A 53457-nucleotide genomic window follows, 5' to 3' on the forward strand; every position below is an offset into this window, starting at 1 on the left:
TGACTGATCGCAAGGGAGCGCTTGCGGCCTTCAAGCGCTGCAAGCGCTCGCTGGGGCGGGTGCAAAGTGTGCTGACGGACAGCGGTTACACAGGCGAGCCCTTCGCGCAAGGCGTCAAGGACATCCTGGGTGAGCATGTGACGGTGCAGATCGCCAAGAGAAGCGAGTTGCACACCTTCAAGGTCATGCCCAAGCGCTGGGTGGTTGAGCGCAGCTTTGCTTGGCTGGACAAGAATCGGCGGCTATGGAAGAACTGTGAGCGATGGCTCAACACCAGCTTACAGTTCGTCCACTTGGCGTTTCTGGCTCTGCTACTCAGAAGATCGTAAACACGTTCTAAGTCCCTCGGGATGTCGGTATTGGGTAGGGAGAGGAATGGAAAAAATGCCGCGAGGGCGGGCCGCGCGGGCCCGCCGCTCACATGAGCGTCGGGTGCGGGTTGGCGATGCACCGGTAGAACGCGCCGGCCTTGCGCACCACCAGGATCTCGACGCCTTCCTCGAAAACGTCGCTGTCGATGTCCGGCTCCACCATCAGGTAGTGAGTCCGGCCATGGGTGTCGCGCACGCGCGCCTGTGCGGCCCAGCCGCGCCGCGCGGTGCCCGCGGAGATCACGCCGGTGCGGCCCACCAGCGAAAGCTCGCTGACCGCGCTGGTCTCGTCGCGCGGCAGGATGTGGGCCACGAGGGAGCCCAGGCCCCGGACGGTGACCAGGCCCGAGGGCAGGGCGAGCAGCCCGGCGCCCCAGGCCGGCAGGAAGCCGCCCAGCATGGCGTGGGCCACCATCTGCAGCGCGTAGCCGAAGATGGCATAGCCCGCCAGGAACAGCACCAGCAGCACCAGCGAGGGCACCTGGCCCAGGTGCAGCCAGCCCAGGACGCGGTCCAGCCCGGCGTCGGAGGCGACCTCCGGCAGCAGTCCGTCGATTACGTTGCTGGGGCTGAACGCCACCAGCATGCCGAACCCTTCGATGAGCGCGATCGCGACGATCAGCGCGAAGGCCACGCCGAAAGGGGTGGTTTCCGCAGCGGTAAGGAGGCTCACGATCAGCGGGTGCGCAGTTGCGCCATGCGTTCTTCGATCTGGCTCTGCCGCACCAGCTCTTCGAGGTCCTTGAGGCGCGTGGCCTGCTCCAGCGTGGCACCCGCCGCGCTGGGCGAGAGGCCCGTGTGGCGCTGGTACAGGCGGTCGAAGGCGCCGGTGGCCGATTCCATGCGGTCCTGTGCGCGGGTGCCCGCGCCGGGGGCGGCATCCGGGTGCGTGGCCGGTGCGCGGCTGCGCACGAACTCCTCCAGCGCCTCCGCCATCTGGCGCTTCTTGGCCAGCAGGGCCGTCACGTAGCCCTTGAGCTCGTCTTCCTTGCGCACGTGTTCCGCGAGGGCGGTTTCCAGCACCGGGATCTGGGCCTCGATGTCCAGCTGGCGTGCCACGGCGGCCCGCGCCAGGTCGTCCCGGCCGGCGTCGAGGGCCTGCCGCGTCTGCCCGGCGAGGGTTTCGTGCTGGGCGTTCAGGTGCGAATGCTGCTGCTGCGCCAGATGGCGGTTGGCGCTCACGAGGCCCAGTTCATGCCGGACGTCCGATATGACGGCATCGACCTCGCGGATGGATTGCTCCATCACGGCCTCGGGCGCCTGGTTTTCGAGCCGGTCCACCAGGGCATGCACGCTCCCGGCAATGACGCGGCCCACGCGGGTCTTCAGGGAATCTGCCATCGCTCACTCTCCTTTTCTGTGATGAATGCTGTTCGCCAGCTCGACCGTGGCGGCCATGTGCCGGCGCACCACGCCGGGGTCGTAGGCCGATGCCTCCGACGTAGCGGCCTGCCGCAGCAGCCCCGCGCTCAGCGCGAAGGCCCGCCGCACGAGCATGTCCTCCAGTTGCGCCGCCTCGGCCGCGGTCTGGGGCACATGGCTCATGACCATCGCCAGGCTGCTGGTGACGTGCTCCAGCAGCAGTCCGAGCACCTCCGAATGGCGCGACGACTCGGCCTCGGCGCGCACCAGGGCATCGCGCGCGGCGGCGGTGAGATCGCGCGTCCACGCGTGTGCGGCGGGGTAGTCCATGGCACCGTCGTACTGCCGCTTGAGCTGGCCCAGCAGCACGCGCAGCTTGTCGCTGTTGGTGGTGGCGCCCTCCACCGGCAGGCGGGCGAGCCAGAGGTAGAGATCGCTCGGAATCCGTGCGGACAGGGGTTCCATGGACTGGGTGGGCGGCGGCATCGGATGTCTCGCGTTCAAGTCGGGTTGAAAACGATTGTATTCATATGAATACAATAGTCAACACCGTCGCGCACAGCGCTTCGGCCAGGCCGCCTGGGGGTTTGCCACGCCGCGTCCACGCGGCGGCTGGATGGCGTGACAATGGGGGAATGACCTCACAGCCTTCCCTCTACGCCCGGCGCCGCGCCCACCTCGCTTCCCTGCTGGGCGAGGGCGGCATCGCCATCGTGCCCACGGCGCCTGAGCGCGCCCGCAACCGCGACAGCGAGTTCCTCTACCGGCACGACAGCTATTTCCATTACCTCACCGGCTTCACCGAGCCGCAGGCCTGCCTGGTGCTGACGGCCGACGGGCGCTCCACGCTCTTTTGCCAGCCCAAGGACCTGGAGCGCGAGATCTGGGACGGCTACCGCCTCGGCCCCGAGGCGGCCGTGGCCGCGCTGGGCGTGGAGGCGGCGCATTCCTCGGCGCAGCTCGAATCGCAGCTGCCGCGCCTGCTGGAGAACCGCGAGCGCGTCTGGTACCCGTTCGCCACGCACGAGGGGCTGGCCGCGCGCGTGGACGGCTGGCTGCAGAAGGTGCGCGCCCGCGTGCGCTACGGCGCGCTGTGCCCCGCGCAGCAGGGCGACCTGTGCACGTTGCTCGACGAGATGCGCCTCATCAAGGATGCGCACGAGCAGGACGTGATGCGCCGCGCCGCGCGCATCAGCGCGCAGGCCCACGTCCGTGCCATGCAGTACAGCGCCCGCATGCTGCGCGCCGGCGAGGACGTGCGCGAGTACCACCTCGACGCCGAGCTGCTGCACGAATTCCGCCGCCAGGGCTCGCAGGCCGTGGCGTACAACTCCATCGTCGCGGCCGGCGCCAATGCCTGCGTGCTGCACTACCGCGCCGACGCCGCGCCGGTGCGCGCGGGGGAGCTGGTGCTGATCGACGCCGGCTGCGAGCTCGACGGCTATGCCAGCGACATCACCCGCACCTTCCCGGCCGACGGCCGCTTCACCGGCCCGCAGCGCGACGTGTACGACCTGGTGCTGGCGAGCCAGCACGCGGCCGTGGCCGCCACGAAGGCCGGCGTGCGCTTCAACGACCCGCACGACGCCACCGTGGCGGTGCTGGCGCAGGGTCTGCTGGACCTGGGCCTGCTGCGCAAGGACAAGTTCGGCTCCGCGCAGGACGTGATCGAGCAGCGTGCCTATTTCCAGTTCTACATGCACCGCACGGGCCACTGGCTCGGCATGGACGTGCACGACTGCGGCAGCTACGTGGAGCCCTCCGAGGTGGGCGAGACCAGCGAGCGGCGCGACCCGCTCTCGGGCGAGACCATCACCAACCGGCCCAGCCGCATCCTGCGCCCGGGCATGGTGCTGACCATCGAGCCGGGGCTCTACATCCGCCCCGCGCCCGGCGTGCCCGAGGCGTTCCACCACATCGGCATCCGCATCGAGGACGACGCCATCGTGACCGAGGCCGGCTGCGAGCTGATCACGCGCGACGTGCCGGTGGAGGCGGGCGAGATCGAGGCGCTGATGCGCGGCTGAGCCGTGCCATCCGGGCAGAGCCCGGCACCGGATCGAGCGCCGTCGCTTGGTGCCGCGCCGGTCCGGCGCACGACTGCATGGAACATCCGAAGCGGGCCCCGAACGGCCATGGGGCCTCGTCCCCACATCAGCCAGGCGCGCCTACCTGCTGCACCAGTCCCATGGCAAAGCGACCGTATCCCACCGACCAGTCGGAATAGTCGTTCTCGTGCATGAAGATGAACACGTCGGCCGGGGCTACGCGCGCCATCACCCCGAGATTCCGGGCAATGCCGGTGTACAGGTCGCGCTTCATCGCGTCGCTGCGGCCGCGGCGCAAGGTGATCTCCACGACCACCACTTCGTCCGAGCGTGCCACTCCGTTGAAGCTGCGGCTGAAAGCGAATTGCCCGGGCGCGTAGGCGGTCACCATGTTGAACAACTCGTCTTCCGGCATGGCGATGCCATCGACCAAAGCCTGGTGGATGGCCTGAACGATGCCCTCACGTTCGCCAGGCGGCGTTGCTTGTGGAAGGTAGGTGTGGATGAAAGGCATTTCAGTATGTTCCTGTTTGGAAAATAGGCGGCAAGGACCGCTCTGATCGCGGCCTCCTGATTTTTCTCAGTTTCTTCCTCAGGAAAAAGCGATTTATCCTCGCGCTCTATGTGCAGCTGAATCACATAGAAATCGCCATGCCACGTCGCCTCCCGCCCCTGGGCGCCCTGCGTGCCTTCGAAGCCGCTGCTCGTCTGGGCCGCATGACGATGGCCGCCGAAGAGCTGTCGGTATCGCCAGGCGCCATCAGCCGTCAGGTGCGTCAACTCGAAGACCATCTGGGCCTGCCGCTGTTCGACGGCACCAAGGCGCGGCCGACGCTCACCGCCGCGGCACGCACGCTGCAGCCCGTGCTGGCCACCGCTTTCCAGCAGATCGAAGACACGGTGCGTGCCCTGGGCGATGCCCACCACGGCCCGCTGGACGTGGCCTGCTTCAGCACCTTCACGGTCAAATGGCTGATCCCGCGGTTGTTCGACTTCCATGCGCAGCATCCCGGCATCGAGGTGCGCCTGCGTACCACTGACACGGGCACCGATGCCGCCTCCGAAGGCTGCGACCTGCTCATCACCGCCGAAGAGGCCACAGTCGCACGGCGCGATGACGCCACATCCCTGCACCTGTTCTCCGAGTGCCTGGGCCCGGTGCTGTCCCCCGCGCTGGCTGCGCGCACCGGCGTGCTGCACACACCCGCCGACCTGGAGGGCCAACCCCTCCTGCACACACGCGCGCGGCGCGGTGCCTGGGCCGCCTGGGCCGCATCCACCGGTGCGGACTGGCACCCGGAGGCAGCGGCCACCGGCCCGGTGTACGAGCACTACTACTTCACGCTGGAGGCTGCCGTGCGCGGCCTGGGCATTGCCCTGGCCCCCTGGCACCTGGTGGTGGACGACGTGCAGGCCGGGCGCCTGGTGGCGCCCTTCGGCTTTGCGGCCTCTGGCTACGACTACCTCGCGCTGGGGCGCACCACCGCAGCCCATCCCCGGCGCGATACGTTCTGCCAGTGGCTGGCCGCGCAAGTGCGGGCCATGCCGCCAGCCGCGGTCGACGGCGGCAATTGAATTCCCTGGGCCGGACGGGCCCGTGCCTGTACCCGGTATGTAACCGTTTCCGTGCCAGAATTGAAACCCGATTACATCCCGAACGCTTCCAAGGAGACACCCCCATGCGCATCCGCCGAGCCACCAAGATCGTCGCCACCCTGGGCCCCGCGTCGAGCGATCCGGCCCTGCTGGAGCGGATGATCGCGATCGGCGTGAACGTGGTGCGGCTCAATTTCAGCCACGGCACGGCGCAGGACCACATCGACCGGGCCGAGAAGGTGCGCGCCGCCGCCCAGCGCGCGGGCCGCGAGGTGGCCATCATGGCCGACCTGCAGGGCCCCAAGATCCGCGTGGGCAAGTTCGCCGAGGGCAAGGTCTGGCTGGAGCCCGGCGCGGCCTTCGTCCTCGATGCCTCGCGCACCGAGCCGGGCGACGTGAACGGCGTGGGCCTCGACTACAAGGAGCTGCCGCGCGACGTGAAGGCGGGCGACGTGCTGCTTCTCAACGACGGCCTCATCGTGCTCACGGTGAACGCCGTGCGCGGCGAGGAGGTGCTGACCACCGTGCGCGTGGGCGGCGAGCTGTCCAACAACAAGGGCATCAACAAGCAGGGCGGGGGCCTCACGGCGCCCGCGCTCACGGCCAAGGACATGGAGGACATCAAGACCGCCATGAGCTTCCAGGCCGACTACGTGGCCGTGAGCTTTCCGAAGAACGCCACCGACATGGAAATGGCGCGCCAGCTGTGCAACGTGGCCGCGGCCGAATACCGCCACAAGCCGGCCCTGATCGCGAAGATCGAGCGCGCCGAGGCGGTGCCGCGCCTGGAGGAGATCCTGCGCGTGTCCGACGGCATCATGGTGGCGCGCGGCGACCTGGCCGTGGAGGTGGGCAACGCCGCCGTGCCGGCGCTGCAAAAGAAGATGATCCGCATGGCGCGCGACATGGACAAGGTCGTCATCACCGCCACGCAGATGATGGAGAGCATGATCACCAACCCCGTGCCCACGCGCGCGGAGGTGAGCGACGTGGCCAACGCGGTGCTCGACGGCACCGATGCCGTGATGCTCAGCGCCGAGACGGCCGCCGGCCGCTATCCGCTGGAGACGGTGGAGGAGATGGCCAAAATCTGCGCCGCCGCCGAGGCCGCCGAAGACCCCGAGCGCGATTCCGATTTCACGGGCCAGACGCTGGGCCGCATCGACCAGTCCATCGCCATGGGCGCGCTCTTCACGGCCCACCACCTGGGCGCCAAGGCCATCGTGGCGCTCACCGACAGCGGCTCCACCGCGCTCTGGATGAGCCGCCACCGCATCCACATCCCGATCTACGCGCTCACGCCCAAGGTGGCCACGCAGCGCAAGATGGCGATGTACCGCAACGTGCGCCCCCTGCTCATGGACACCAGCGTGGACCGTGACACGGCATTGGAGCAGGCCGAGGGCCACCTCAAGAGCCGCAACATCGTGCAGCAGGGCGATCTTTATGTGATCACCTGCGGGGAGCCGATGGGCGCCCCGGGCGGAACCAATATGCTGAAAATTTGCCGCGCCGGCTGATCCAGGCCTGCGCCGCGCGTCCGGCCACCCAGGCGCTGCAGGCGCCCACGAGCGCGCCGGCGATCACGTCCGAGGGCATGTGCACGCCCAGGCAGACCCGGCTCCAGCCCAGGGCCGCTGCCAGGGCGTAGGCCAGCCACCGCCAGCCGGGTGCCTGGCCGCGCGCGAGCCCGAGCGTGAGGCCCCGCGCGAGGGCGAAGGCGGCGGCCGTGTGCATGCTGGGAAAACTCGCGCGGGCGCCCATCTCGATCCACTGGATGCCCAGGCCCAGTTGCGCCGGGCGCGGGACCGGAAAGAGGGCCCGGAACCCGCGCACCGTGCACCACGCGACCAGCAGCGAGAACACCCCCCAGGCCACGGCGCGGCGCGTGGCGGGATTGCCCCGCGCGAGCTCCAGCACCATCAGCAGTCCCGCGAAGACGGGAAGATCCTGCGACAGCCACCGCGCGGCGGCCAGCACGGCCGCCGGCGTGGCGGGGGTGGCGTTCAGCGCCAGGAAAAGGTCGGCATCAAGGGCAAGCATGGGATGCGCTCTCGGGAGGAAGGACGCTGTCGGAGAGCGGATGGCGCAGGCGCAGCAACCGTGCGACCAGATCGCTGGCCCAGCCCGCCACCCAGCACAGCCAGCCGGTCCACAGCGTGTGGCTCATGAAATGCGCACCGCGCATCTGCTGGGCCAGGCCCAGCACGAGCCCGGCGGCGAGCGAGGCCGCCAGCCACCAGCGGGCCGCGCGCGGCTTGCGGTGGCGCAGCGCGAAGTAGCCGCCGATGAACGCGAAGCCGGCCGAGGCATGGCCCGCCGGGAAGCAGTGGCCGCTGCCGCCGTCGAAGATGCCGCGCGACCAGTGCGAGACATACCGGGCCACGCCGCCGAACTCGGCCAGATCCCACGGGCAGCTGGTGGCGCTGGTCTGCTTGAAGACGGTCACGACGCCCAGGGCGAGAAGCGCGCTGGCGGCCATCTGCATGCGGTCGGCGGTCGAGAGCTGGCGCAGCCAGCCCACGGGCCACCAGACGGAAGCGGCCAGCAGCACCATGATCACCCAGCCCGTGCGCCGTGCGCCCTCGTGCATGACGGAGACCAGGAACCCGTCGTCGCGCAGCGGAAACCCCCCGGCATTGCCGAAAACCCGGGCCAGCACCATGTCGAAGGACGTGGCATCCCAGGCGATGAGCAGGCCCAGGGCCGCCACGGTCCAGAGCAGGAGGGCAAGGGGGCGGGGCGCGGGAGACGGCAGGGTCGCAGGGGTCATGGCGCGCGACGATAGGGAGCCCCTCTTAACGCTGTCTTAACGGTCGGCGGCCGTGGGGGGCGGAGCCGCGACAATGGCGGCATGAGAATCCTCGTGGTCGAAGACGATGGCGGTATCGCCGCCGGCCTGCGGGCCAATCTGCAGCAAAGGGGCTATGCCGTGGACGTGTGCGGCGGCGTGGCGCAGGCGTGGAGCGCCTTGCGGGCCGAGCGGTTCGATGCCGTGCTGCTGGACCTGGGCCTGCCCGATGGCGATGGCGGCGAATTGCTCACGCGCCTGCGCCGGGCGCCCGCGTCCCCGCCGGGCGGCCAGCCGGCGCGGCTGCCGGACCCGGCGACGCCCGTGCTGATCCTGACGGCGCGCGACCAGGTCAGCGAGCGCATCGCGGGGCTGGACCAGGGGGCGGACGATTACCTCGCCAAGCCCTTCGACGTGGACGAGCTGGAGGCGCGCCTGCGCGCCCTGCTGCGGCGGGCGGCGGGCCGGGCCTCGCCCGTGATCCGCGTGCACGATATCGAACTGGACCCGGCCGCCCGCACGGTGCGCCGCGCGGGCCAGCCGGTGGAGATGTCGCCGCGCGAGTTCTCCGTGCTGCTCGTCCTGCTCGATGCGCGCGGCCGCGTGCTCTCGCGCCAGCAGATCGAGGAGCGGCTCTACAGCTGGCAGAGCAGCGTGGAGAGCAATGCCATCGAGGTGCACGTGCACCACCTGCGCAAGAAGCTCGGCAGCGAGCGCATCCAGACCATGCGCGGCGTGGGCTATTTCATCCCGTGGGAGTGACGCGGCCGTGGCCCCGCCGTTTCCTTCTTCCGCGCGCACGCCTTCCCTCACGCGGCGCCTGCTGCTCTGGACGCTCAGCGCCCTGCTGGTCGTGTGGGCCAGCTTCGTGGGCATGGCCTACCTCACCGGCATCGAGGAGGCCGACGAGCTGACCGACGGCCACCTGGCCAGCGTGGCGGCGCTGCTCCTGAACCTGCGGCCCGGCGAGATGGTGGGGCCGGCGCAGGCCACGCAGCGCGCGCCCATGCCCTGGCTCAAGGCGCACGATTACCAGCAGTCGCTCAGCGTCGTGCAGTGGGACGCGCAGGGCCGGCTGCTGTCGCACATCGGCGATGCGCCGCTGCCGCCCTTCGAGACGCCCGATGGCTTCGCCACGCTGCACCTGGGCGCAAAGTCCACGCCCTGGCGCAGCTTCGCGCAGTGGGACGGCGCACGCTCGCGCAAGGTGGTGGTGTTGCTGACCCTGGAGGAGCGCGACGATCTGGCCGAGGACATCGCCGCGCAGATGGTGGAGCCCGGCCTGTGGCTGCTGCCCGTGATCATGCTGGTGCTGGGCTTCGCCGTGCGGCGCGGGCTGCGGCCGCTCTACACCCTCTCGCACGACGTGGCGGCGCTGGATATCGCGGGCGCCGGGCGCCTGCCGGCGGGCGGCACGCTGCGGGAGTTCGAACCCGTGGTGGCCTCCATCAACACCCTGCTCGACCGGCAGCAGGCCGCGCTGGTGCGCGAGCGGCGCCTGGCCAACGAGGTGGCGCACGAGCTGCGCACGCCGCTGTCGTCCATCGTGCTGCAGGCCCGTGCGCTGGACGGCGGCCTGGACGGCCCCGCCCAGGCCGAGGCGCTGGCGCGCATCGGGCAGGACGCGCTGCGTGCCGGCCACGTGCTCACCCAGTTGCTGGCCCTGGCCCGCGCCAGCCGTACCCGGATGCACGAACTGGAAGCCGAGGTCGATCTGGCGGAGTTGGCGCGCGCGGTCGCCGCCGACCATGCCCAGGCGGCGTGGCAGCACGGCGCCACCCTGGAGGTGGCCGCGCCGGAGCCGGTGGTGGTGCGGGGCAATGCGGTCCTGCTCGAAATGGCCCTGCGCAACCTCCTGGAGAACGCGCTGCGCCACACGCCCCGGGGCACGCGCGTGGAGGTGCGGGCCGAGGCCGCCGCGGGCGGCGGCGCGTGGCTGCAGGTGTGCGACGACGGCCGCCGCGCCGCGCCCGACCGGGAGTCGGCCGCCGTGCCGGCGCCGGTGGACAGCCTCCACCTGGGCCACGAGATTGTCGCCCGCGTGGCCGAGGCGCATGGCGGGCGTTTCCGCCAGATCTCCGCGCCCGGGCCTTTTTCCACGTGTTACCGCGTGGAACTGCGCACCGGCGGGGGGGCTGGCGCCACCGGATAAAATGGCCCGGTTACCAAGCGGTTACCACCGCCGGCCACTGCCGCGAATGTGCCGGCCCTGTGCACGGGCCGCGCCCTCCATCCCCACCCTTGAATGGAACCACCCCCATGCCACTCGTCTCGATGCGCGAATTGCTCGACCATGCCGCTGAAAACCGCTACGGCATCCCCGCATTCAACGTGAACAACCTGGAGCAGGTGCAGGCCGTGATGGCCGCGGCCGACGAAGTGGGCGCGCCGGTCATCCTCCAGGCGAGCGCCGGCGCCCGCAAGTACGCGGGCGAGAGCTTCATCAAGCACCTGGTGCAGGCCGCCGTCGAGGCCTACCCGCGCCTGCCCGTGGTGATGCACCAGGACCACGGGCAGAGCCCCGCGATCTGCCAGGGCGCCATCGACCTGGGCTTCTCCTCCGTGATGATGGACGGCTCGCTGAGGGAGGACGGCAAGACGCCCGCCTCGTTCGATTACAACGTGGACGTGACCCGCAAGGTGGTCGAGCTGGCCCACAAGGTGGGCGTGACCGTCGAAGGCGAGCTGGGTTGCCTGGGCTCGCTCGAAACCGGCATGGCCGGCGAGGAGGACGGCATCGGCGCCGAGGGCAAGCTGGACCACTCGGCCCTGCTGACCGACCCCGAGGAAGCCGCGCAGTTCGTCAAGGCCACGCAGCTCGACGCGCTGGCCATCGCCATCGGCACCAGCCACGGCGCCTACAAGTTCACCCGCAAGCCCACGGGCGACATCCTCTCGATCGAGCGCGTGAAGGAAATCCACGCCCGCCTGCCCAACACCCACCTGGTCATGCACGGCTCCTCCAGCGTGCCGCAGGAGCTGCTGGAGATCATCCGCCAGTACGGCGGCAACATGAAGGAAACCTACGGCGTGCCCGTGGAGGAGATCCAGAAGGCCATCCAGTTCGGCGTGCGCAAGATCAACATCGACACCGACATCCGCCTCGCCATGACCGGCGCGGTGCGCAAGTTCCTGGCCGAGAACCCCGAGAAGTTCGACGCCCGCGAATGGCTCAAGCCCGCGCGCGAGGCGGCCAAGGCCATCTGCAAGCAGCGCTACATCGAGTTCGGCTGCGAGGGCCAGGCCTCCAAGATCAAGGGCCACAGCCTGCAGGTGATCGCCGGCCAGTACGCCTCGGGCGCGCTGGCCCAGGTGGTGCACTGACGATCTCGCCGCGGCCCCCTCCGCCCGGCCCGAAGGCGGCGCGCATGCCCGGCATGCGCGCCGCCTTTTTGCTGGCGGGCGCGCCGGACAGGGGCCCGCGCCGGGTTCGGGTAAGCTCGGGCGATGCCATGCGGCCGGGTTGGCCGGTCCGCGCCGAGGCCGGCTCCGCGGCCCTTTTGCCCTTTGGCCCTTTGTCTTTTTCCCGGGCGCGGTCTCTCCGCCGGCCTGCCGAAGAACCACTCCCGAATCGCCCGTTCCGTGAAAACGCCCTCTCTCCCGCTCCTGCCGGCCCGCGCGGGCCGCCTCGCCTTGATCGCCGGGGCCGCCGTGCTGTCGCTCGCGGCCTGCGCGCCGGTGCAGCCCTCGCTTCCCCATGTCGGCCGCGCGCAGATCGAGCTGCCGCCCGGGGACTGGGAGGTGCTGCAGCGCAGCAGCCTCGTGCTGGACGTGCTGCCCGACGACACCGCCGCCGACCTGCCGATGGAAACCACCGTCATGGGCCTGCGCGGCCCCGGCAAGGACCGCCCGCTGCTGGCCCTGGTGTTCATGCAGACCAACGCCACGAACTACCCGCGCGACACCACGCTGTGGACCTCGCCCTGCCCGCAGCAGGACGGCGTGTTCGTGCAGGACCGCACCCGCGGCAGCCCCGCCCGCGTGGACTGCCTGCGCTACCGGCGGCGCGCCGACACGGGCGACTACCTGGCGCGCAGCCGCCCCGTGGTGTCCCAATGGATGGCCGAAAAGCACATGGCCCCGGGCACGCCGTACGCGCATGTCCTCTACCGCTATGCGACCGCCGGCGGCGCGCTCATCTCGCTGGACGTGGTCGTGAGCCAGGCCCTGCTGCGGCCCGCCACGCGCAGCAACGACGAGTTCATGGAAGCGGGGCGCCCCGCGTTCCTGTGGAGCGAGAAGCTGGCCCAGGCGGCACGGCAGAGCGTCTCGATGATGGATGGGCGGCTGGTCTTTCCACCCTTCCCGATCCCCATCGCGCCATGAGACCGTGAACACGTTCTGAGGTGCGCGGCGGCGCTCCCGCGCGGTCCGCGCTAGGGAAAGCCCAGACGCGCGCCCCGGCCCGGCGCCCGCAGAATGCGGGTTCTTTTTTTGTAACAACAGGTTCTGGAGACACACAGCATGAACGACCGCCCGTGGCTCGCCGCCTATCCCGAGGGAGTGCCGGCCGACATCGACCCGACGCAGTACCCTTCGCTCGTCGCCTTGATGGAAGAGGCCTTCCGGAAGCATGCGGACCGCACGGCCTACAGCTTCATGGGCAAGGACGTGAGCTTCGCGGAGACCGAGGCGCAGAGCCGCCAGATGGCCGCCTACCTGCAGACCCTCGGGCTGTCGCGCGGGGACCGCGTGGCGATCATGATGCCCAACGTGCCCCAGTACCCCGTGGCCGTCGCGGCCGTGCTGCGCGCGGGCTTCGTGGTGGTCAACGTGAACCCGCTCTACACCCCGCGCGAGCTGGAGCACCAGCTCAAGGATTCGGGCGCCAGGGCCATCCTCATCATCGAGAACTTCGCGGCGACGCTGCAGGCCTGCATCGGCGCCACGCCGGTGCAGCACGTGGTGCTCGCGTCGATGGGCGATCGGCTGGGCCTGCTCAAGGGCCTGGTCGTGAACTACGTGGTGCGCAAGGTGAAGAAGCTGGTGCCGCCGTTCTCGCTGCCCGGCGCCGTGCGCTTCAACGATGCGCTGGCGCGCGGCGCGCGCGCCACGCTGGTCACGCCGGAGCTGCGGCCCGACGACGTGGCCCTGCTGCAGTACACCGGCGGCACGACCGGCATCTCCAAGGGCGCGGTGCTGCTGCACCGCAACCTCATCGCCAACGTGCTGCAGGCCGAGGCCTGGAACGCGCCCGCGATGCGCAAGGTGCCGGAAGGCGAGCAGCCCGCGAGCGTGTGCGCGCTGCCGCTCTATCACATCTTCGCGTTTACCGCGAACATGATGCTGGCCATGCGCACGGGCGCGAAGACCATCCTCATCCCGAACCCGCGCGACCTCGCCGCCGTGCTCAAGGAGCTGTCGCGCCACACCTTCCACAGCCTGCCGGCCGTGAACACGCTCTTCAACGGGCTGGCCAACCACCCCGACTTCAACACCGTGAACTGGAAGAACCTCAAGGTGTCGGTGGGCGGGGGCATGGCGGTGCAGAGCGCGGTGGCGCAGCTGTGGCTGCAGAAGACCGGCTGCCCGATCTGCGAGGGCTACGGCCTCTCGGAGACCAGCCCCACGGTGAGCTGCAACCCGGTCACCAACACGGAGTTCACCGGCACCATCGGCGTGCCCATCTCCAGCACCCGCATGAAGCTCATCGACGACGAGGGCCGCGAGGTGACCGAGCTGGGCCGGGCCGGCGAGATCGCCATCCACGGCCCGCAGGTCATGGCCGGCTACTGGCAGCGCCCCGACGAGACGGCCAAGGTCATGACCGAGGACGGCTACTTCAAGACTGGCGACATCGGCGTGATGGACGCGCGGGGCTTCTTCAAGATCGTGGACCGCAAGAAGGACATGGTGCTGGTGAGCGGCTTCAACGTCTATCCGAACGAGGTCGAGGAGGTCGTGGCCGCCTGCCCCGGCGTGCTCGAATGCGCGGTGGTGGGCGTGCCCGACGAGAAGACCGGCGAGGCCGTCAAGCTCGTGGTGGTGCGCAAGGACCCGGCGCTGTCGGAGTCGCACCTGCGCGAGTTCTGCCGCGCCAACCTCACGGGCTACAAGCAGCCGCGCGTGATCGAGTTCCGCGAATCCCTGCCCAAGACGCCCGTGGGCAAGATCCTGCGCCGGGAACTGCGCGACAAGAAGGCCTGAGCCGCCACCGCGGGCAACCTTCCGTCCTTTCCTTGCTCCGCGCCGGTGGCCTTGCGCCGCCGGCTTTTTTTCGTCCCACCCTTCCGACCGTGATTGCCGCCATGCCGACCACCGCCATCCTCAGCGCCCTGCCCGATGAACAGGCCGGGCTTTCCGCCGCCCTGCAGCAGGCGGACCGCATCGCGCATGCGGGCCGCACGTTCCATCGGGGCACGCTGCATGGACACGGCGTGGTGCTGGCCCTCTCGGGCATCGGCAAGGTGGCGGCCGCCACGACGGCTGCCGCGCTCATCGAGCGCTTCGGCGCGCAGCGCATCGTCTTCACGGGCGTGGCGGGCGGGCTGGGCGAGGGCGTGCGGATCGGCGACGTGGTCGTCGCGCGGGAGCTGCTGCAGCACGACATGGACGCCTCTCCGCTCTTCCCGCGCTGGGAGATGCCGGGCTACGGGCGGGTGCGCATGGCCTGCGATCCGGCGCTGACGGGGCTGCTGCTGCAGGCCGCCCAGGCCTGCCTGGCGGAGGGCGCGGGCGCCCATGGCGCCGCGGCCGTGCATGCCGGCCTCATCGCGAGCGGCGACCGCTTCGTGTCGGGGGCGGCCGAGGCCGACGCGCTGGCCCGGTCGCTGCGCGCGGCGGGCCATGACGTGCTGGCCGTGGAGATGGAATGCGCGGCAGTGGCGCAGGTCTGCGCGGACCATGGCGTGCCGTTCGCTGCCGTGCGCACCATCTCCGACCGCGCCGACGACGATGCGCCGCGCGACTTCTCGCATTTCGTGCAGACGGTGGCGAGCCGCTACGCCGACGGCATCATCGGGCAACTGCTGCGGACCCTTTGAGCTTGCTATATTTTAAATAGCAAGAAAGCCAGATTACACGGCGACATGGGCGGGAAAAGGCCCATGCCGGGCCCCGTGGGCGGCCTGCGGGCCCCTACTTGAGCCAGCCGCGCTTGCGGAAGTACCACATGGGGCCCAGCGCGCTCGCGACCATCAGCACGATGCCGTACGCGTAGCCGTAGGTCCACTTCAGCTCCGGCATGAACTCGAAGTTCATGCCGTAGACGCTCGCGATGAGCGTGGGCGGCAGCAGCGCCACGCTGGCCACCGAGAAGATCTTGATGATCTTGTTCTGGTTGATGTTGATGAAGCCGACCGTGGCGTCCATCAGGAAGTTGATCTTGTCGAAGAGGAACGCCGTGTGGTTGTCCAGCGATTCGATGTCGCGCAGGATCTGCCGCGCGTCCTCGAACTGCTCGGCGTTGAGCATCTTGCTGCGCATCATGAAGCTCACGGCGCGGCGGGTGTCCATCACGTTGCGGCGGATGCGGCCGTTCAGGTCTTCCTGGCGCGCGATGGCCGCCAGCACCTCGCCGGCGCGCGCGTCGGTCACGTCGCCGGCGAGCACCTGGGTGCTCACTTCCTTGAGTTCGTCGTAGATGCCTTCGAGCGTGTCGGCGGAGTATTCCGCGTCCAGGTCGAAGAGCTTGAGCAGCACTTCCTTGGCGTCCTCGATGAGGCCGGGCGCGCGGCGTGCGCGCATGCGCAGCAGGCGGAAGACGGGCAGGTCCTCGTCGTGGATCGAGAACAGCACGCCCTTGCTCTTGAGCGTGTCGTTGACGAGGTTGAGGATGAAGGCCACGCGCACCGAGCGGGGGTTGTCCTCGTCGTCGATCAGGAAGTCGCTGCGGATGTGGACCTCGCCGTTGTCTTCCTCGTAGAAGCGGGCGGATTCCTCGATGTCCTCGTCCATCGCGTCGGCCGGGATCTGCAGTCCGTAGTGCTGCTTGATCCAGCGCTTTTCTTCCAGCGTGGGCGATTCGAGGTCCACCCAGATGGGCTGGAAGCGGGCGAGGTCTTCCAGGGATTCGATTTCTTCCTGGACCAGCCGGCCGTTGGCGAGCGTGAAGATGTTGAGCATGGGCTCACTCCCGGTGGGGTTGGCGGGGTGGGTTCCGCCGTTGGCGATGGGGGGGCTGGGGGTGCTTTCAATCCCCCAAGGCCCTGGGCACGCCGGGAGTTGAAAGCTACCGACTGGGGTAGGTTTCCACGGAGCTTTCTCCAAAAAAGCAAGCCTCGGATTATGGCATCGCGGCACGGTTGCCGCGTGACGGTGGTGTGTCAGTCCGGCTGCGTTCCGCGGGCGTTGGCGGCGTGGATTCGCCGGAGCGGCGGCGCGCCGCGCGGCCTCAGCCTTCGCCAGGAGGGGGCGTGCCGGTGGCGCCGCGCACGCGGGCCAGCGCCCGGCAGAGATCGGCCCAGGCGGCGGCCTTGGCCTCGGGAGCGCGCAGCAGGTAGGCCGGGTCGTAGGTGACGACGGCCGGCGTGCCATCCGGCAGCTCGTGGGTGGTGGCGCGCAGCCGGCCCAGGGGGTCGCGGCTGCCGAGCACGGCGCGCGCGGCCGAGAGGCCCAGCACCAGCACCAGCGCGGGCCGCAGCGCGGCGATCGCGTCCCGCACGGCGGCGGCCACGTCGGCATCGGCGCTCCCCGGCGCGGCCCGCTCCACGGCGGCGAAGAAGGCGCGGGGGTGGCGGTGCAGCTGCATGGCGCGCAGCATGTTGTCCAGCAGCTTGCCCGCATCGCCGCCCGCGAGGGGCGAGTCCGGGGCCGTGCTCTCGGCCACCACGAGCCAGCCCGAGCCCAGAGTGGCGGGCGTGGCGGCGGGATCGGCCTGCGGATAGAGCGGCAGCGGCGCGTGCAGCCGCAGCGCCGGGCCGGAGGCCTCCACGGCGCGGGGTGCCGCCTGCGGCGTGGCTGGGGCATCGGGCGCGCGCCGCGCGGCGGGGGGCGGGGCGGTGGCATCGGCCGGCAGGGCCCGGGCGGGGGGGGCCGAGGGGGGCTGCCGTGGCGGCTGCGGGGGGGCGGCCGTCTCAGGCGCGGCCTGCGCCGCCGTGGGCGCCGGGGTCGGCGCGGCCGAGGGCTGCCACACGGTGATGCCCATCTCGGCCAGCATGGCGCGCTGGCGGGCGTCCAGGTCGAGGCTCATAGGGCGAGGCTCATCACGATGGCGTCCTCGCGGCTGCCGTTCGCCGCGGGGTAGTAGCGCTTGCGCTCGCCCACGGTGCGGAATCCCCGGGCCAGGTACACGTCCCGCGCCCGCTGGTTGCTCACGCGCACTTCCAGCCACAGCCACTGGGCCTGCCGGCTGCGTGCCCAGAGCGCCAGGGCGTCGAGCAGCAGATGGGCCCAGCCCTGGCGCTGGTGGGACGGGGCCACCGTCAGGTTGAGCAGGTGCACCTCGTCCACGCCCTGCATGGCCACGAAATAGCCGATCAGATCGTCGTTGGCCGCGATCAGCAGCTGCGTTTCGTAGCCGGCGGCCAGCGCGTCCGTGAAGTTGCCGCGCGTCCAGGGGTACGCGTAGGCCTGCCGCTCCACGTCCAGCAGCAGGTCGAGCCGCGCGAGCGTGAGCGGCTCGAAGCGGACCGTGTCGGGGGAATGGGCAACGGCGCTCATGCCCGGGAGGATACGGAAGCCGGCCCGCCGGGGGAAGCCGCAGCGGCGACGGCCTCGCGCGCGGCCATGCGCTCGGCCGTGGTCTGCGCCACCTTGTCGCGCACGTAGCGCGGGAGCGCGGCGGCGGCGGGCACCGCGCCGCCCGCCGCGAGCAGCGCGGGCGCGAGGCGCAGCAGGGCGCCGGCCGTGGGCAGGGCCGCCACGTGCGCGGAGGCGGGCGCGCCGGGCGCGAGCCGCTCGCCATAGGCGACCCGGGCGTTGCCGGCCACCGTCCAGCCGGCGGGCACCGCAACCGCCTCGGGCGCGCAGAGCCCGAAATCGCCATCGCCGGCACTGCTCCACCCAGGGCCCGGATGCCAGTCGAAGCGGGCCGCGTACACCTCGTCCATGCGCGCGTCGAGCACCGCCACCACGCGCGTGCAGCCGTGCGTGGCGCGGGCCTCTTCCGCCAGGGCCAGCAGCGTGTCCACCGGCAGCACGGGCACGCCCTTGCCGCCGCGCGCGCCGAAGGCCAGCCCCTGGGCCACCGAGCAGGCGGTGCGCAGGCCCGTGAAGGAGCCGGGGCCGCGCCCGAAGACGATCGCGTCCAGCGTGTCGAACGACAGCCCGGCCTCGTCCAGCAGGCCCCGGATCGCCGGCAGCAGCCCGGCCGAGGCCTGCGCGCCGCCGGGCGCGCTGCGCTCCCAGACCCGCGCGGCTTCGCCCTCCGCCTGCCGCTGGACGGCGATGGAGAGGGTGTCGGTGCTGGTGTCGAAGGCGAGCAGGTGCATGGCGAGGAGGGGCGCCGCGCCGGAGGCATGGGGCGGCAAGACGGCGATTATCGGCCACCGCCCCGGCCGGGATGGCCCGCAGGGCTGCTGTGCGCGTCCTAGACTCCCGGACCATGCCCTTCCTGCGACCTTTCCTCTTTTCCCTGTCCCGTTCCCTGCGCGCCGCCGCGCGCCCGTCCCGCTGGCATGCGGCCTGGATCGGCGCGGCGCTGTCGCTCGCGGGCGGCACGGCGCTCGCGCAGGGCGCCGCCGCGCCGCGGGCGGCAGCGGTGCTGCCCGCCCCGGTGGAGGCCGCGCTGCAGCGCGCCAAGGTGCCGACCGACGCCGTCGCGTTCGTGGTGGCCGATGCCGAGGGCCGCCAGCCGCCGCGCCTGGCCTGGCGCGCGCAGGAGCCGATGAACCCGGCCTCGGTGATGAAGCTCGTCACCACCTACGCGGCGCTGGAGCTGCTGGGGCCCGCCTTCACCTGGGATACGCCCGTGTACTTCGACGCGCGGCCGCAGGGCGGCAGCCTGCGCGGCAATGTGTACATCCGCGGCGTGGGCGATCCGCAACTGGTGGTGGAGCGCCTCTGGCTGCTGCTGCGGCGCCTGCAGGCCCAGGGCGTGCAGGTGATCGTGGGCGACATCGTGCTCGACCGCAGCGCGTTCGACCTGCCCGCGCACGATGCCGCGCTGTTCGACGGCGAGCCGCTGCGGCCCTACAACGCCGCGCCCGACGCGCTGCTGGTCAACTTCAAGTCGGTCGCGCTCACCTTCGTGCCCGACGTGGCGGCGGGCGTGGCGCGCGTGCAGGCCGAGCCGCCGCTCGCGGGCGTGCCCTGGCCGGCCACCGTGCCCCTGGCGGCGCCGGGCGCCGAATGCAGCGACTGGCGCGCAGCGCTCAAGGCCGATTGGGCCGATCCCGCACGCGTGGCGTTCCAGGGCGTGTTCCCGGCGGCCTGCGGCGAGCGTGTCTGGTCCGTGGCGCCGCCCGATCCGCAGGGCTTCGCCGCGCGCGCCATCGAGGGCCTGTGGCGCGAGCTGGGCGGCAAGCTCACGGGCAGCGTGCGCGAGGGGCGCGTGCCGCCGGGGCTCGCGCCGGCTTTCAGCGTGGCGTCCCCGCCGCTGGCCGAGACGGTACGGGCCATCAACAAGTACAGCAACAACGTGATGACGCAGCAGCTCTTCCTCACGATCGCGCTGCAGAAGAACGGCACGGCCACGTTCGACGGCGCGCGCAATGCCGTGGCCCAATGGTGGAGCCAGCGCGTGCCGGGCGCGGAGCCGCCGGTGCTGGACAACGGCGCGGGACTGAGCCGCGAGGCCCGCGTGAGCGCCGCGTCGCTCGCGCGCATGCTGCAGGTGGCGTGGGCCTCGCCCGTCATGCCGGAGCTGCTCTCGTCGCTGCCCATCGCGGGCGTCGATGGCACGCTGCGGCGCAGCCAGGCCGGCCGGGCATCGCGCGCGGCGCACCTCAAGACCGGCACGCTGCGCGATGCCTCGGCCCTCGCGGGCATCGTGCACGGGACCGGCGGCCGCCGCTACGTGGTGGTGGCCATCGCCAACCATCCGAACGCGGCCGCGGCGCGCCCGGCGATGGAGGCGCTGGTGGACTGGGTGGCGGCGCAGCGGTAGCCTGGCCGCGGCCAGGGGCCGCCACGTCCGGCGCGGCAGGGGTATCGGTAATTCCCCTGTCGTGGCTGGAGCGGGTCCGGGATTACGATGGCTCTTTATAAAACGCACGGTCGTGCTTTTTTAACCTGACGGAGCAAACGTGATCTCTAAAACCATCCATAACAGAGCGTCCTGGTCCGTGCTGGCCGCCGCTTGCCTGCTCGCGGCCTGCGGTGGCGGCGGGTCCGACACCACCCCCGCCGCCCAGGTGACGTCGGTGAAGGTCATGGGCGACAGCCTGGCCGACAGCGGCACCTTCGGCTTCAAGTTCACCGTGCAGGGCAGCGCGGCCACCGGCACCGGCTCCACGCCCATCTGGCCCGAGCGCGTGGCCACGAACTACGGGCAGACGCTGTGCTCGCACTACCTCTCCAACGGCACCACCTTCACCACGCGTTCCACCTGCACCAATTACGCGGTGGGCGGCGGGCGCATCAACAACACGTCGGCGCCGACCTCGCCCGCGTCGATCACCCAGCAGATCCAGGATGCCGGCGCGGCCGGGTTCGCGGACGGCGACCTCGTGCTGATCGATGGCGGCGGCAATGACGCGGCCGACCTCGTCGGCGCCTACCTGCGCGTCTCCACCGACGGCGGCGCGTCGTACCGCGCGCTGCTGCTCACGCTGCTGGACGCCGCCACGGTCACCAATGCATTCGCCGGCGGCGCCACGGGGCTGGCCCAGGTGGGCGGGCTCTACATGCAGGCGCTGGCCACGCAGTTCGCCGGCACCATCCGCACCAATGTGCTGGGCAAGGGCGCCAAGCGCGTGGCCGTGCTCAATGCACCTGGCATCACGCTCACGCCGCGCTTCCGCGCCGTGCTCGCGCGCATCTCCGCCGCCAATGGCGCGGCGGCGGCCACCCAGGCCGAAGCCGTGTTCGACGGCTGGGTGCAGGCCTTCAACGCCCGGCTGGCCACGAGCCTGGGCACGGACAGCCGGCTGACGGTGGTGGATTTCTACGCCTCGTTCAAGGACCAGTCCACGAACCCCTCGCAGTACCAGCTCACCAACACGACCACGCCGGTCTGCCCCGCCACGGGCACCGGCAGCGATGGCCTGCCCACCTACACCTTCCCCACCTGCACGGCGACGGCCCTGTCCGCCACCACGCCGCCCGCCGGCGCGACGGGCGGTGCCGACTGGTGGAGGAGCTACGGGTTCTCCGACAGCTTCCATCCCACGCCCTACGCCCATCAACTGATGGCCCAGCTGGTGGCGCGTTCGCTCGCAACGGCGGGCTGGCTCTGATTGCGGACTGGAGAGATCCCCATGGCTAAATCCCTTTCCCTCGCCGCCGGCGCCCTGGCGCTGATCGCATGCGGCGCCGCATCCGCCCAGGTGGCCGGCACCTGGAGCTTCCGCGCCGGCGCCACCCACATCTCCCCGCAGGTCAAGAGCGGCAACCTCTCGGCTCCCAGCTTCCCCGGCACGAAGGTGGACGTGGGCTCGGACACGGCGCTCACGGGCGGCATCAACTACATGGTCACCGACAACTGGGCCATCGACGTGCCCGTCGGCCTGCCGTTCAAGCACACGTTCTACGGCGCGGGCGCCATCGGGGGCACGGGCAAGGTCGGCGAGACCAAGGTGCTGCCGGCCACGGTGTTCGCGCAGTACCGCTTCGGCGAGGCGAACGCGGCCTTCCGCCCCTACGTGGGCCTGGGCGTGACCTATGCCAAGTTCTTCAAGGAGCGCACCACGGCCACGCTGAACGGGCTGACGGGCGGCACGCCCGCCAACCCCACCACGGCGACCATCGACAACAAATGGGGCCTGACGCCCCAGGTCGGCTTCGTGTGGAATTTCAACGAGCGCTGGTTCGTCGATGCGGCCTACTACAAGAGCTTCCTGAAGACGACGACGCACCTCTCCAGCGGCCAGAACATCGCCATCCGCCTGAACCCCAACGTGTTCGCGGTGGGCATCGGCTACCGGTTCTGAGCCCGGCGCCCCGGCAATGAAAAAGCCGACCCTCGGGTCGGCTTCTTTTTTCCCCCGGGGGCCGCCGGCGCGGGCCGGCGGGAGGGCATCACCAGCGTGCGCGCAGCCGGTCGTAGGCGTAGGTGCCGAACTGGCGGTGGGCCGAGGGCGTGATGTACACGCGGTCGGCGAACACGTAGCGGTCCTGCGATGCGCCGCTCAGCAGCGTGGAGGTGTTGCACTGCAGCGAGCTGATCTGGCCGGTGCCGATGCCGATGGCGTTGCCGGAGGCGACCGAGGTGCAGACGGGGTTGTCCTTGTCGTTGAAGCCGTAGCCGCCGGGCGAGTTGATGAACAGATTGCCGTAGTATTCCAGATCGACGTAGAGCACGGTCTTGCCCAGGTCCTCGATGCTCACGAGCAGCGCCTGGTTGAAGCGCGTGCTGGCGGTGCTCAGCAGGCTCTGCTGGCTGATCGACACGGCCCAGGGGCTCTTGCCGAGGTCGTAGGTGCCGATCACCACCACGTGCTTGGCGCCCGCGTCGGACAGGCGGCGCACCTGGGCCGCGAGCTCGCGCCCGGCGGTGGCCGAGGCCGTGAGGAACTGGTCGGTGGTCATCGTGCCGGCGTTCACTGCCGCCATGCCGGCGATGATGTCGCTGATGCCGCCGTTCATGAGGATCAGGTTGTTGTCGCCCAGCGTGTTGGAGGCCAGGAAGCTGGTGATCTGCTGCGTGGTGGAGGGCGCCGAGCCGCCGGCCGCGTCCGTGGTGGACGTCACGCGCGCATTGCCCTGGGCGTAGGCCGTGCCGCCCGCCGACGAGGGCGTGAGCGTGCGGCCGTAGTTGTTGGCGATCTGCAGGGTCCAGTTGTTGATCGAGCCGTCGTTGACCGTGTAGCGTGCGCCGTTCTGCCCGACATCGGTGAAGGCATCGCCGAAGGTGACGATGCGGTCCGGCGTCAGGGCCGACTCCGTCGTGCTGGAACCGCAGGCCGCCACGAAGGCGGCCGATGCACAGGCGGCGACCAGGAACGTGCGGCGCATCCAATTTGCTGCCATGTACTGTTTCTCCAGAAAAATTGAGCAAGAGTGTAACGAGTGGCGCTGAAAGCCTTTGCAACCGGACGTGTCAGGCGCTGGCGCCGGCCCCGGGCTACGCGGCGGCGGCGCGCTGCAGACGGTCGCGCACGCCCTCCCAGTCGGGGGTGCCGGGCGGTGTTTCTATCCAGATGAGCTTCACACCCCTGTCATCGAAATCCCGCAGGGCGGCGAAGAGTTCGTGCGCGGCGGCGGCGGCGTCCTGGGGCATGCGGCGCAGGACGACCCGGGAGGAGGGGGTGCGCAGCGCGGCGCGGGAATAGACGGCCAGGTGCGCCGCGCCGGCGCCGAGCAGTTCCAAGCCGGTCTGCAGGGCCTTGGCATCCATCAGCCGCACCTTGGCGCTGGGGGCGTAGTGCGCCTCCAGCGTGCCCGAGGCCCGGGGGGTGTGCGAGGGGAGGTCTTCCTTCGAGAGCGGCGCGAGGCCGCAGGCGGCCTCGACCTGGGCGCGCGTGATGGCGCCGGGGCGCAGCAGCACGGGCACGCCGCGCGTGCAGTCGATGATGGTCGATTCGATGCCCACGTCGCACGCGCCGCCGTCCAGCACCAGCAGGTCGTCGCCGAATTCGCCGTGCACGTGCTGCGCGGTGGTGGGGCTCACGCGGCCGAAGCGGTTGGCGCTGGGCGCGGCCACGCCATGCACCGGTGCGCCGCCCAGGGCCGGGTCGTCCGCCGCGCAGGCGCGCAGCACGGCCTGGGCCACGGGGTGGGCCGGGCAGCGCAGGCCCACGCTGTCCTGACCGCCCGCCGCCGCCGTGGCGATGCCTGGGCGGCGCGGCAGGATCAGGGTGAGCGGGCCGGGCCAGAACGCGCGCACCAGCGCCTCGGCGAAGGGGGGCACGGACTGCGCGAAATGCGCGATGCCCTCGGGCCCGGCCACGTGCACGATCAGCGGGTGGTCGCTCGGCCGGCCCTTGGCCTCGAAGATCCGCGCCACGGCGCCGTCGCTGGCGGCGTCCGCCGCGAGGCCGTAGACCGTCTCGGTGGGCAGGCCCAGCAACTGGCCCGCGCGCAGCGCACGGGCCGCCGCGGCGATGGAGGAGGGGGACTGGCCGTCGAGGATCATGGCGGCGATGCTCAGAACGGCGCGATGCCCAGCAGCGCCGCGGCCTGCAGCGCCGTGGAACGTGCCTGCGCGGGGGTGGGCGCGGTGATGTTCAGGTGCCCCATCTTGCGGCCGGGCTTGGCGTCGGCCTTGCCGTAGAGGTGCAGATGGGCTCCGGGCAGGGCCAGCACCGCATTCCAGTCGGGCGTGCGGGCCGCGCTACCCTGGACGAACCAGAGGTCGCCCAGCAGGTTCAGCATCACGGCGGCGCTGTGCTGGCGGGGCTGCGCGAGCGGCAGGCCCGCCATGGCGCGCACCTGCAGCTCGAACTGCGACACGTCGCAGGCGTCCTGGCTGTAGTGGCCGCTGTTGTGGGGGCGCGGCGCGATCTCGTTGACCACCAGCGAGCCGTCCTCCAGCACGAAGAACTCCACGCACAGCACGCCGACGTAGGCCAGCCCTTCTGCTATGGATTTCGCAGCAGAAATCGCTTGTTTTACAACGACATCGGGCACATTTCCTTCATGCACCTCGGTCACGGCGAGGATGCCGTCGCGGTGCAGGTTGCGCTGCAGCGGCAGGTGCACGCAGGCGCCGTCGCGGCCGCGCGCCACGATCACCGAGCATTCGAAGGCCAGGGGAAGGCGCTTTTCGAGCACGCAGGCCACGCCGCCCATGCCGCTCCAGGCGGCGGCGAGTTCGGCCGCCGTGGACACGCGGGCCTGGCCCTTGCCGTCGTAGCCGAGCCGCGCGGTCTTGAGGATGCCCGGCAGCAGGCTGGCGGGGACGGCTTCGAGCTGCCCCGCCGTCTCGATCACGGCATAGGGTGCGCAGGGCACGCCGCAGCGCACGAAGTGGGCCTTTTCCTGGGCGCGGTCCTGGGCGATGGCCACCGCATCGGCGGCCGGCGCCACGGGGCGCTCGGCCCCCAGCATGCGCAGCGACTGCGCGGGCACGTTCTCGAATTCGGTGGTGACGGCGTCCGACAGCGCGGCCAGCCGGGCCAGGCCGTCCGGGTCCTCGTAGGCCGTCTGCACGTGGTGGTGGCTGATGCGGCCGGCGGGGCTGTCGGCATCCGGGTCGAGCACGGCCGTGAAATAGCCCATGGCCTGCGCGGCATGCGCGAACATGCGGCCGAGCTGGCCGCCGCCGAGAACGCCCAGGGTGGCGCCCGGCATCAGCGGGCGCTGCGAGGGATCGGCCGCGCTCATGGGGCCGCCGGAGGGAGCGCCATCGCGCGGGCCGCCTCGGTCTGCTCGGCGCGGAAGGCTTCCAGCCGCGCGCGCAGGGCGGGGTCCTCGTTGGCCAGCAGGGCCACGGCGAAGAGCGCCGCATTGGCCGCGCCGGCCGTGCCGATCGCGAAGGTGGCCACGGGGATGCCCTTGGGCATCTGCACGATGCTGTGCAGCGAATCGACCCCCTGCAGGTGCCGGCTGGCCACGGGCACGCCGAGCACGGGCACGGGGGTCTTGGCGGCCAGCATGCCGGGCAGGTGGGCCGCGCCCCCGGCGCCCGCGATGATCGCCTTCAGGCCACGGCCGGCGGCGGCCTCGGCGTAGGCGAACATGTCGTCGGGCATCCGGTGGGCCGAGACCACGCGTGCTTCGTGGGTGACACCGAATTGCTGGAGAATCTGCACTGCGTGCTGCATGGTCTCCCAGTCGCTGCTGGAGCCCATGACCACGCCGATCTGGATGGGTTTCATGTGGAGTGGGGCGCGCGCGCCGTGCACGCCCGCCGAAGTGGAACCCGCGATTTTACTTTTGGCGTGCCGTGCACCGCGGGGCGCGCCGCCCGTCCCCTGGAAACCAATGATCGACGTCACCGTAGAGAATTTTGAAGCCGAGGTCATCGCCGCCTCCATGGAAGTGCCCGTGCTGGTGGATTTCTGGGCGCCCTGGTGCGGCCCGTGCAAGTCGCTCGGGCCCATCCTGGAAAAGCTGGAAACCGAGTACGCGGGCCGCTTCAAGCTGGTGAAGATCGACTCCGACCAGGAGCAGCAGATCGCCGCGATGTTCGGCATCCGCAGCATTCCCACCTGCGTGCTGCTGATGAACGGCCAGCCCGTCGATGGCTTCATGGGCGCGCTGCCCGAGGGCCAGGTCCGCGCCTTCCTCGACAAGCACGTGCCCAGCGCCGAGGAGATGCTCGCCGAGGCCGAGGAAGAAGCGGCCCAGGAAGCGCTGGAGGACGGCGACACCGAGACGGCCCTCGAAAAGCTCCAGCATGCGGTCGCCACCGACCCGTCCAACGACGATGCCCGCTTCGACTACGTGAAGCTCCTGCTGCAGCTCGGCCGCGTGGACGACGCCAAGGTGGCTTTCGCTCCGGTCATCGCCAAGGCCGCCACCTCGCGCAAGCTGGGCGCGCTCAAGGTCTGGATGGATGCTATTGATTTCGTAGCTAACGGCGTAGCAGATACGGCGACATCGACCGGCTTCGATGCCCGCATCGCCGCCAACAAGCGCGATTTCGATGCCCGCTTCGGCCGCGCCCGCCGGCTCATCGCCGAGCAGCGCTGGACCGACGCCATGGACGAGCTGCTCGAAATCCTCATGCGCGACAAGGCCTGGAACGACGAGGCCGCGCGCAAGACCTTCGTGGCCGTGCTCGAAATCATCGAGCCGCCCAGGATCAAGGTGGCCGAGGGCCAGATCCCGCCCGAGGACCCGGTGGTGGCCACCTACCGGCGGCGCCTCTCCAGCGTGGTGCTGAGCTGATGTGACCCGGGCAATGCGCTGCGCGCCCGCCGCGGGCACGGGGTGGGCGCGGCGCCGGGCCGGGGGCGCGCTGCTGCTGGCGGCGGCGCTCCTCGCCGCGGGGTGCTCGGTGCTGCCTCCCCCGCTGGACGCGGTGGTCACCGGCACGGCCTTCTCGCGGCAGCGCTTCTACCTGCCGTCGGGCGGCGCGTTCGAGGCGGTGCTGCTCGACGTGTCCGACGCCGATGCGCCGCCCACCGTGGTCGGGCGGCAGGCCATCGACGGCTTCGAGCGCCTGCCCGTGGAGCTGCGCATTCCCTATCGGGCGTCCCGGGTGGTCGCCGGCGGGCGGTATGTGGTGCGCGCCACCGTCTCGGTGAATGGCATCGCCTGGCTGTCCAGCGAGGGCGTGCATCCGCTGCAGCGCGATCCCGCCTTCCGCCATGTCGATGTGCTGCTGCAGCCCGTGCCGCGCAACGCCGCCACCGCCCGGGGCATGGTGCCGCTCGCGCAGACCTACTGGAAGCTCGTCGAGGTGGACGGCCTCGCCCTGCCGCCCGCGCCCGCCGGCCGGCCGGATGCGCACCTCGTCCTGCAGCCCGAGGAGGGCCGCGCCGCGGGCTCCGGCGGCTGCAACCGCTTCGTGGGCGACTATCGGGTGGACGGCGTGCGGCTGCAGTTCGGCGCCATCGAATCCGGCCTGCAGCTATGCCTCGACACGGGGCTGGCCGAGGGGCTCTATCTGGAGGCGCTGCGCGCCACGCAGCGCTTTCGCATCGAAGGGCGCCAGCTCATCCTCTTGGCGGGGGCCGGGGAGGATGAGCGCACCACGCTGCGCTTCGAGGCGCCCGAGCTGACCACCTCCGGCCGCTGAGAACGTGAACGCGCCCTGGCGGGCCGGGCCCTTGGCGCGTGTTCGCGCTCAGGCCGAGGTCAGCCGCTCCAGCGCCTCGCGGTACTTGGCGGCGGTCTTCTCGACGACGTCGCGCGGCAGGCGCGGGGCCGGCGCGGTCTTGTTCCAGGGGGCGCCGTTCACCTGCACCTGCTCCAGCCAGTCGCGCACGAACTGCTTGTCGTAGCTGGGCGGGTTCTCGCCCGCCGCCAGCGCGGCCTCGTAGCCTTCCACGGGCCAATAGCGCGAGCTGTCGGGCGTGAGCACCTCGTCCATGAGCACCAGCGTGCCGTCGGGCGCGAGGCCGAACTCGAACTTGGTGTCGGCGATGATCATGCCCTTCTCCAGCGCGATGGCCGCGGCGGCTTCGTAGAGCGCGATGCTGGTGTCGCGGATCCGGGTGGCAATGTCGATGCCGACCATCTCCACCGTGCGCTCGAAGGTGATGTTCTCGTCGTGCTCGCCCACGGCGGCCTTGGCGGCCGGGGTGTAGATGGGGCGGGGCAGGCGCGCCGCGTTCGTGAGGCCCTCGGGCAGCGGCACGCCGCAGACCGAGCGCGAGGCCTGGTATTCCTTCCAGCCGCTGCCCGCCAGATAGCCGCGCACCACGGCCTCCACGGGAATGGGGCGCAGGCGCTGCACGAGCATGGAGCGGCCGCGCACCTGGGGGATTTCCTCCGGGGCCACCGCGCTCTCCGGGGCGTCGCCCGTCAGGTGGTTGGGGCACAGGTGGCCGAGCTTGTCGAACCAGAACAGCGCCATCTGCGTGAGCAACTCGCCCTTGCCGGGAATGGGCTCGCCCATGATGACGTCGAACGCCGAGATCCGGTCGCTGGCCACCATGAGGATGCGGTCGTCGCCCACGGCGTAGTTGTCGCGGACCTTGCCCCGCGCGAGCAGCGGCAGCGAGGCCAGGGACGAGGTGTGCAGGGCGGCGGGGGAGCTGGGCTGGGTCATGGTGTGAAGGATTGCAAACGGGGGATCATCCGGCGCCCGCGCTCGGCGGGCGACTGCCGGATTCTAGGGCGCGCATCCGGCGCGGCCCCTGGCAGCACAGCCCGCCCATTTTGCGTCCATCCGGGGCCGTGGTCACCTGTAACGGCAGTACCCCCGGACCGTCCGCGGTCGGGATTGCATTTCCCCGCGGCGGGGCGCATAGTGGATTCGACAGCACATGCATGCGCTCCCCATCCGCCGGGCCGGCCGTCGATTTCCCCAGACGGGCGGCACTTACTTCAACGTGCCAAGGAGACTTGTTTATGAACCTGACGATCAGCGGCCACCACCTCGAAGTGACCCCTGCGCTGCGCGACTATGTGACGGGCAAGCTGGGCCGGATCAACCGGCATTTCGACCAGGTGGTTGACGTGAAGGTGCTTCTCACCGTCGAAAAGCAGAAGGAGAAGGAGAAGCGCCAGCGCGCTGAATGCAATGTGCATGTCAAGGGCAGCGACCTGTTCGCCGAGAGTTCGCACTCCGACCTCTACGCGGCCGTGGACGATCTGGTGGACAAGCTCGACCGGCAGGTCGTGCGCCACAAGGATCGCCTGCAGGACCACCACTGCGCCCTCAAGCGCGCCGCCCTCCCCGCATGAGGTCGTCTTTTTCTGCATGACCGGGCATTTCCAGGGTCTTCCTGCTGGCATTGCCCGCAAAGCCGCCTCGAAAGGCGGCTTTTTCGTGCCCTTGTTCAGGGGCTCAGGGTTTATGCTAGGGGATGCATAATCGCAACCCTTCACCATGAACCGTCTAGCTTCCATATTGCCGGCCGCTCAAGTGCTCGTGAGCGTCGATGCCACTAGCAAAAAGCGTGCTTTCGAGGAGGCAGGGCTGTTGTTCGAGAGCCAGCATGGCCTCTCTCGCGCGCTCATCACCGACAGCCTGTTCGCCCGGGAGCGCCTGGGTTCCACGGGCCTGGGCCATGGCGTTGCGATTCCCCACGGACGCATCAAGGGCCTGAAGGCGCCCATGGCGGCCGTCTTCCAGCTGGCGCACCCCATCGGCTTCGACGCGCCGGACGAGCAGCCCGTGGGCCTGCTCATCTTTCTGCTCGTGCCCGAGGCCGCCACGCAGAAGCACCTGGAGATCCTCTCCGAGATCGCCGAGCTGCTCAGTGATGGCCCGCTGCGCGAGCGCATCAAGGGCTCCACCGATGCCGCCGAACTCCACGGCCTCATCGCGGGCTGGCAATCGGCCCAGGCCGCCGCCTGACTCCCCGGCTCCCGTGCGCAACGACCCTTACCGCGTGAAACCCAACGTCGTCAGCGCCGATGTCCTCTTCGAGGAATTCCGATCCGCCCTCAAGTGGGAATGGGTGGCCGGGCTCGGTGCCTCCGAGCGCCGCTTCGACGAGGTGGCGGTGCGCTCGGCGCGTTCCGGCGCCGACCTCGTCGGCTACCTGAATTACATCCACCCCTACCGGGTGCAGATCCTCGGCGAGCGGGAGATCGCCTATCTCACCAACGCCACGCCCGAGGACTGCAAGCGCCGCATCGCGCGCATCGTGACCCTGGAGCCCCCGGTGCTCGTGCTGGCCGACAGCCAGATGGCGCCGGACGCGTTGCTGTCGATGTGCGAGCGCGCGCAGATCCCGATGTTCTCCACGCACGAGTCGTCGGCCTTCGTGATCGACGTGCTGCGCGCCTACCTGTCCAAGCATTTCGCTGACCGCACCACCATGCACGGCGTCTTCATGGACATCCTGGGGCTGGGCGTGCTGATCACCGGCGAGTCGGGACTGGGCAAGAGCGAGCTGGGGCTGGAGCTTATCTCGCGCGGCAACGGCCTCGTGGCCGACGATGCGGTGGACTTCTTCCGCATCAACCAGACCACCATCGAGGGCAAGTGCCCTGACCTGCTGCAGAACCTGCTGGAGGTGCGCGGCATCGGCCTGCTCGATATCCGCGCCATCTTCGGCGAGACGGCCGTGCGGCGCAGGATGCGGCTGCGCCTCATCGTGCACCTGGTGCGCAAGGAAACCCTGGAGCGCGACTACGAGCGCCTGCCCTACGAACCCCTGACGCAGGATGTGCTGGGCGTGCCCGTGCTCAAGGTGGTGATCCAGGTGGTGGCGGGGCGCAACATCGCCGTGCTGGTGGAGGCGGCGGTGCGCAACACCATCCTCAACCTGCGCGGCATCGACACCTACCAGGAGTTCGTCGAGCGCCACCGCCGGGCGATGGAGCAGCGCGACGGCTCCTGAGCGCTGTCCGCGCGCGCTGGCGTCAGCGCGCCGCAGCCGCCTTCGCGCAGGCGGCGCACTGGCCGTACAGGGCCATGGAGTGGTCCTGCACCACCCAGCCCTTGGCCTTGGCCACGAGTTGTTGGCGCTTCTCGATCTCGGGGTCGAAGAATTCCTCGACCTTGCCGCAGACCATGCAGATGAAGTGGTCGTGGTGCTGGCCTTCGTTCAGCTCGTACACCGCCTTGCCGCTCTCGAAATTGCTGCGGATCAGGATGCCGGCCTGTTCGAACTGGGTGAGCACGCGGTAGACGGTGGCCAGGCCGATGTCCGAGCGTTCTTCGAGCAGCACGCGGAACACGTCTTCGGCCGTCATGTGGCGCTGCGCGCCTTTCTGGAAGATTTCCAGGATCTTCAGGCGGGGGAGGGTGGCCTTGAGCCCGGTGCTCTTGAGTTCGTCGATGTTCGTCATGACAGGGTCTTTCGTGTGCCAGGGGCGCGCGCCAAGGCCTGGGAGACCAGCCGCTACAATGGTTCGATCATATCGTCTATGCCTATTTCCATGTCCGTCCACGCCCGTCGCAGCGCCCGCATGGGCCTGATCCTGTTGCTCGGCGCGGGCCTCTCGGCCTGCGGCAGTTTCAACAGCGCCAGCAACCGCGTTGCGAGCATGGTCACACCGTACAAGGTCGAGGTGGTTCAGGGCAACTTCGTCTCGCGCGAACAGGTCGAGGCCCTGCAGCCGGGCATGTCGCGCCAGCAGGTCAAGGAGCTTCTGGGCACGCCGCTCATGACCAGCCTCTTCCATGCCGACCGCTGGGAGTACGTCTTCACGCTGAAGCGGCCCGGCGTCGAGGCGCAGTCGCGCAAGCTCACCGTGTTCTTCAAGGGCGATGCCTTCGAGCGCGCCGTGGGCGACGAGATGCCCTCCGAGGCCGAGTTCGTCGCCACGCTCGGCACGTCGCGCAAGTCGCCGCCCAAGGTGCCCGCGCTGGAAGCCACGCCCGAGCAGCTCGCGAAATACCCCAAGGCTGCCAGCGTGTCCCAGCCCGAGCCGACCGATGCGGCCGTGCCTGCGGTGCCCTCCAGCTACCCGCCGCTGGAATCCTCCTCCCGCTGATCGCCGGGGCGGGCCCGGGATGCCGGGCCCGAGGGATTCCGATGCCCTGGATTCCGCCGTCTTCTCCTGATTTCTTGCAATAACCGCCATGACCGTGTCCGCCGCCCCGTTGCCCCAGCCTTCCTCCTCCTCCGGGGCCGCTGCGCCCTGCCGTGTGGCCGTGGCCGGCGCTTCGGGCCGGATGGGGCGCATGCTCATCGAAGCCATCCGCGCCAGCGACGGCGACGTGGTGCTCGCGGGGGCGCTGGACGTGGCGGCGAGCCCGGCCATCGGCTCGGACGCGACCGCGTTCCTGGGCCATGCCAGCGGCGTCGCGATCACTGCCGACCTGCGCGAGGCGCTGGCACGGGCCGATGTGCTGATCGATTTCACCCGCCCCGAGGGCACGCTGGCCCATCTGGCCGTGTGCGCGGAGCTGGGGGTGAAGGCCGTCGTCGGCACCACGGGCTTCACCGATGCGCAGAAGGCCGAGATCGCCGCGTTCGCGCAGCGCACGGCGGTCGTCATGGCGCCCAACATGAGTGTGGGCGTGAACGTCACGCTCAAGCTGCTGGAGATGGCCGCCAAGGCGCTCGCCACCGGCTACGACATCGAGATCGTCGAGGCGCACCATCGCCACAAGGTGGATGCCCCCTCGGGCACGGCCCTCAAGATGGGCGAGGTGATCGCCCAGGCGCTGGGCCGCGACCTGAAGGAATGCGCCGTCTATGGCCGCGAGGGCGTGACGGGCGAGCGCGATCCGTCCACCATCGGTTTCGCCACGGTGCGCGGTGGCGACATCGTGGGCGACCACACGGTGCTGTTCGCCGGCACGGGCGAGCGCATCGAGATCGCGCACAAGTCGTCGAGCCGGGCCACCTATGCGCAGGGCAGTCTGCGCGCCGTGCGGTTCCTGGCGGCGCACCGCACCGGGCTGTTCGACATGTTCGACGTGCTCGGCCTGCAGGGCTGATCCGCCGCCACGGCTGGCTGTTTCCGCAGGCTTTTTGCTTCATCCTGTTTCTATAACGGCGCATCCATGAACGCTTGGCACTGGTGGCACCAGGGGGACATGGTCACCCGCGTCTCGGCGGTGCTGCTGCTCGCCATGTCCGTGGCGAGCTGGGTGGTCATCCTCTGGAAGGCGCGCCTGCTGCGCCGCGCCGTGGGGGATGTGGGCCGCAGCACAGCGGCTTTCTGGCTGGCGCCATCGGTGGCGGTGGCGGCGCAGCGTCTGGCATCGTTCGACCGGGATGTCCTGGTGCTTCCCCTGGTCGATGCCGTGCATGCGGTCGCGCAGGGCGCGCAGGCGGGCACGCTGGCCGCCAGCGGCCATCGTGCCCAGCAGCTCACGCGGGTGCTGCGGGATGCCCTGCATCGCGTGCTGGGCCGGCTTCAGTTCGGTCAGGTGCTGCTGGCCACGGTGGGCTCCACGGCGCCGTTCGTGGGGCTGCTCGGCACGGTCTGGGGCATCTACCACGCGCTCACGGCCATGGCCGGGGGCGGGCAGATCACGATCGACCGGGTGGCCGGCCCGGTGGGCGAGGCGCTGGTGATGACCGCCGCGGGGCTGGCGGTGGCGATTCCCGCCGTGCTGGCCTACAACCTGTTCGGGCGCTGGATCGGGCGCATCGAGGCCGATCTCGAAGGCTTCGCACGCGACCTGCGCGAACTCATGCTGGACGCGCCCTCCGGCGAATGAGCCGGGGACTGCCCGTCCTTTCCGTACACACCGTTTCTTTTCTCTTTCTTCCATGGCTTTCGGCCGTCTCGAACGCACCAACGCTCCCAAGCCGATGAGCGACATCAACATGACGCCGCTGGTGGACGTGATGCTGGTGCTGGTGGTGATCTTCATCCTGACCGCGCCGCTGCTCGCGAGCGCCATCCGGCTGGATCTGCCGCGCGCCGAGGGCACCTCGCAGGGCTCGTCCGGCGAGGCGATCACCGTGGTGATCGATGCCTCGGGGCAGGTGTTCCTGGCCGATCAGCCCGTGGACGGCGGCACGCTGGCCGGGCGCCTGCGCCGCGTGGCCTCCGAGCGGCCCGATACCGAAGTGCAGCTGCGCGCCGACACGGCGGTGCCTTACGGCCGCGTGGTGGAGGTCATGGGCGCGGCGCATGCCGCCGGCCTGCACCGCATCGGCTTCGTGGCCGAGCCCGGCGCGGCCGCGCCGCGGGATGCCGACCTGCAGCGGCGATAGCGTTTGCCGGTGCAGGGGGCGCAGGATGGCCGGCTGGCCTCAGCGTGCGCGCGGCTCGGTCACGTCCGGGGCTGCGCCGGGGGGGTCGCGCGGCAGCCCGGGGCTGGGGTGGAAGACGCTGAGGCGCTGTCCGCCCGCCTGCTTGGCGGCATACATGGCGAGGTCCGCGTGGTGCAGCAGGGCGGCGGCCGTACGGCCGTCCCGCGGGTAGAGCGCGATTCCGATGCTGGCGCCCGTCCGCCACCGAGCGCCCTGCAGGCGCATGGGGCGCTCGGCCGCGGCCAGCAGCCGCCGGGCGGTCGCGGTGGCCTCGTGGTGGCCGCTGCGGGGCAGCACGGCGGCGAACTCGTCGCCGCCGATGCGCGCGACGAGGTCGGTCGTGCGCGATGCCGCCCGGAAGCGGTTGGCCAGCTCGCGCAGCAGTGCGTCGCCCGCGCGGTGGCCCAGGCTGTCGTTGACCTGTTTGAAGCGGTCCAGGTCGATGAAGGCGACGGCAAGCGGTGTGCCGTCGCGGTCCGCTTCCTGGATCATGCGCTCCGTGTGTTCCAGGAGGCAGGCGCGGTTGGGCAGGCCGGTGACGGCGTCGTGGTAGGCGAGCTGGTGGATGCGCCGCTGCGCGCGCTCGCGCTCCAGCAGCAGGCTGCACAGGTGCAGGCTCACGTCCACGAGGTGGCGGTGAAGATCGTCGGGCGTGCGGTGTTCGCGGAAGTAGAGCGCGAAGGCGCCGAGAACGCAGCCGTCGCGGCCCCGGATGGGGTAGGACCAGCAGGCCACGAGCCCCCGGGCCAGCAAGGGCTCCCGCCAGCCGTCCCAGCGCGGGTCGGTGGCGATGTCGGAGCAGGCCACGGCCTCCGAGAACCAGGCCGCCGGGCCGCAGCCGGCGGCGTGCGGGCCGGCCGGCTGGCCGTCGGGGCGCGTGGTGATCTCGTCCAGGCCGGGCGCGGCCAGGCAGCTCAGGCGCTGCCGGTCGTCCACTTCGAGCACGACGGCGGTGGCGTCCGGCGCGATCCGCTCGATCTCGCGGCACAGCAGCGCCGCCACGCCCGGCAAGGGCACGTCATGCACCATGGCGTCGAGCACCTTGCGCTGCAGCACTTCCTGGACCTTGGTGGCGGTGATGTCGGTCAGCACGCCGATGAGGTGCCCGGGCGGCGGCGAAGGCGCCGCGAGCGTGGCGTCGGTGGCGGAGTTGAGCACGGCGCAGGCCCAGAGCGGCTGGCGCCCGCGCGGCTGCAGCAGCGTGTCGCACCGGTAGCCGGCCTGCAGCGGCGGGCCCCCGCCGCGCAGCAGCTCCTGCAGGCGCTCGTCGCTCGGCGGCTGGGCGAGCAGGTCCAGGAGGCGCCGGCCCGGCAGGGTGCCCGGGGGGGCACCCAGCATCCGTTCGGTGCCCGCGTTGGCGTAGGACACGCGGCCCGCCGCATCGATCATGAAGATCGCGCTGTCGCTCGCCCGTACCACGCGCTGGAGCTGGCGCAGCGGCGCGCAGTCTTCCTGCGCCAGGCCGGAGGGGTGGTGCATGCACGGCGCCGGCATGGCTCCGCCCGGAGCTGGTGCCATGACGCCATGGACCGCCGCATTCGTTGCTGGGACCTCTTCCATGCTGCGGTCGCCTCCCCACGAGTTGTGTGCCGCCGTGAGTCCGGATCGGCTACTATTGACAGCAATTGGTATGAAATCATCATAGCAAATGGTTCCATCCAGCATGCTAACTTGGGCTAATGGACGAGCGTCGGATTCAGGAGCAGCGGCGGGCACGACTGGCCGATGCGGTATGCCGCCTGTCCGAAGGCAACGTGACCGCGTTCGGGCGTTTGCTGGGTTATCGCGGCGGGGCCTTCGTGCGGCAGATGCTCGGGGGCAACCGCGCCGTATCGGACAAGACGGTGCGGCACATCGAATCCCTGCGCGGCATGCATGCCTGGTTTTCCCAGCCGCCCGCTCGCCAGGGGGGCCGGAGCGCCACCGCGGCCCACGACTTCGACGCAGGGCCTGACGTGTACGAGCTCTTCCCGGTCTCCCTCCACTTGCGCCCAGGCGTCGCGGATTACGCGATCTGGTCCGATGAGACCGACGAGGATGCCCCCATCAGTTTCCACCGCCACTGGCTGGAGCGCCGCGGCTATGTGCCCAAGCGGCTGCTGGCGCTACGCGCGCGCGGCTCCGGCATGGAGCCCGCGATCCACCCCGGCGACGTGGTGGTGGTGGACACGTCCGACACCACGCTGCGCGACGGCCACGTGTTCGCGATCAACGGCTTCGGCGAGATGCTGCTGCGGCGCGTGCACCGGGATGACGGGCGCTGGTGGCTGTCGTGCGACAACCCCGACCAGGCCCGCTATCCGCGCAAGGCCTGGGCCGAGCCGGACTGCATCTCCATCGGCCGGCTGGTGTTCAAGCAGAGCGAATCGATCTGAGCGTGGCGCGCGGCGCCGGCAACTACTTGGCGCCAGGGGCTGCGCGCATCGCGCCTAAAATCCCCGCCGAACCCTCCCTCCCCCGGAATGTCGTCGGCCGCGCGCGCGGCCCGGTCCCATTTTTCCCATGCAAGACAAATACACCCCTGCCGAGGTCGAGCGCGCCGCGCACAGCCACTGGATCGCCCGCGATGCCTACCGCGTGACCGAAGACGCGGGCAAGAAGAAGTTCTATGCCTGCTCGATGCTGCCGTACCCCAGCGGCAAGCTGCACATGGGCCACGTGCGCAACTACACGATCAACGACATGCTCACGCGCTACCTGCGCATGAACGGCCACAACGTGCTGATGCCCATGGGCTGGGACGCCTTCGGCTTGCCGGCCGAGAACGCGGCGCTCAAGAACGGCGTGCCGCCCGCGCAGTGGACCTACGACAACATCGCCTACATGAAGAAGCAGATGCAGGCGATGGGGCTGGCCATCGACTGGTCGCGCGAGGTCGCCACCTGCGACCCTGATTACTACCGCTGGAACCAGTGGCTGTTCCTCAAGATGCTCGAAAAGGGCATCGCCTACCGCAAGACCCAGGTGGTGAACTGGGACCCGGTGGACCAGACCGTGCTGGCCAACGAGCAGGTGATCGACGGCCGCGGCTGGCGCACCGGCGCGCTGGTCGAGAAGCGCGAGATCCCGGGCTACTACCTCAAGATCACCGACTACGCGCAGGAGTTGCTCGACCACGTGCAGGTGGGCAACGACAAGGCCACGCTCACCGGCTGGCCCGACAAGGTGCGGCTGATGCAGGAGAACTGGATCGGCAAGAGCGAGGGTGTGCGCTTCGCCTTCACGCACGACATCCGGGGCGACGACGGCCTGCTCATCGGCGACGGCCGCATGTACGTGTTCACCACGCGCGCCGACACCATCCTGGGCGTCACGTTCTGCGCCGTGGCGCCCGAGCACCCGCTGGCCGCGCATGCTGCGCGCTCCAACCCCGAGGTGGCCGCCTTCATCGAGGAGTGCAAGACCGGCGGCACCACCGAGGCCGAGCTGGCCACGCAGGAGAAGAAGGGCGTGCGCACGGGCCTCGCCGTCACGCACCCGCTCACGGGCGAGCCGGTGGACGTGTGGGTGGGCAACTACGTGCTCATGGGCTACGGCGACGGCGCCGTGATGGGCGTGCCCGCGCACGACGAGCGCGACTTCGCCTTCGCGCTCAAGTACGGCATCGAGATCAAGCAGGTGGTGCTGGTCGATGGCGAGACCTTCGACTACCACCGCTGGCAGGACTGGTACGGCGACAAGCAGAGCGGCGTCACCATCAATTCCGACAATTTCAGCGGCCTCTCGTACCAGGACGCCGTGGCGGCCGTGGCCCACGCGCTGCAGGAAAAGGTCCTGGGCGAGAAGAAGACCACCTGGCGCCTGCGCGACTGGGGCGTCTCGCGCCAGCGCTACTGGGGCACGCCCATCCCCATCATCCACTGCGACGAGCACGGCGCGGTGCCGGTGCCCGAGAAGGACCTGCCCGTGGTGCTGCCGCAGGACTGCATCCCGGACGGCTCGGGCAACCCGCTGCACAGGCACGAGGGCTTCCACGCCGGCGTGACCTGCCCCGTGTGCGGCAAGGCCGCGCGCCGCGAGACCGACACCATGGACACGTTCGTGGACTCGTCGTGGTACTTCATGCGCTACTGCGACCCGAAGAACAGCGAGGCGATGGTGGCCGGCGGCGCCGACTACTGGATGCCGATGGACCAGTACATCGGTGGCATCGAGCACGCGATCCTGCACCTGCTCTACGCGCGCTTCTGGACCAAGGTCATGCGCGACCTGGGCCTCGTGAAGGTGGACGAGCCCTTCACCAAGCTGCTCACGCAGGGCATGGTGCTCAACCACATCTATTTCTGGCGTGATGAGAAGGGTGGCAAGAACTACTTCCCCCCAGAAGCCGTTACCCAAGTTCTGGACCCGCAGGGGCGCATCCTGGGGGGCAAGCTCACTGAAGCCGAAGGTCCGTATCCGAAGGGGCTGGAGCTGGAGTACGGCGGTGTGGGCAAGATGGGCAAGAGCGAGCGCAACGGCGTTGACCCTCAGGATCTGATCGCCAAGTACGGTGCCGACACGGCCCGCCTCTACACCATGTTCACCGCGCCGCCCGAGGCCACGCTGGAGTGGAACGACGCGGCCGTCGAAGGCAGCTACCGCTTCCTGCGCCGCGTGTGGAATTTCGGCGCGAAGCTCACGGGCATCGACGCGGGCGCCACCGAGGCCGCCATCCAGGGCGCGCGCAGCCTGCAGGACGTGCCCTTCGGCAAGGAGGCCAAGGCCCTGCGGCTGGAGATCCACACCGTGCTCCGGCAGGTGGACTACGACTACCAGCGCATGCAGTACAACACCGTGGTCTCGGGCGCGATGAAGATGCTCAACGCGCTGGAGGACTTCAAGGCGGCGGATGCGCCCGGCGGCCTCGTCGCGCTGATCGAGGGCTTCGGCATCCTGCTGCGCGTGCTCTACCCGGCCACGCCGCACATCGCCCACGGCCTCTGGAGCGCGCTGGGCTACGCCGGCACGCTCGGCGACCTGCTCGACGCGCCCTGGCCGCAGGTCGATGCCGGCGCGCTGGTGCAGGACGAGATCGAGCTGGTGCTGCAGGTCAACGGCAAGCTGCGCGGCGCGATCCGCGTGCCGGCCACGGCCGACAAGGCCGAGATCGAGCGTATCGCCCTCGCGAGCGAGGACTTCCACAAGCATGCCGCCGGCGCCACGCCCAAGAAGGTGGTGGTCGTGCCGGGCCGGCTGGTGAACGTGGTCGTCTGAGCGGGCTGACTGACGCACGCCCTTCCCGAACCGAACCCTTCGCGAGAGAGAGAACCCGCCCCATGCTGCTGCGCAAACGCACGCTCCTCACCCTGCTGGCCACGGCGCCCCTGGCGGCCTGCGGCTTCCGCCTGCGCGGCGCGCCGGAGTTCCAGTTCCGCACCATGTACCTCCAGGCCGGCAGCTCGCCGCTCGCGCGCGAGCTGGAGCGCACGCTGCGCGGCGCGGGCGGCAACCTCACGGTGCTGCGCGAGCCCGCCGACCTGCCCAAGGCCGAGACGGTGTTCGAGCTGCTGTCGGAGCAGCGCGAGCGCGTCGTGGTGGGCTACAACGCGTCGGGCCAGGTGCGCGAGCTGCAGCTGCGCCTGCGCATCCGTTTCAAGCTGCGCAACCAGCAGGGCGTGGAACTCATCCCGCCCACCGAGCTGCTGCAGCAGCGCGACGTGAGCTACAACGAAAGCATCGCCCTCGCCAAGGAGGCCGAAGAGGCGCTGCTCTACCGCAACATGCAGACCGACCTCGTGCAGCAGCTGCTGCGGCGCCTGTCGGCGGCGCGTGTGCAGTGATTGCTATTTATTTAATAATGTGCAGTAAATACGGCGACGTGAAGCCCTTTTCGCCCATGATCCGCCCGCTGCCATGCCCATTGCGCTGAACCAGCTGGCCACGCACCTGCAAAAGGGCGTGCGCCCGCTCTATGTGCTGCACGGCGACGAGCCGCTGCTGCAGCAGGAGGCGGCCGACGCCATCCGCGCGGCCGCGCGCGCGCAGGGCTACACCGAGCGCAGCAGCCACACGGTGGCCGGCGCGCACTTCGACTGGAGCGCCGTGCTCGCCGCGGGCGGCTCGCTCTCGCTCTTCGCCGACAAGCAGATCGTGGAGATCCGCATTCCCTCGGGCAAGCCCGGCAAGGACGGCGGCGCGGCGCTGCAGCAGATCGCCGCCGGCGCCGCGGGCAACGAGGGCACGCTCACCCTGGTGCTGCTGCCGCGCCTGGACAAGGCCACGAAGACGGGCGCGTGGTTCATGGCGCTCGACCGCGAGGGCGTGAGCGTGCAGATCGACCCCGTGGAGCGCGGCGCGCTGCCCCAGTGGATCGCCCAGCGCCTCGCGGCCCAGGGCCAGCGCGTGGCGGCGGGCGAGGAGGGCCAGCGCACGCTGCAGTTCTTCGCCGACCGCGTGGAGGGCAACCTGCTCGCCGCGCACCAGGAGATCCAGAAGCTCGCGCTGCTGCACCCGCCGGGCGAGCTGTCGTGGGACCAGGTCGAGGCGGCCGTGCTCAACGTGGCGCGCTACGACGTGTTCAAGCTCTCCGAGGCCGTGCTCTCCGGCCAGGTGGCGCGCATGCAGCGCATGCTCGACGGCCTGCAGGCCGAGGGCGAGGCCGAGGTGCTGGTGCACTGGACGCTGGCCGAGGACATCCGCGCCCTGAAGCGCGTGAAGGACGCCGTGAACGCCGGCAAGCCCCTGCCCATGGCGCTGCGCGAGAACCGCATCTGGGGCCCGAAGGAGCGCCTCTTCGAGCGCATCGTGCCCCGCTTCTCCGACGCCGCCGCGGCGCGGCTGCTGCAGTCGGCCCACACGGTGGACGGCATCGTCAAGGGCCTGAAGGCGCCCGACTGGCCCGTGGACGGCTGGCAGGCGCTGCACCGCCTCGCGCTCCAGCTCTGCAAGGCCTGCGCGGCGCGATGAGCGCGCAGCGCGTGCCGGGGCCGCCCGCCGGGGCCATGCCGAACGGCTGGTCCGCGATCCTGCCGCCGCGCACGCCCGCACCGATGCTGCGCGGCGACCACCGGGCCGACTGGCTGGTGCTGGGCGCGGGCGTCGCGGGGCTGGCGGCCGCGCGGCGCATCGCCGAGCTGCGGCCGGCGTCGCGCGTCGTGCTGCTCGATGCCGGCACCGTGGGCGACAACGCCTCCGGCCGCAACTCGGGCTTCGCCATCGACCTGCCGCACAGCGTCGGCACCTCGCAGGAAGAGCTGCGGCAGGCCGCGCGCTACCAGCGCATCCTGGGCGCGGGCATGGACGCGCTGCAGGCCCTGGTGGCGCGCCATGCCATCGACTGCCAGTGGCGCCGGGCCGGAAAATTCCACTGCGCCGCGGGCGATGCAGCCGGGCGGGTGCTCGCGCGGCAGCGCGAGGAGCTGGAGCGCATCGGCGCCCCCTGCGAATGGCTGGACGCGCCGGCGCTGGCGCGGCGCCTGGGCTCGGCGGCTTTCCAGGCCGGCCTCTACACGCCGGGCACCGTGCTGCTCAATCCCGCCGCGCTCTGCCGGGGGCTGGCGGACGCGCTGCCCCCGCAGGTCGCGCTGTTCGAGAACACCCGCGTGCTCTCCGTGTCCCTCGGGGAAGCGCGCGTCGTGGCGCACACGCCGCAGGGGCGGGTGGAGGCGCCGCAGCTCTTCGTGGCCGCCAATGGCTTCGCGCGGCAACTGGGCCTGCTCGCCCGCGAGACGTTTCCGCTGGCCACCTTCGCTTCCTTGTCCGACCCGCTCACGCCCGACCAGCGCGCGCGGCTGGGCGCGCCGGAGGGCTGGGGCGCCACCCCCGTCAACGCCATCACCGGCGCGACGCTGCGCTACACCGACGACCACCGGCTGCTGGTGCGCCAGGGCATCGCCTACGCGCCGGGTATGCAGGCCCCGGCCGGCGCGTGCGAGCGGGCCCGGCGCGCGCACCGCGCCGTCTTCGACGCCCGCTTTCCGGCGCTGGCGGGCCTGCCCCTGCCGCATTTCTGGCAGGGCGCCATCGCCATGACGCGCAATGGCGCGCCGCGCTGGGGCGGGTTCGCGCCCCGCGTGCATGGCGTGGTCGGCTGCAACGGCGCGGGGCTGGTCAAGCACACGGCCCTGGCGATGCTGGCCGTGGACCAGGCGCTGGGCCAGGACCAGCCGCTCATCGCCGATGCCCTGGCGCTGGGCCGCCCCGCGCCGCTGCCGCCCGAGCCCTTCATGGGCTGGGGCGCGCGGGCCTACCTGGCGCGCGAGCGGTGGGCGGGCCGGGCCGAGGCCTGACGATCCGGTGCCGGGCTCAGCTCCCGGGTGGGCGGGCGAGCTGCTCGCGCGCCCGCGCCGCCCAGGTTTCCAGGCCCTCGATCAGGCCGCGCTGGCTGAAGGAGCAGCTTTCCTCCGAGAACAGCGCGCTGGATTCGAGCCGGTCCAGCAGGTCCGAGAGCACCTGCGCATAGCGCGGCGGCAGTGCCGGCAGCCGGGCGGCCTGGGCCCGCGCCTGTTCGCTGAAGGCGTGCGGGGTGATGCGCGTGTCCCGCAGGGCCGCGAGGGCCTCGGCGAAGGCGGACAACGGGTCGGCGGGGGCAGGGCCGTGCAACGCGGCGGCGGGCGGATGGGTCATGGCGCGAGGGTAGCAGCCGGCGCCCCCGGGAAACCCGACGCCGCGCGGGCGATGGACCGATGCGTCAAAATCGCGCCCATGAACGCGTCCCACATCGCCGAAACCCTCCATGCCCTCGGTTCCCAGGCCAAGGCTGCCTCCGCCCTGATGGCCCGGGCGCCATCGGCCGTCAAGAACCGGGCGCTGCTGGCGCTGGCCCGCCGCCTGCGCGAGAGCACCGCCGCGCTGCAGGCGGACAACGCCCGCGACCTCGACCGGGCCCGCGCCGCCGGCCTCGCCGAGCCGATGGTGGACCGGCTCAAGCTCACCCCCAAGGTGCTGGAGACCTGCGCGCTCGGCTGCGAACAGCTCGCCGCCATGGGCGACGTGATCGGCGAGATCTCCGGCATGCGCCAGCAGCCCAGCGGCATCCGCGTGGGACAGATGCGCGTGCCGATCGGCGTGTTCGGCATGATCTACGAGAGCCGCCCCAACGTGACCATCGAGGCCGCCAGCCTGAGCATCAAGAGCGGCAACGCCTGCATCCTGCGCGGCGGCTCCGAGGCCATCGACTCCAACCGCGCGCTCGCGCGGCTCGTGCAGGAGGCGCTGGCCGAGGCCGGCCTGCCCGGCGACGCCGTGCAGCTCGTGCAGACCACCGACCGCGAGGCCGTGGGCCACCTCATCGCCATGCCGCAGTACGTGGACGTCATCATCCCGCGCGGCGGCAAGGGCCTCATCGAGCGCATCAGCCGCGAGGCCAAGGTGCCCGTCATCAAGCACCTGGACGGCAACTGCCACACCTATGTCGACGACCCCTGCGACGTCGCCATGGCCGTGAGGGTGGCCGACAACGCCAAGACCCAGAAATACAGCCCCTGCAACGCGAGCGAGGGCCTGCTCGTGGCGCGCGGCGTGGCGGCGGAGTTTTTGCCGCAGATCGGCGCCGTCTATGCCGCCAAGGGCGTGGAGATGCGCGGCTGCCCCGAGTCGCTGGCACTGCTGGCCAGCGTGCCCGGCGCCGTGCTCGCGCCGGCCACCGAGCAGGACTGGTGCGAGGAATACCTCGCGCCCATCATCAGCATCAAGGTGGTGGAGGGCCTGGACGAAGCCATTGCCCACATCAACCGCTACGGCAGCCACCACACCGACGCGATCCTCACGCGCGACCACATGCACGCCCAGCGCTTCCTGCGCGAGGTCGATTCGGCCAGCGTGATGGTGAACGCGAGCACGCGCTTCGCCGACGGCTTCGAATACGGCCTGGGCGCCGAGATCGGCATCAGCACCGACAAGTTCCACGCGCGCGGCCCCGTGGGCATCGAGGGGCTCACCTCGCTCAAGTGGGTGGTGCTCGGCGAGGGCGACATCCGCAGCTGAGGCCCCAGGGCCGGGCGCGCCGCGAGGGCGCCCGGGCCGCTCCATTCCCGTTTCGTTCTCCGCATGAAGATCATCATCCTGGGCGCGGGCCGCGTGGGCCAGAGCGTGGCCGACAGCCTGGTGTCCGAGCAGAACGACATCACCGTCATCGACACCGATGCGCAGCGCCTGCGCGACCTGGAGTCGCGCTTCGACCTGCGCGGCGTGGTGGGCGACGGCATCGACCCCGAGGTGCTCGCGGAAGCGGGCGCGGCCGACACCGACCTGCTCATCGCCTGCGCCGCGCTGGACGAGACCAACCTCGTGTGCTGCAAGGTCGCGCAGCTCCTCTTCAACGTGCCGACCCGCATCGCGCGCGTGCGCTCCTCCGGCTTCGACACCGGCGACGGGCGCAGCGCCCTGCTGATGGGCAAGGACGGCTTCGCGGTGGACCGCATCATCTGCCCCGAGGAATCGCTCACGCGCTACATCGGCAAGCTCGTGCAGTACCCCGAGGCGCTGCAGGTGCGCGAGTTCGCGGGCGGGCGCGCCTGCCTCGTGTCGGTGCGGGCCCGGGCCGGCGCGCCCGTGGTGGGCATGCGCATCGCCGACATGCGCGCGAGCGCCCCCGACGTGGCCATGCGCGTGGTGGCGATCTACCGCCGCTTTCCCGAGGAGCCCGACCGCTTCGTGGCCTGCGACGGCGCCACGCGCATCGAGGCGGGCGACGAGGTCTTCGTGCTGGCGGCGCGCGAGACGATCCCGCGGGTGCTCGCCGCGCTGCACCGGCGCGACGGCCTGCCGCTGCGGCCCGTGCGCCGCATCATGGTCGCGGGCGGCGGGCGCGTGGGCCTGCGGCTGGCGCGCCAGCTCGCGCAGCAGGGCGGCTTCCACGTGAAGATCCTGGAGGCGAGCCCCGAGCGCTGCATCGAACTGGCCTCGGCGCTGCCCCCCGAGGTGCTGGTGCTGCAGGGCGATGCCACCGACGAGGACCTGCTGGGCGACGAGTGCATCGAAGAGGTGGACCTCTTCCTCGCGCTCACCGATGACGACGAGGACAACATCATGGCCTGCCTGCTCGCCAAGCGCATGGGCGCGAGCCGGGTGCTGTCGCTCATCAACCGCCGCTCCTACGCCGACCTGATGCACGGCACGCAGATCGACATCGCCCTCTCGCCCGCGCAGGCCATGCTGGGCGAGCTGCTGGCCTACGTGCGCCGCGGCGACGTGCAGGCCGTGCACAGCCTGCGCCGTGGCGTGGCCGAGGCGCTGGAGATCGTGGCGCGCGGCGACCGCAAGAGCTCGCGCGTGGTCGGCCGCAAGGTGGCCGACATCCACCTGCCGCACGACGTGCACATGGGCCTCATCGTGCGCGGCCTCTCCGAGGGCGCCTCGGCCGACGGGGGCGACGGCGCCTCCGTGCCGCCGGGCGAGCCCGAGGTGATCATTCCGCACAGCCACACGGTGATCGAGAGCGGCGACCACGTGGTCTTCTTCCTGCCCCACAAGCGGCTCGTGCGGGAGGTCGAGAAGGCCTTCCGCGTGAGCGCCACCTTCTTCTGACCGCGCCGATGGTGTCGCCCGCCGTCTCCGACGCCCTCGTGGACCTGCTGCCCGTGCTGCGCGTGTTCGGCGCGCTGCTGGCGATGTTCTCGCTGGCGCTGGGCGTGCCCCTCGCCGCCGCGTGGTGGGCTGGCGAGAGCCTCTGGCCGGTCTATGCCGCCGGCCTGGCGCTCACGCTCGCGAGCGGCGGCGCGCTGTGGTTCGGGCTGCGGCGCCACGCGCGCGAGCTGCAGCCGCGCCACGGCGTGATGCTGGTCTCCATGGTCTGGCTCGTGCTGCCGCTGTTCGCGGCGCTGCCCCTGATCGTGGCGCTGCACGCCATCGGCCGGCCCATCTCGTTCACGCATGCGTATTTCGAGGCGGTCTCTGGCCTCACCACCACGGGCTCGACGGTACTGGCCGGGCTGGACACGCTGCCGCTGTCGGTCAACATGTGGCGCACCTTCATGCAGTGGATCGGCGGCATGGGCATCCTGATCCTGGCCGTGGCGGTGCTGCCGCTGCTCGGCGTGGGCGGCAGCCAGCTCTTCAAGGCCGAGGCGGCGGGCCCCGTGAAAGACACCAAGCTCACGCCGCGCATGACCCAGACCGCCAAGGGGCTCTGGGGCGTGTACGCCGTCTTCTCGCTCGCCTGCGCGCTGGCCTTCTGGGCGGGGGGCATGTCCGTGCCCGATGCGCTCATGCACATGTTCGCCACCGTGAGCCTGGGCGGGCTCTCGTCCTACGACGCGAGCTTCGGCCACTTCCAGTCGCCGCTGCTGGAGGCCGTGGCGGTGGTGTTCATGGTGCTGGCGAGCTGCAATTTCGCGCTCTACTTCGTGGCGCTGCGCAAGGGCCACTGGCGCACCTGCTGGCGCGACCCGGAGCTGCGCGCCACCGTCTGCACGCTGCTGGGCAGCAGCCTCTTCGTGGCGCTGCTGCTCTGGGCCAAGGGCGTCTACGGCCTGCCGGACGCGCTGCGCCACGGGTTCTTCCACACCGTGTCGGTGGCCACCACGACGGGCTTCGCCACCACCGACTACCTGGGCTGGCCGGTGTTCGCGCCCGTGTTCCTGCTGATGCTCTCGGGCGTGGCCACCAGCGCGGGCTCCACGGGCGGCGGCATCAAGATGGTGCGCGTGCTCATCCTGCTGCAGCAGGCGCGCCGCGAGATGACGCGCCTCGTGCACCCGCGTGCCGTGCAGCCCGTGCGGCTGGGCCACGCGGTGGTCGAGAACCGCATGATCTTCTCGGTGCTCGCCTACATGCTGGTCTATGGCGCCACCATCACCGTGCTCAGCATGGTGCTGCTGCTCACCGACCTGGACGTGGTCACCGCCTTCAGCGCCGTCATCGCCAGCGTGCACTGCACCGGGCCGGGGCTGGGCCTGGTCGGGCCGGCGGCCAACTACGCGGTGCTGACCGATTTCCAGCTCTGGGTCTGCACGCTCGCCATGCTGCTCGGGCGCCTGGAGATCCTGAGCTTCATGGCCCTGCTCACCCCCGCGTTCTGGCGGCGGTGAGCGCGGCGCCGGGGCCGGCGCGCGGCGGCCCCCAAGGGGGCTTGCGAACCCGGTCCGTGCCCCCAAATCCCTACAATCGACTCCACTTTCGGCGCTTCGCCGCATTCCCCGTTTTTCGAGGGTTCCCATGGTTCCGCATCTCATCACCGCCCTCACGGGGCCGATCAACGAGCTCGAGCAGCGCATCCTGGACGCCATGCCCGCGATCGAGCGCTGGTTCCGGCTGGAGTGGATGGAGCACACGCCGCCGTTCTACACCTCGGTGGACATCCGCAACGCCGGCTTCAAGCTCGCGCCGGTGGACACCAACCTCTTTCCCGGCGGCTGGAACAACCTCACCACCGAGATGCTGCCGCTGGCCGTGCAGGCCGCCATGGCCGCGATCGAGAAGATCTGCCCCGAGGCGCGCAACCTGCTCATCGTGCCCGAGAACCACAGCCGCAACACGTTCTACCTCGCGAACGTGATCCAGCTGCAGCGCATCTTCAACATGGCCGGGCTCAACGTGCGCGTGGGCTCCATCAGCCCCGAGATCAAGAAGCCCACCACCGTCACGCTGCCCACCGGTGAATCCGTCACGCTGGAGCCCGTGGTGCGCAACAAGGGGCGACTGGGCCTCAAGAACTTCGACCCCTGCACCATCCTGCTCAACAACGACCTCTCCGCCGGCCCGCCGGGCATCCTGGAGGAGCTGCACGAGCAATACCTGCTGCCGCCGCTGCACGCGGGCTGGAGCGTGCGCCGCAAGAGCCGCCACTTCCAGAGCTACGAAGAGGTGTCCAAGCGCTTCGGCAAGCTGCTGGGCATCGACCCGTGGCTCATCCACCCGCTCTTCGGGCATTGCGAGGGCCTCGATTTCACGGAAGGCTCCGGCCTGGACGCCCTGCGCACGGCGGTGGACGCCCAACTGGCCAGGGTGCGGCGCAAGTACAAGGAATACGGCATCAACGAGAAGCCCTTCGTCATCGTCAAGGCCGACAACGGCACCTACGGCATGGGCGTCATGACCGTGCGCGACGCGAAGGAGCTCGACGCGATCAATCGCAAGACCAAGAACAAGATGGCCATCATCAAGGACGGCCAGACGGTCTCCGACGTCATCATCCAGGAAGGCGTGCTCACCCAGGAGCGCGTGCACGAGGCCGTGGCCGAGCCCGTCGTCTACATGATGGACCGCTACGTGGTCGGCGGCTTCTACCGCATGCACGCCGAGCGCGGCGTGGACGAGAACCTCAACGCCCCCGGCGCGAGCTTCGTGCCGCTCGCCTTCGAGCACAGCACCCACCTGCCCCAGCCCGGCGCCCGCCCCGGCGCGAGCGCGCCCAACCGCTTCTATATGTATGGCGTGATCGCGCGCCTGGCCATGCTGGCGGCCAGCTACGAACTCGAAGCCACCAACCCCGAGGCCGAAATCTACGAGTGACCCCGCTCGCGCTCCCGCCCGGCGCCTGCCACGGGCGGGCACGCGGCGCCAGGGGCAGTTGCTGCGCTGCAACAAGGAATGGCCACTCCGGAGCCGGCTGCGACAACTTGTCACAATAGCGGTCCCCCATTACCGGAACCCCGCCCGGCGCCGCGCCGGCGGGCCCTGCAGTGCAAAGCTCCAAATCCTCGCTTGCGGCGCTCACGCTCGGTGCCATCGGCGTCGTGTACGGCGACATCGGCACCAGCGTGCTGTATGCGGTCAAGGAAGTGTTCGGCTCGGGCCACGTGGCCTTCACGCCCCAGAACGTCTACGGCGTTCTCTCCATCCTCTTCTGGACACTGACCACCATCGTCTCGCTGAAATACGTCGTGCTCGTGCTGCGGGCCGACAACAACGGCGAAGGCGGCCTGATCGCCATGCTCGCGCTGGCCTCGCAGGCCGTGAAGGACAAGCCCCGGCTGCGCGGCGTGCTCCTGGGCATCGGGATCTTCGGCACCTCGCTCTTCTATGGCGACGGCGTCATCACCCCGGCGATCTCCGTGCTGTCTGCCGTGGAAGGCCTGGAGGTGGTGTCGCCCCACTTCGGCAAGGCCGTCATTCCCCTCACGCTGGTCGTGCTGTTCTGCCTTTTCGCCGTGCAAAAGCGCGGCACCGGCGGCATCGGGAGGTACTTCGGGCCCGTCACGCTCGTGTGGTTCGCCTCCATCGGCGTGCTCGGGGTGCCGCACATCATCGGGCACCCGGAGATCCTCGGCGCCCTGAGCCCGCACCACGCGCTCGGCTTCATCTGGAACAACCCCGGCACCAGCTTCATCATCCTGGGGGCCGTGGTCCTCTGCGTGACGGGCGCCGAGGCCCTCTACGCCGACCTCGGCCACTTCGGCAAGAAGCCGATCCGGCTCGCCTGGTTCAGCGTCGCCATGCCGGCGCTCACCGTCAACTATTTCGGGCAGGGCGCGCTCCTGCTCGCCGAGCCCGAGGCCGTCAAGAACCCGTTCTTCATGATGGCACCCGACTGGGCGCTCATCCCCCTGGTGATCCTGGCCACCATGGCCACCGTCATCGCGTCGCAGGCCCTCATCACCGGCGCCTTCAGCGTGACCAAGCAGGTCATCCAGCTGGGCTACCTGCCGCGCCTGAACATCCTGCACACCAGCGTGCGCGACACCGGGCAGATCTACATCCCGTTCGTCAACTGGGTGCTGTTCCTCGCCATCGTGATGGCCGTGGTCATGTTCCGCTCCAGCAGCAACCTCGCGGCCGCCTACGGCATCGCCGTGACGCTGGACATGCTCATCACCACCGTGCTCACCTTCTTCGTCATCCGTTACGGCTGGCGCTACCCGCTGGCGCTGTGCATCGGCGCGACGGGGTTCTTCTTCCTCGTGGACCTGGCCTTCTTCGCCTCCAACCTGCTCAAGCTGCTGCAGGGCGGCTGGTTCCCGCTGATGATCGGCTCCATCGTCTTCACGCTCATGATGACCTGGAAGCGCGGCCGCGCGCTGCTCAACGAGAAGCTGCGCGCAGACGCCATCGACCTCAGGGACTTCCTCACCGCCGTCTTCGTCAGCCCGCCCACGCGCGTGGATGGCACCGCCGTGTTCCTGACCGCCGAGCCCGGCGCCGTGCCCAATGCGCTATTGCACAACCTCAAGCACAACAAGGTGCTGCACCAGCAGAACCTGTTCGTCACGGTGCGCAGCCACGAGGTGCCCTGGATCGGCCTGGACCGCCGCCTGCAGGTCGAGCCCCTGGGCGGCGACTGCTGGCAGGTGGTGGTGCATTACGGCTTCAAGAACGACCCCGACCTGCCCGGCGCCCTCGAACTCATGCGCGGCCGGGGGTGCGAGCTGGAACCGATGACCACCAGCTATTTCCTGTCCCGCGACGTCGTGATCCCCACCATCGGCAGCGGCATGGCTCCCTGGCGCGAGAAGCTCTTCGCCCAGATGCACCACAACGCGAGCGGTGCCGCGGGCTTCCTCAACCTGCCCGGCAATTCCGTGGTGGAACTGGGGTCCAAGATCGAGATTTGAGGGTTTTGGGGCCTATGTCGCCGTGTTTGCTGCATAGTTTGCTATCGAAATAGGAGTGAATGCAGGGGTGACAGAATGCGCCCCCTATGCGCTCCTTCTTCAGAGATCTCAGCCTGTCGGCGGCCACGGCCGGCTTCGTGGCGGTGCTGGTCAGCTTCACCAGCTCCGCTGCCCTCGTCTTCCAGGCCGCCCAGGCCTTCGGGGCCACCACCGCCCAGATCAGCTCGTGGATGTGGGCCCTTGGGCTGGGCATGGGGCTGTGCTCCCTGGTTCCCTCGCTCATCCTGCGCCAGCCCGTGATGGTGGCGTGGTCCACGCCCGGCGCCGCCGTGCTGGCCGCTGCGGGGCTGGCGGGAGGGTATTCCATGGGCGAGGCCGTGGGGGCATTCATGCTTTGCGCCGCCATGATCACGGTCGCTGGGGCGACCGGCTGGTTCGAGCGCGTCATGGACCGGATTCCGGTGGAGATCGCCTCCGCCCTGCTGGCCGAGGTCCTGGCGCGCTTCGGCATGCAGGCCTTCGCCGCTGCCGAGACGGCGCTGCCCCTCGTGTTGCTCATGCTGGTGAGCTACCTGCTCGCCCGCCGCCTGCTGCCGCGCTATGCCATCGTGCTCACGCTGGCCGTGGCCGTGGCTTTCACCGCCGCCCGTGGCCAGATGGCCTGGCCGGCGGTGGCGTCCGGATGGGCCGTGCCGGTTTTCACCCGCCCCGAATTCAGCATCGCGGCCTTCGTGGGGCTGGCGCTGCCGCTCTTCATCGTCACGATGGCCTCGCAGAACCTCCCGGGCGTGGCCGTCATCCGGGCGGCCGGCTATCGCCTGCCGGTATCCCGCCTGGTCGCGATGACCGGCCTCGCCACGCTGGTGCTCGCGCCATTCGGTGCCTTCGCCCTCAACTTCAGCGCCATCACCGCCGCCATGTGCATGGGGCCCGAGGCGCACGAGGACCGCTCCCGCCGCTACACCGCGGCCGTGGCCTGCGGCGCGCTGTACATCCTGGTCGGTGTCTTCGGCGCGGTCGTCACGGCGCTGCTCACCGCATTCCCCCGGGAGCTGGTGGCGGCCATCGCCGGACTGGCGCTGCTCGGGACCATCGGTTCGGGCCTGGCCTCCGCGCTGCGCGACGACTTCCACCGGGAGGCGGCGCTGATCACCTTCCTCGTCACGCTCAGTGGCGTCGTGATCGGCGGGGTGGGGTCGGCATTCTGGGGCGTGGTGGCCGGCGTGTTCACGCTATTTGTGCAACAGTACGGGCGCCGCCGCGCCCGCGGTGCCTGACGCGATCCTTCCTGCTGCCTGACCATGAACCTTCTCTTCATCGCCGACCCCCTAGAGCACTTCAAGATCTACAAGGACACCACCTTCGCCATGATGCGGGAGGCCCAGCGCAGGGGCCACGCACTGAGCGCTTGCGAGCCGCGGCACGTCCGCTGGCAGAAAGGCTCCAAGGTCCTGGCCCGGGTGCGCGACATCCGGCTGACGGGCGAGGCGGACGCGTGGTTCGCGGTGTCGGGAGCACGTGACGTGGAATTGGCGGGGTTCGATGGCGTGCTCATGCGCAAGGACCCCCCCTTCGACAGCGAATACTTCTATGCCACCCATCTCCTCGAACAGGCGGAGAGGGAGGGCGCGCGCGTCTTCAACAAGCCCAGGGCCTTGCGCGATCACCCTGAAAAGCTGGCCATCATGGAGTTTCCCCAGTTCATCGGCCCCACGCTGGTGACACGCGATGCCCAGGACATCCGACGTTTTCATGCCGAGCACCAGGACATCATCCTCAAGCCCCTCGACGGCATGGGCGGAATGGGCATCTTCCGGGTGGGCGCGGACGGGCTCAATCTGGGCAGCATCATCGAAACCCTCAACCGCGAGGGCTCGCAGACCGTCATGGTGCAGAAATTCCTTCCCGAGATAGCGGAAGGCGACAAGCGCGTCCTCATCATCGGCGGTCAGCCCGTGCCTTATTGCCTGGCGCGCATTCCCCAAGGAACCGAAGTGCGGGGCAACCTGGCGGCGGGGGGCAAGGGGGTGGCGCGCCCGCTGACGGCCCGGGATCGCGAAATCGGAGAGGCCCTCGGTGCTGTCCTGCTCAAGCGGGGCATGCTGCTCGCGGGCGTGGACGTCATCGGCGACTGTGTCACGGAGATCAACGTGACAAGCCCGACCTGCTTCCAGGAAATCCATGACCAAACGGGCTGCGATGTCGCCTCGCTGTTCGTCGATGCGCTTGAAGAACAGCTCGAATCTTGAATAGGGTGAGTTTTTCTTGCTATACTAGCGGGCTTCGCTACTCAGAAACTCTGATTCTTCCGAGATGAGGTGGTGGTGGCGAGGATGGTGGTTTTGGAGAGAAGAGATTCTTTCTGCTGCGAGTTGTGCTGGTGTTAAAAACTGGTGTATGATTCAAGGCTTCGCTGATTGGGGCGGCTGCAACGAAGGTTGCGGCGGTTGAGAAAAGCGAATAACCACAAAGTTTGACAGGACTTTAAAAAAGCTGTTAGAATTCGAGGCTCTGCTGATTGCAGCAAAGCGAGAAGAAAAAAAGAGATTCTGACTTCTGGTTCATTAAAAATATACAGCCGATAAGCGTGGGCGTTTGATGGCGAGTGCCAAGTTCTTCGGAACTAGTGCTTAGCACTACAAACGCTCATGAGAATAGAAGTGAAGTTCA

Annotated in this window: 52 protein-coding genes; 34 read left to right on the forward strand and 18 right to left on the reverse strand. The window is 70.2% G+C overall.

From position 1 onward, the window contains the following. Positions 1-329, forward strand: a 329-nt coding sequence (locus AX018_RS16635; protein WP_146749212.1) for a transposase, incomplete at its 5' end; no start/stop codon positions are given. 88 nt (positions 330-417) lie between these two features. On the opposite strand, the gene AX018_RS16640 is transcribed toward AX018_RS16635, so the two are convergent. From AX018_RS16640 to AX018_RS16650, 3 genes are read right to left on the reverse strand one after another with little or no spacing between them, the layout of a single operon-like run. After that, positions 418-1044 carry a YqiJ family protein gene (locus tag AX018_RS16640; protein WP_111879416.1) on the reverse strand — a complete coding sequence of 209 codons (627 nt, stop codon included), beginning with the start codon at positions 1042-1044 and terminating at the stop codon, positions 418-420. A gap of 2 nt (positions 1045-1046) precedes the next feature. Further along, a complete protein-coding gene (locus AX018_RS16645; RefSeq protein WP_111879419.1) occupies positions 1047-1712 on the reverse strand; it encodes a PspA/IM30 family protein in 666 nt (221 codons plus the stop codon). A gap of 3 nt (positions 1713-1715) precedes the next feature. After that, complete coding sequence (locus tag AX018_RS16650) at positions 1716-2219, reverse strand: hypothetical protein (RefSeq protein WP_111879422.1); 504 nt, start codon at positions 2217-2219, stop codon at positions 1716-1718. A 149-nt stretch (positions 2220-2368) separates the two neighbouring features. On the opposite strand from AX018_RS16650, the gene AX018_RS16655 reads away from it, so the two are divergent. Continuing rightward, the gene (locus AX018_RS16655; RefSeq protein ID WP_111879425.1) at positions 2369-3760 is read left to right on the forward strand and encodes an aminopeptidase P N-terminal domain-containing protein; all 1392 of its coding nucleotides are present in this window, start codon (positions 2369-2371) and stop codon (positions 3758-3760) included. A 127-nt stretch (positions 3761-3887) separates the two neighbouring features. On the opposite strand, the gene AX018_RS16660 is transcribed toward AX018_RS16655, so the two are convergent. After that, positions 3888-4295: a tautomerase family protein gene (locus AX018_RS16660; protein WP_111879427.1), complete on the reverse strand. Its 408-nt coding sequence runs from the start codon at positions 4293-4295 to the stop codon at positions 3888-3890. Between the two features lie 137 nt (positions 4296-4432). Between AX018_RS16660 and AX018_RS16665 the strand changes: the two genes are divergently transcribed. Both AX018_RS16665 and pyk read left to right on the forward strand, forming a co-directional pair. Further along, the gene (locus AX018_RS16665) at positions 4433-5356 is read left to right on the forward strand and encodes a LysR substrate-binding domain-containing protein (protein ID WP_111879430.1); all 924 of its coding nucleotides are present in this window, start codon (positions 4433-4435) and stop codon (positions 5354-5356) included. A 104-nt stretch (positions 5357-5460) separates the two neighbouring features. Then, on the forward strand, positions 5461-6897 hold the full coding sequence (gene pyk / locus AX018_RS16670; RefSeq protein WP_111879432.1) for a pyruvate kinase: 1437 nt from the start codon (positions 5461-5463) through the stop codon (positions 6895-6897). On the opposite strand, the gene AX018_RS16675 is transcribed toward pyk, so the two are convergent. Both AX018_RS16675 and AX018_RS16680 read right to left on the reverse strand, forming a co-directional pair. Continuing rightward, positions 6830-7420: a phosphatase PAP2 family protein gene (locus AX018_RS16675; protein WP_111879435.1), complete on the reverse strand. Its 591-nt coding sequence runs from the start codon at positions 7418-7420 to the stop codon at positions 6830-6832. The genes pyk and AX018_RS16675 overlap by 68 nt on opposite strands. Then, positions 7407-8150, reverse strand: coding sequence for a phosphatase PAP2 family protein (locus AX018_RS16680; protein ID WP_111879438.1), 744 nt, complete (start codon positions 8148-8150; stop codon positions 7407-7409). Before AX018_RS16680 ends, AX018_RS16675 begins: the two co-directional genes overlap by 14 nt. An 81-nt stretch (positions 8151-8231) precedes the next feature. On the opposite strand from AX018_RS16680, the gene AX018_RS16685 reads away from it, so the two are divergent. The 6 genes from AX018_RS16685 to AX018_RS16710 all read left to right on the forward strand — a co-directional run bounded on the left by AX018_RS16685 (position 8232) and on the right by AX018_RS16710 (position 15151). Next, positions 8232-8930, forward strand: coding sequence for a response regulator (locus tag AX018_RS16685; RefSeq protein WP_111879441.1), 699 nt, complete (start codon positions 8232-8234; stop codon positions 8928-8930). A 7-nt stretch (positions 8931-8937) separates the two neighbouring features. Beyond that, on the forward strand, positions 8938-10320 hold the full coding sequence (locus AX018_RS16690; RefSeq protein ID WP_245951609.1) for a histidine kinase dimerization/phospho-acceptor domain-containing protein: 1383 nt from the start codon (positions 8938-8940) through the stop codon (positions 10318-10320). Between the two features lie 107 nt (positions 10321-10427). Then, on the forward strand, positions 10428-11492 hold the full coding sequence (gene fba / locus AX018_RS16695) for a class II fructose-bisphosphate aldolase (protein WP_111879446.1): 1065 nt from the start codon (positions 10428-10430) through the stop codon (positions 11490-11492). Between the two features lie 258 nt (positions 11493-11750). Next, positions 11751-12494, forward strand: a complete 744-nt coding sequence (locus AX018_RS16700; RefSeq protein ID WP_245951611.1) for a hypothetical protein — start codon at positions 11751-11753, stop codon at positions 12492-12494. 138 nt (positions 12495-12632) lie between these two features. Next, positions 12633-14315 carry a long-chain-fatty-acid--CoA ligase gene (locus tag AX018_RS16705; protein WP_111879451.1) on the forward strand — a complete coding sequence of 561 codons (1683 nt, stop codon included), beginning with the start codon at positions 12633-12635 and terminating at the stop codon, positions 14313-14315. Between the two features lie 101 nt (positions 14316-14416). Next, positions 14417-15151, forward strand: coding sequence for a 5'-methylthioadenosine/adenosylhomocysteine nucleosidase (locus AX018_RS16710; protein ID WP_111879454.1), 735 nt, complete (start codon positions 14417-14419; stop codon positions 15149-15151). Between the two features lie 94 nt (positions 15152-15245). Here the strand turns inward: AX018_RS16710 and corA are convergent, their stop codons facing one another. The 4 genes from corA to tsaB form a co-directional block, all read right to left on the reverse strand. Continuing rightward, the gene (corA, locus tag AX018_RS16715; protein WP_111879456.1) at positions 15246-16232 is read right to left on the reverse strand and encodes a magnesium/cobalt transporter CorA; all 987 of its coding nucleotides are present in this window, start codon (positions 16230-16232) and stop codon (positions 15246-15248) included. Between the two features lie 268 nt (positions 16233-16500). Then, positions 16501-17298 (reverse strand): uracil-DNA glycosylase family protein, encoded by a 798-nt coding sequence (locus AX018_RS16720; RefSeq protein ID WP_111879458.1) that lies wholly within the window; start codon positions 17296-17298, stop codon positions 16501-16503. Continuing rightward, positions 17295-17768 carry a ribosomal protein S18-alanine N-acetyltransferase gene (gene rimI / locus AX018_RS16725; RefSeq protein WP_111879461.1) on the reverse strand — a complete coding sequence of 158 codons (474 nt, stop codon included), beginning with the start codon at positions 17766-17768 and terminating at the stop codon, positions 17295-17297. Before rimI ends, AX018_RS16720 begins: the two co-directional genes overlap by 4 nt. Further along, positions 17765-18538 carry a tRNA (adenosine(37)-N6)-threonylcarbamoyltransferase complex dimerization subunit type 1 TsaB gene (gene tsaB / locus AX018_RS16730; protein WP_111879526.1) on the reverse strand — a complete coding sequence of 258 codons (774 nt, stop codon included), beginning with the start codon at positions 18536-18538 and terminating at the stop codon, positions 17765-17767. Before tsaB ends, rimI begins: the two co-directional genes overlap by 4 nt. Positions 18539-18651: 113 nt before the next feature. Here tsaB and dacB point away from each other — a divergent pair, with 113 nt between their 5' ends. The 3 genes from dacB (at position 18652) to AX018_RS16745 (ending at position 22138) form a co-directional block, all read left to right on the forward strand. Beyond that, positions 18652-20154: a D-alanyl-D-alanine carboxypeptidase/D-alanyl-D-alanine endopeptidase gene (dacB, locus tag AX018_RS16735; RefSeq protein ID WP_111879464.1), complete on the forward strand. Its 1503-nt coding sequence runs from the start codon at positions 18652-18654 to the stop codon at positions 20152-20154. 139 nt (positions 20155-20293) lie between these two features. Beyond that, positions 20294-21445, forward strand: coding sequence for an SGNH/GDSL hydrolase family protein (locus AX018_RS16740; RefSeq protein WP_111879466.1), 1152 nt, complete (start codon positions 20294-20296; stop codon positions 21443-21445). Positions 21446-21466: 21 nt separating this feature from the next. Next, the gene (locus AX018_RS16745) at positions 21467-22138 is read left to right on the forward strand and encodes an OmpW/AlkL family protein (RefSeq protein WP_111879469.1); all 672 of its coding nucleotides are present in this window, start codon (positions 21467-21469) and stop codon (positions 22136-22138) included. 88 nt (positions 22139-22226) lie between these two features. Here AX018_RS16745 and AX018_RS16750 read toward each other — a convergent pair whose 3' ends face one another. The 4 genes from AX018_RS16750 to purE all read right to left on the reverse strand — a co-directional run bounded on the left by AX018_RS16750 (position 22227) and on the right by purE (position 25966). Further along, the gene (locus tag AX018_RS16750) at positions 22227-23177 is read right to left on the reverse strand and encodes an SGNH/GDSL hydrolase family protein (protein ID WP_111879472.1); all 951 of its coding nucleotides are present in this window, start codon (positions 23175-23177) and stop codon (positions 22227-22229) included. Between the two features lie 94 nt (positions 23178-23271). Beyond that, positions 23272-24282 (reverse strand): L-threonylcarbamoyladenylate synthase, encoded by a 1011-nt coding sequence (locus AX018_RS16755; RefSeq protein ID WP_111879474.1) that lies wholly within the window; start codon positions 24280-24282, stop codon positions 23272-23274. 11 nt (positions 24283-24293) lie between these two features. Continuing rightward, on the reverse strand, positions 24294-25472 hold the full coding sequence (locus AX018_RS16760) for a 5-(carboxyamino)imidazole ribonucleotide synthase (protein WP_111879477.1): 1179 nt from the start codon (positions 25470-25472) through the stop codon (positions 24294-24296). Beyond that, positions 25469-25966, reverse strand: a complete 498-nt coding sequence (gene purE, locus AX018_RS16765) for a 5-(carboxyamino)imidazole ribonucleotide mutase (protein WP_111879480.1) — start codon at positions 25964-25966, stop codon at positions 25469-25471. The genes AX018_RS16760 and purE overlap by 4 nt, the downstream gene beginning before the upstream one ends. A gap of 106 nt (positions 25967-26072) precedes the next feature. Between purE and trxA the strand changes: the two genes are divergently transcribed. Together trxA and AX018_RS16775 are read left to right on the forward strand one after the other, a co-directional pair. Next, on the forward strand, positions 26073-26981 hold the full coding sequence (gene trxA, locus AX018_RS16770) for a thioredoxin (RefSeq protein WP_111879482.1): 909 nt from the start codon (positions 26073-26075) through the stop codon (positions 26979-26981). A gap of 1 nt (position 26982) precedes the next feature. Continuing rightward, entirely contained in the window at positions 26983-27834 is an 852-nt protein-coding gene (locus tag AX018_RS16775; RefSeq protein ID WP_245951613.1) for an META domain-containing protein, read from the forward strand. Positions 27835-27882: 48 nt separating this feature from the next. Here AX018_RS16775 and AX018_RS16780 read toward each other — a convergent pair whose 3' ends face one another. After that, positions 27883-28809: a phosphoribosylaminoimidazolesuccinocarboxamide synthase gene (locus tag AX018_RS16780; protein ID WP_111879487.1), complete on the reverse strand. Its 927-nt coding sequence runs from the start codon at positions 28807-28809 to the stop codon at positions 27883-27885. 302 nt (positions 28810-29111) lie between these two features. Here AX018_RS16780 and hpf point away from each other — a divergent pair, with 302 nt between their 5' ends. The 3 genes from hpf (at position 29112) to hprK (ending at position 31054) form a co-directional block, all read left to right on the forward strand. Beyond that, positions 29112-29447 carry a ribosome hibernation-promoting factor, HPF/YfiA family gene (hpf, locus tag AX018_RS16785; RefSeq protein WP_111879489.1) on the forward strand — a complete coding sequence of 112 codons (336 nt, stop codon included), beginning with the start codon at positions 29112-29114 and terminating at the stop codon, positions 29445-29447. A 145-nt stretch (positions 29448-29592) separates the two neighbouring features. Beyond that, positions 29593-30063, forward strand: coding sequence for a PTS sugar transporter subunit IIA (locus AX018_RS16790; RefSeq protein WP_111879492.1), 471 nt, complete (start codon positions 29593-29595; stop codon positions 30061-30063). Positions 30064-30097: 34 nt separating this feature from the next. Beyond that, entirely contained in the window at positions 30098-31054 is a 957-nt protein-coding gene (hprK, locus tag AX018_RS16795) for an HPr(Ser) kinase/phosphatase (RefSeq protein WP_111879528.1), read from the forward strand. Between the two features lie 22 nt (positions 31055-31076). Here the strand turns inward: hprK and fur are convergent, their stop codons facing one another. Next, positions 31077-31505, reverse strand: coding sequence for a ferric iron uptake transcriptional regulator (gene fur / locus AX018_RS16800; RefSeq protein WP_111879494.1), 429 nt, complete (start codon positions 31503-31505; stop codon positions 31077-31079). Between the two features lie 90 nt (positions 31506-31595). Here fur and AX018_RS16805 point away from each other — a divergent pair, with 90 nt between their 5' ends. The 4 genes from AX018_RS16805 (at position 31596) to AX018_RS16820 (ending at position 34336) form a co-directional block, all read left to right on the forward strand. Continuing rightward, positions 31596-32153 carry an outer membrane protein assembly factor BamE gene (locus AX018_RS16805; RefSeq protein WP_111879497.1) on the forward strand — a complete coding sequence of 186 codons (558 nt, stop codon included), beginning with the start codon at positions 31596-31598 and terminating at the stop codon, positions 32151-32153. Positions 32154-32241: 88 nt separating this feature from the next. Next, positions 32242-33105, forward strand: coding sequence for a 4-hydroxy-tetrahydrodipicolinate reductase (gene dapB, locus AX018_RS16810; protein WP_111879500.1), 864 nt, complete (start codon positions 32242-32244; stop codon positions 33103-33105). Positions 33106-33171: 66 nt separating this feature from the next. Next, entirely contained in the window at positions 33172-33834 is a 663-nt protein-coding gene (locus tag AX018_RS16815; RefSeq protein ID WP_111879502.1) for a MotA/TolQ/ExbB proton channel family protein, read from the forward strand. A 52-nt stretch (positions 33835-33886) separates the two neighbouring features. After that, entirely contained in the window at positions 33887-34336 is a 450-nt protein-coding gene (locus AX018_RS16820; protein WP_111879505.1) for an ExbD/TolR family protein, read from the forward strand. A 39-nt stretch (positions 34337-34375) separates the two neighbouring features. On the opposite strand, the gene AX018_RS16825 is transcribed toward AX018_RS16820, so the two are convergent. Beyond that, a complete protein-coding gene (locus AX018_RS16825; RefSeq protein WP_245951615.1) occupies positions 34376-35854 on the reverse strand; it encodes a sensor domain-containing protein in 1479 nt (492 codons plus the stop codon). A gap of 200 nt (positions 35855-36054) precedes the next feature. Here AX018_RS16825 and AX018_RS16830 point away from each other — a divergent pair, with 200 nt between their 5' ends. From AX018_RS16830 to AX018_RS16850, 5 genes are all read left to right on the forward strand, one after another. Further along, positions 36055-36750: a S24 family peptidase gene (locus AX018_RS16830; RefSeq protein ID WP_111879509.1), complete on the forward strand. Its 696-nt coding sequence runs from the start codon at positions 36055-36057 to the stop codon at positions 36748-36750. A 127-nt stretch (positions 36751-36877) separates the two neighbouring features. Then, positions 36878-39571: a leucine--tRNA ligase gene (leuS, locus tag AX018_RS16835; RefSeq protein ID WP_111879511.1), complete on the forward strand. Its 2694-nt coding sequence runs from the start codon at positions 36878-36880 to the stop codon at positions 39569-39571. Between the two features lie 62 nt (positions 39572-39633). Beyond that, a complete protein-coding gene (locus AX018_RS16840; protein ID WP_211322459.1) occupies positions 39634-40137 on the forward strand; it encodes an LPS-assembly lipoprotein LptE in 504 nt (167 codons plus the stop codon). 73 nt (positions 40138-40210) lie between these two features. Next, on the forward strand, positions 40211-41263 hold the full coding sequence (gene holA / locus AX018_RS16845; protein WP_111879513.1) for a DNA polymerase III subunit delta: 1053 nt from the start codon (positions 40211-40213) through the stop codon (positions 41261-41263). Beyond that, the gene (locus AX018_RS16850; RefSeq protein WP_111879516.1) at positions 41260-42585 is read left to right on the forward strand and encodes an NAD(P)/FAD-dependent oxidoreductase; all 1326 of its coding nucleotides are present in this window, start codon (positions 41260-41262) and stop codon (positions 42583-42585) included. The genes holA and AX018_RS16850 overlap by 4 nt, the downstream gene beginning before the upstream one ends. A gap of 16 nt (positions 42586-42601) precedes the next feature. On the opposite strand, the gene AX018_RS16855 is transcribed toward AX018_RS16850, so the two are convergent. Continuing rightward, entirely contained in the window at positions 42602-42922 is a 321-nt protein-coding gene (locus AX018_RS16855; RefSeq protein WP_245951617.1) for a hypothetical protein, read from the reverse strand. A gap of 51 nt (positions 42923-42973) precedes the next feature. Here AX018_RS16855 and AX018_RS16860 point away from each other — a divergent pair, with 51 nt between their 5' ends. The 7 genes from AX018_RS16860 (at position 42974) to gshB (ending at position 53036) form a co-directional block, all read left to right on the forward strand. Then, the gene (locus AX018_RS16860) at positions 42974-44281 is read left to right on the forward strand and encodes a glutamate-5-semialdehyde dehydrogenase (protein ID WP_111879517.1); all 1308 of its coding nucleotides are present in this window, start codon (positions 42974-42976) and stop codon (positions 44279-44281) included. Positions 44282-44344: 63 nt separating this feature from the next. Then, positions 44345-45823 carry a Trk system potassium transporter TrkA gene (gene trkA, locus AX018_RS16865; protein WP_111879518.1) on the forward strand — a complete coding sequence of 493 codons (1479 nt, stop codon included), beginning with the start codon at positions 44345-44347 and terminating at the stop codon, positions 45821-45823. Between the two features lie 8 nt (positions 45824-45831). After that, positions 45832-47325, forward strand: coding sequence for a TrkH family potassium uptake protein (locus AX018_RS16870; RefSeq protein ID WP_111879519.1), 1494 nt, complete (start codon positions 45832-45834; stop codon positions 47323-47325). Positions 47326-47452: 127 nt separating this feature from the next. Then, positions 47453-48748 carry a glutamate--cysteine ligase gene (gene gshA / locus AX018_RS16875; RefSeq protein WP_111879520.1) on the forward strand — a complete coding sequence of 432 codons (1296 nt, stop codon included), beginning with the start codon at positions 47453-47455 and terminating at the stop codon, positions 48746-48748. Between the two features lie 170 nt (positions 48749-48918). Then, positions 48919-50787 carry a potassium transporter Kup gene (locus tag AX018_RS16880; protein WP_111879521.1) on the forward strand — a complete coding sequence of 623 codons (1869 nt, stop codon included), beginning with the start codon at positions 48919-48921 and terminating at the stop codon, positions 50785-50787. 86 nt (positions 50788-50873) lie between these two features. Further along, complete coding sequence (locus AX018_RS16885; protein ID WP_111879522.1) at positions 50874-52064, forward strand: benzoate/H(+) symporter BenE family transporter; 1191 nt, start codon at positions 50874-50876, stop codon at positions 52062-52064. A 24-nt stretch (positions 52065-52088) separates the two neighbouring features. Continuing rightward, positions 52089-53036 (forward strand): glutathione synthase, encoded by a 948-nt coding sequence (gshB, locus tag AX018_RS16890; protein ID WP_111879524.1) that lies wholly within the window; start codon positions 52089-52091, stop codon positions 53034-53036. Positions 53037-53457: the final 421 nt, after the last annotated feature.

The sequence above is a fragment of the Paracidovorax anthurii genome (genome assembly GCF_003269065.1).
GTDB classification, from domain to species: domain Bacteria; phylum Pseudomonadota; class Gammaproteobacteria; order Burkholderiales; family Burkholderiaceae_C; genus Paracidovorax; species Paracidovorax anthurii.

Bases quoted from the DNA above. Each gene is read 5' to 3' on its own strand.
- AX018_RS16645 (WP_111879419.1), bottom strand. From the start codon at position 1,712: ATGGCAGATTCCCTGAAGACCCGCGTGGGCCGCGTCATTGCCGGGAGC.
- AX018_RS16650 (WP_111879422.1), bottom strand. From the start codon at position 2,219: ATGCCGCCGCCCACCCAGTCCATGGAACCCCTGTCCGCACGGATTCCG.
- AX018_RS16655 (WP_111879425.1), top strand. From the start codon at position 2,369: ATGACCTCACAGCCTTCCCTCTACGCCCGGCGCCGCGCCCACCTCGCT.
- AX018_RS16660 (WP_111879427.1), bottom strand. From the start codon at position 4,295: ATGCCTTTCATCCACACCTACCTTCCACAAGCAACGCCGCCTGGCGAA.
- AX018_RS16665 (WP_111879430.1), top strand. From the start codon at position 4,433: ATGCCACGTCGCCTCCCGCCCCTGGGCGCCCTGCGTGCCTTCGAAGCC.
- pyk (WP_111879432.1), top strand. From the start codon at position 5,461: ATGCGCATCCGCCGAGCCACCAAGATCGTCGCCACCCTGGGCCCCGCG.
- AX018_RS16675 (WP_111879435.1), bottom strand. From the start codon at position 7,420: ATGCTTGCCCTTGATGCCGACCTTTTCCTGGCGCTGAACGCCACCCCC.
- AX018_RS16680 (WP_111879438.1), bottom strand. From the start codon at position 8,150: ATGACCCCTGCGACCCTGCCGTCTCCCGCGCCCCGCCCCCTTGCCCTC.
- AX018_RS16685 (WP_111879441.1), top strand. From the start codon at position 8,232: ATGAGAATCCTCGTGGTCGAAGACGATGGCGGTATCGCCGCCGGCCTG.
- fba (WP_111879446.1), top strand. From the start codon at position 10,428: ATGCCACTCGTCTCGATGCGCGAATTGCTCGACCATGCCGCTGAAAAC.
- AX018_RS16705 (WP_111879451.1), top strand. From the start codon at position 12,633: ATGAACGACCGCCCGTGGCTCGCCGCCTATCCCGAGGGAGTGCCGGCC.
- AX018_RS16710 (WP_111879454.1), top strand. From the start codon at position 14,417: ATGCCGACCACCGCCATCCTCAGCGCCCTGCCCGATGAACAGGCCGGG.
- corA (WP_111879456.1), bottom strand. From the start codon at position 16,232: ATGCTCAACATCTTCACGCTCGCCAACGGCCGGCTGGTCCAGGAAGAA.
- AX018_RS16720 (WP_111879458.1), bottom strand. From the start codon at position 17,298: ATGAGCCTCGACCTGGACGCCCGCCAGCGCGCCATGCTGGCCGAGATG.
- rimI (WP_111879461.1), bottom strand. From the start codon at position 17,768: ATGAGCGCCGTTGCCCATTCCCCCGACACGGTCCGCTTCGAGCCGCTC.
- tsaB (WP_111879526.1), bottom strand. From the start codon at position 18,538: ATGCACCTGCTCGCCTTCGACACCAGCACCGACACCCTCTCCATCGCC.
- dacB (WP_111879464.1), top strand. From the start codon at position 18,652: ATGCCCTTCCTGCGACCTTTCCTCTTTTCCCTGTCCCGTTCCCTGCGC.
- AX018_RS16745 (WP_111879469.1), top strand. From the start codon at position 21,467: ATGGCTAAATCCCTTTCCCTCGCCGCCGGCGCCCTGGCGCTGATCGCA.
- AX018_RS16750 (WP_111879472.1), bottom strand. From the start codon at position 23,177: ATGGCAGCAAATTGGATGCGCCGCACGTTCCTGGTCGCCGCCTGTGCA.
- AX018_RS16755 (WP_111879474.1), bottom strand. From the start codon at position 24,282: ATGATCCTCGACGGCCAGTCCCCCTCCTCCATCGCCGCGGCGGCCCGT.
- AX018_RS16760 (WP_111879477.1), bottom strand. From the start codon at position 25,472: ATGAGCGCGGCCGATCCCTCGCAGCGCCCGCTGATGCCGGGCGCCACC.
- purE (WP_111879480.1), bottom strand. From the start codon at position 25,966: ATGAAACCCATCCAGATCGGCGTGGTCATGGGCTCCAGCAGCGACTGG.
- trxA (WP_111879482.1), top strand. From the start codon at position 26,073: ATGATCGACGTCACCGTAGAGAATTTTGAAGCCGAGGTCATCGCCGCC.
- AX018_RS16780 (WP_111879487.1), bottom strand. From the start codon at position 28,809: ATGACCCAGCCCAGCTCCCCCGCCGCCCTGCACACCTCGTCCCTGGCC.
- hpf (WP_111879489.1), top strand. From the start codon at position 29,112: ATGAACCTGACGATCAGCGGCCACCACCTCGAAGTGACCCCTGCGCTG.
- AX018_RS16790 (WP_111879492.1), top strand. From the start codon at position 29,593: ATGAACCGTCTAGCTTCCATATTGCCGGCCGCTCAAGTGCTCGTGAGC.
- fur (WP_111879494.1), bottom strand. From the start codon at position 31,505: ATGACGAACATCGACGAACTCAAGAGCACCGGGCTCAAGGCCACCCTC.
- AX018_RS16805 (WP_111879497.1), top strand. From the start codon at position 31,596: ATGTCCGTCCACGCCCGTCGCAGCGCCCGCATGGGCCTGATCCTGTTG.
- dapB (WP_111879500.1), top strand. From the start codon at position 32,242: ATGACCGTGTCCGCCGCCCCGTTGCCCCAGCCTTCCTCCTCCTCCGGG.
- AX018_RS16815 (WP_111879502.1), top strand. From the start codon at position 33,172: ATGAACGCTTGGCACTGGTGGCACCAGGGGGACATGGTCACCCGCGTC.
- AX018_RS16820 (WP_111879505.1), top strand. From the start codon at position 33,887: ATGGCTTTCGGCCGTCTCGAACGCACCAACGCTCCCAAGCCGATGAGC.
- AX018_RS16825 (WP_245951615.1), bottom strand. From the start codon at position 35,854: ATGCACCACCCCTCCGGCCTGGCGCAGGAAGACTGCGCGCCGCTGCGC.
- AX018_RS16830 (WP_111879509.1), top strand. From the start codon at position 36,055: ATGGACGAGCGTCGGATTCAGGAGCAGCGGCGGGCACGACTGGCCGAT.
- leuS (WP_111879511.1), top strand. From the start codon at position 36,878: ATGCAAGACAAATACACCCCTGCCGAGGTCGAGCGCGCCGCGCACAGC.
- AX018_RS16840 (WP_211322459.1), top strand. From the start codon at position 39,634: ATGCTGCTGCGCAAACGCACGCTCCTCACCCTGCTGGCCACGGCGCCC.
- holA (WP_111879513.1), top strand. From the start codon at position 40,211: ATGCCCATTGCGCTGAACCAGCTGGCCACGCACCTGCAAAAGGGCGTG.
- AX018_RS16850 (WP_111879516.1), top strand. From the start codon at position 41,260: ATGAGCGCGCAGCGCGTGCCGGGGCCGCCCGCCGGGGCCATGCCGAAC.
- AX018_RS16855 (WP_245951617.1), bottom strand. From the start codon at position 42,922: ATGACCCATCCGCCCGCCGCCGCGTTGCACGGCCCTGCCCCCGCCGAC.
- AX018_RS16860 (WP_111879517.1), top strand. From the start codon at position 42,974: ATGGACCGATGCGTCAAAATCGCGCCCATGAACGCGTCCCACATCGCC.
- trkA (WP_111879518.1), top strand. From the start codon at position 44,345: ATGAAGATCATCATCCTGGGCGCGGGCCGCGTGGGCCAGAGCGTGGCC.
- AX018_RS16870 (WP_111879519.1), top strand. From the start codon at position 45,832: ATGGTGTCGCCCGCCGTCTCCGACGCCCTCGTGGACCTGCTGCCCGTG.
- gshA (WP_111879520.1), top strand. From the start codon at position 47,453: ATGGTTCCGCATCTCATCACCGCCCTCACGGGGCCGATCAACGAGCTC.
- AX018_RS16885 (WP_111879522.1), top strand. From the start codon at position 50,874: ATGCGCTCCTTCTTCAGAGATCTCAGCCTGTCGGCGGCCACGGCCGGC.
- gshB (WP_111879524.1), top strand. From the start codon at position 52,089: ATGAACCTTCTCTTCATCGCCGACCCCCTAGAGCACTTCAAGATCTAC.